The sequence below is a fragment of the Sorangium sp. So ce362 genome, assembly GCF_051519845.1.
GTDB lineage: Bacteria > Myxococcota_A > Polyangia > Polyangiales > Polyangiaceae > Sorangium.
Window position 1 is genome coordinate 5,016,387 of sequence record NZ_CP150332.1, and the last position, 57,094, is coordinate 5,073,480.

Here is a 57,094-nt window from a genome sequence, read left to right on the forward strand (position 1 = left end):
TCGGCTGCGGGCCGCGCTCGGCTCGCCGTGGCACGGCCTCGACGTCGAGAAGGTCGGGCTGCCCGTGGCGTTCGTGCATCGCCACGACGTCAACACGTGGTCGATAGGCCACGGCAAGGCCACTCTCAACGAGGAGGAGCTCGAGCGGCACACGGGCGTGCCGCTCACGGGCAAGTTCAGGACGGTGGCCGGCGTCCGCTTCGAGGAGGCACGCGACGGCTTCTGGCTGCGCTCTCAGGATCTCGTCGTCATCGTGCGGCGCGCCAAGCTCCCCGAGTTCGCCAAGGGCTCGCAGCGCTGGCTCGACGTCAGCCTGGCCAACCAGACCCTGACGGCCTACGAGGGGCAGAAGCCGATCTACGCCACGCTGATCTCGTCCGGACGCGATCAGCTCCGCGATCCCGCATCGAGCGCGTCCACGGCGCGCGGCACCTTCCGCGTGCGGAGCAAGCACGTGACGCGCAACATCGACCCGCGCGAGGTGGCCGACAGCTTCGACGTCGCCGACGCCCCGTGGGTGATGGACTTCGCGCCAGGCCACGCGATCACCGGCATGTACTGGGGCGCCGGGGTCGGCGAAGCGCAAGGCTTTCACGACATCGCGCTGACGCCCGTCGATGCGCGGCGCATCTTCCTGTGGGCCGAACCGGCGCTCCCCGATGGCTGGCACGCCGTGCACAGCAGCGGCGAGGAAGGATCCCTCGTCCACGTCCGGCCTTGAGGAGCTCGCCGCAAACGCTGGCCCTGAGTTCAGGGAGGCCAGCGGCCGACTGTCACCATTGCTGGTGCCGAAGGAGGGACTCGAACCCCCGACCCGGCGCGTATGAAACGCCTGCTCTGGCCAGCTGAGCTACTTCGGCAAAAGTGAGGGCGGACTAGTACCGCCCCGTTCCCAGCCTGTCAAGCGATGTCTTGCCCTTGCGACCCCGCCGTCGACACGCGTCGATCGGGGCGTCGGGCTCATCGACCTCGTCGATTCATCGATTCATCGGTCGCCGGCGGGGTGCTTCGGCAGGACGGCGGGGTTCCTCGCCTCGAACGGCATCGACCACCGAAAGCTCTCACCGAGCTCGGGGGGCACCGGCGGGTACGGCGCGCCGCGCAGCACCGCGCGCCGGCAGTTCTCGTCGAACTCGGGGATGCCGCTCGGCCGCGTCACCGACGCGCTCTCGACCGTCCCGTCCGCGCGGATCACGAACGTCACGATCACGGTCCCCTGGAGCCCCTCGCCCGCAGCCCACTTGGGGAACGCGTCAGCCCAGAGCGGGTGCAGCTTGGCCATGACCTGCCGCATGTAGAGGTTGCGCCGGCGATCGAGGGGATCGTTGTCGAGCAGCCGGCCGCGCCCCGAGCCGAGCGCGCTGGAGCGCGCGCCGCGGCCCGCCACGCCGCCCGATCCGATCGCGCCCGGCCCCGCCTCTCCGCCCGGACCGAGCCCGCGCGCGCCACCGGCCGAGCTGGCATGAACGAGCGACTGGATCGCCGTCGCCACCTCCTGTTCGCTGTCGACCGTGTCGCTCGGGCGCCCCGCGACGTCGGCGGGGACCGAGGGCGTACCCACGGCGACCCTCGGCCGCGCCAGCGGGACCGCCGCGCTGTCGCGATGATCCGCGCCGGGCCGCCCGTCGCGCACGCCCAGCCCCGCGGACGAGCGCTCGCCGCCCTCCACGGCTCCGCCGACCGCGCGCGGGCTCGCGCCGAGGGACAGCGTCGCGCCGGGTGCGCCGGACACGTCGACCTCGCGCTCGACGCCCGCGGGCCGGGCAGCTGCGCCGAGCGCGCTGCCCCGACGCTCGGGCGCCCCGCTGTCGCGCGCCCCGACCGACGGATCGCGCTCGGACGCGGCACGTCGCTCGGCCCGGCTGCCGACGCGGCCGCCCGCGAGGAACGTGAGCTCCATGGGCTCCCGGCTGGCTCGCCAGTCCTCGCGCGACGCGCGATGGGACGACGAGCGGATGCGCTGGATCTGGCTCCTGTCGAGGCGTGAGCGGACCTCGGGAGACAGAAACGTCGCGTCGTCCCTGTCGGCGAGGTTCAGCGCCGGCAGCTCGGCCGCCTCGGTGCCGCCGCGGCCGCTCGTGCCCGTGTCCGGCCGCGCCGCGGCTTCCCCTCCGCCACGCGCCAGGCTCGCGGGCAGCTCGGGCGCGATCGCGGCGGCGCTGTCGAGCGTGCCGTCCGAGACCACGGGGAGGTCGATCTCGATCGGCGCGCTCATCGCCGCCGGCGCTCCGACCGTGCGCGCGAGCGTCACCTCCCGCGCCGAGAGCGAGCTCGCGACGACCACCGCGCCTGCCCCGAGAAGCCCGGCGTGGGCAGCGACGGAGAGCGCCCACGCGGATGCGATCCGGCGGCCGTCGCGTGACCTCTGCGCCATCGTCCTGTCACTATGCCTTGAAACTCGCACGAGGCGAGCCCGGCGGCGCCGCTGGCGCGGGCTCGTCTCAGACGGTGGGCGAGGCGAGCGCGTCGGCCTTCGGGAGCCGCAGCCGCCGGCGGGTGTTCTCCGCGGTGCGCGCGGCCAGCGCCTCGAAGGGCTCGCCCCGGAGCTCCGCGACGAAGCGGGCCGTGTGCAGCACGTGCCCTGGCTCGCACCGCTTTCCGCGGAACGGCACGGGCGCGAGGTAGGGGCTGTCGGTCTCGACCAGGATCCGGTCCCCGGGAGCCCACGCGGCGACCTCCTGGATCGCACGCGCGCTCTTGAAGGTGACGATGCCGGAGAACGAGATGTCGAAGTCGAGCGCGAGCGCCCGCTCGGCGAACGCGCGATCCTCGGAGAAGCAGTGGATGATGCCGCCCACGTCGCTCGCCCCTGCCCGCTCCAGGATCGCGAGCGTGTCCTCCGGCGCCTCGCGCGTGTGGATGACGATCGGCTTCTCGACCCTCCGCGCGAGGGCGACGAGGTCGGCGAAGACGCGCTGCTGCGTGTCCCTGGGCGAGTGCATGTAGTGGTAGTCGAGGCCGATCTCGCCGACGGCCACGACCTCGGGGCGGCGCGCGAGCACCTCGATCTCCGCGAGCATCCTGTCGTCCATGGCGGAGGCGTCGTGCGGATGGACGCCGACCGCGGCGTGCACGTCGGCGCGCCGCGCCGCGAGATCCGCGGCGAAGCGCGCCGCCGAGAGATCGGCGTCGACGCCGACGACCACGAACGCGTCGACGCCGGCGGCCCGCGCGCGGTCGAGGACGGCGTCCGCGCCCTCGCGGAAATGCTGCGGATCGACGTGGCAGTGCGAGTCGATGAGCATGCTTCGGCTCAGGTGACGAGCTCCGCGAAGCGCGCGCGGAGCAGCGCGCTCGCGGCGTCGAGCGCGCAGCGGTCGCAGTAGCCCATCCCGCGCAGCCGCTCCAGCGCGCGCGTCGCGTTCCTGCGCTCCTCCTCGCGCAGCTCGCCCCAGCCCTTGTCGGACTTGCCGTCGCTCTGCGCGTCGCGGAGGAGCGCGACCAGGTCGCGGACGAGCAGCGCTACGCCCTTGCGCCGCTCCGTGAACACCGCCTCCCGCACCTTGCGGATCTGCTGCGGGAACACGACCGCGTTCACGATCCTCTGGCCCGGGTGATCGATGGCCCACGCGGCGATCGCCGAGATCAAGCCGCGCCGGTGATCGTCGTGCTTCGTGCGGACGCCGAGCAGCGCCTCCACCTCGCGCATCATGCGCTCGTCCGGGTTCTCGAAGTCGCCGGTGTGCGGGTTCCGGATCTTCTCCCCCTTCACCCAGACGCCGACGTGGGAGATGTACCGATCGAACAGCTCGGCGTAGCGGGTCTCGTCGACGAGGCCGCTGGCCGTCCGCATCTCCTCCTCGAGCGTGTCGAGCAGGCGCGTGCGCACGACCTCGCGGAAGAGCCGGTGGTCGTGGTAGCCGCCCGCGAGCTGCTTCTCCTTGAGCCAGTCGTACTCCGCCTGCCGCTTGCAGAGCGCGTCGAGCTCCGACAGCACGGCGAACGGCGAGAGGCACGTGTGGTCCGCGCTCTGCGCCGCGTCGAGCAGGAGCGACCGCACCTCGCGCGGCGAGACGCCGAGCCGCCCCTCGAAGTCCACGGACGCATCGCTCTCGTGGTAGATGGCCTCGATGCCCGCGCGCAGGACCTTCTGCGCCTCGACGTCAAACCGCTCCGGCGCCGTTCCCGTCGCGAACAGCTCCATCTTCTCGACGGCGGTGAGGCTCGAGACGAGCGGCGCGAGCGCGTCGGGGTACCGCTTCGCCTCCGGCTGACGCATGCGGGTGAGCACGGCGAACTGCGCGGCGACGCGCGTCGCGTGCGGGGCGACGTGGCGGGTCACGAACGGGACGATCTGCGCGTCGTAGATCGTCTGCTCGTCGAGGTAGCTCCGGAGATAGGGCGCGCGCAGGAACTCGAAGCGCCCGCGGAAGCTCGGGAACTCCGGGTGCTCCCGGAAGGCGTTGAGGTGCACGTCGTTGGCGCTGCCGATCATGACGACGTTCGTCTGCACCGTCTGCTGCGGAAGGCTGACCTCGCCCGTCTCCAGCGTGAGCTGGAGGTAGCGGAAGGCGTCGAGCGGGCGCTTCAGGAGATCGCTGAACTCGAGCATGCCCCCGGCGGCCTCGATGAGCTCGCCGTGCGCCTCGAAGAGCGTCGTGGCCTGAAGCGAGGTCGGGAGCGAGGCGAGCGAGCGATCCGCCGTGATCTGCCGCTCGCCGGCGTCGACCGAGAGCTCCGGGCCGATCGTGACGGCGCCGATGCGGTAGTGGCGCGAGATGAAGTACCGCTCGACCTGGACGTGCCGCAGCGTCTCGACGAGCGAGCCGCCGCTCGCCACGAGGAGCGCCTCGAAGACCTGCTGGTTCTTGTGGGACAGCTTGCCGCTCATCAGCCACTCGGGCGGCGGCTCGGCCGCGCCGGCGTCCTCGTAGAGCTTCAGGATGAGCGCCCGCCGCTCGCGCACCGGGAGCAGGAAGAGCGGGTGGTCCCTGAGCTCGATCACGAGCCGGGCGTCGATCTGATCGTCCTCGAGGTGGGCGTAGCTCGTGCCGTCCGCGGCGCTCGCCTTCACGTCGCCGCCGAAGCCGATCGAGCCGCGCATCGTCTTGCGGCTCGGGAACACCCAGTGGAAGCGGTACACGGCGCCCTCGTCGAGCGTCGAGTAGTGCTCCAGGGCGCGCAGCATGCAGGCGGCGAGCGTGCTCTTCGCCGATCCGTTCGGCCCGTGCATCAGGACGAGCCGGTTGGCCCTGCCCTCGCGCACGAAGTTGCAGAGCACCCGGTAGACCTCGGCCTGGAGCTCCTCGTGGCCGATCAGCGCGAAATCCCGCCCGTGGTAGGCGGCCGACGCCATCGCGCCCTGCTGCTCCGGCCCGGTCGGAGGGAGCTCCCACGGGAGATCGAACAGCTGGAAGCGCGTCAGCTCACCCCAGGGCTTCTTGATCGTCCGCGTGCCGAAGTGATCGAACATGTCGCGGACGTAGCGAGCCGCGTCGCGCCCGAAGCGGACCGGGTTGGATGCGAACAGCTCGAGGTACTGCTGGAAAGAGAGGACCCGCTGCTCCTCGCTGAAGCGCCGGGCCATCGACGAGGCGATGGTGTCGAGCTCGGAGAGGGCCTTTCGGGCCCGCTCAGCTGCGCTGCCTTGAACTGTCTGGCTGGGGCCGACCTCGCTGGGCTGGCCCCCCCGGCTACCTGAGGTGTCGTTATTCACGTGGGGCCGAGTTTACCGTTGTGCCTACTGCACGTCGATGACCGCCTCGAGCTCCTGCTTCTGCATCAGACAGTTCGCGGCGCTGCAGATGCTGAAGGAGAGCACGCCCGCCACCTTGGTCTTACCCTTCTTGGCCGCGACGAACGGGACCTTGAGCGTGCCCTTGTTCTCCTCGAACGCGCCGTCTTCTCGCTTGAGCAGGGGCTTCGGGTACGTGACGCCCTCGGCGGCCGCCTCAGCGACCTTGAACTTGATGGGGTACTTGTCGTTGATGTGGTAGTCGCCCTTCGACAGGAGCGAGACCTCGACGACCCCCTCCTGGCCGGCCTTGTACGTCCCCGCCGGCTTCATCTCGAGGGTGTAGACCGCATCCTCGACCTTCGACTTTCCGCCCTGGGGTGATGCCGCAGGCACATCGGCGGCGCCGCGGGAGGTCGCCGCTTCGCTCTGGCTACAGCCCGAGCCGAGGACGGCGAGCCCGGAGAGTGCGATCACGCACATCGCGGCGGAACGGGGCTTGCGGGTCCGAGTTGAAGGATGGGTGCTCATGGTCAACACAAATAACACAGCGGCGGCGTCCGCGCGAACCGGGGGCTCCCGGCGCCCGTGAGGACGGGCGCACCGCGCCGCGGCGCTGGCGGGGCTCACGCGCTGCGGCGATGGACGTCTTCACGCGCTGCGGCGCCGGGCGGGCGCGTCCCCAGCGCGACAGTTCAGCGCGCGATCAGCAGGGCAACGAGCGCGCAGAGCAGCACGGCCGCGCTGGCCACCGCGGGGACGACCCACCGCGGCAAGCGCTGGGGCACCCCCATCACGATATCCTCGGCGAACGCGTCGGCCGCTCCCGGCGACGGTGCGGCGACCGCGGCGACGGGCGGTCGCCCTGCGCGGGCGACGGCCGCGCCCGCGGAGCCTGGGTCGTGGCGGGCCAGGATGGCGGGCATCGCGGCGCGGATCTGCGCCGCGAGCTCCTTCTGCGGCATGCACGCCCAGTCACGGTGAGACCCCGCGAGGCCGTACGCCTGACCGACGCGATCGGCCAGCAGACCGACGGACGGGAGGCGCGCCTCCGGGCTCTTCATGAACGCCGCCTCCATCACCGGATCGAGCGAGGCCGGCACCCCGTACGCCTTGCCCGCCTCGCTCGGGGGCATCGGGTTGCTGCCCATGATGCTGACGAGGATCATCGGGCCGGTCGACGCCTGGAACGGGACACGCCCCGTGACGCACTCGAACACGATCGCCGCGACCGACCAGACGTCGGCGCGATGATCGAGCGCGAGCAGCCCCTGCGCCTGCTCCGGCGACATGTAGAAGGGCGAGCCGATCGTCGTGCCGACGACGGTCAGCTTCTTCGCGCCCTCGCTGTTGTCGCGCACGCTGCCGAAGTCGAGGATCTTCACCCGGTCGCCGTCGTGCGTGCCGACGAGGAAGATGTTGTCCGGCTTGAGATCGCGGTGCACGACCTTGCGCTCGTGGGCCTCGACGAGGCCGAGCGCGACCTGCGACAGCATCCGCACCAGGCGCTCGGGGGGGAGCACCTTGTCGCGCTTCAGGACCGTCCGCAGCTCCTCCCCCTCGAGGTACTCCATGACCAGCGCGAAGCTGTGGTCCTCGGTCCGCTCGAAGGCGAGCACCTCGACGATGTGCTCGTGGGGCAGCGACGCGCTGACCTGGAACTCGCGGTGGAAGCGCTCGACGCTCACCTCGTCGAGCGCGACCTCGGGGTGGAGGATCTTCAGGGCGACGCTGCGGCCGACCTGGAGATCGAGCGCCTGGTAGACGCGCCCCATGCCCCCGTCCGCGACGATGCGCCAGACCTGGTAGCGCCCGCCGCAGAGGGTCGCGCCGACGCGCCGGTCCTCCCGGTGCCTCGGCGGCGAGGCCTGGGCGACGGGGATGAGGCGCTGCCCATCGACCGGGCAGAAGCCGCTGTCATGCGAAAAGAGCCGGAAGCAGGCGGAGCAGGTCTTCAATCCGCACCCGGGATCAGGCGCGGGAAGGGTCCGCGGGCGGCGAGCTGCCCGGCGCGGATTCTGGCGGCATGTAGTAGAGGATCCGGTTGCAGTTAGGGCACCGCTCGAACTCGTCCTGGCGACGCATCTTCTGGAATATCATCGGCGGCACGGACAGGTGGCAGCCGAGGCACGTGCCGTCGTAGGTGCGGGCGATCGCGACGGGCCTGCGTGTGCGGATCGACTCGTAGCGACGGTACAGGACGACCGGCAGCTGGCTGACCACCTGCTGGCGCGCCTCGGCGCGCTGCGCGCGCTCGGCCTCGAGCGCGGCCAGAGACGCCTGCGTCCCCGGCGCGCTGCCGTCGATCGCCCCCGAGAGCTCGACGCGCTTCGCCTCCGCCTGCTCGATCGCCACGCGCGCGCCCTCGGAGGCCGAGTTCAGGCGCTCGATCTCCTCCTCGCGATCGCGGTGCAGCTTGCGCAGCTCCTCGATCTCGCGCTGCGCGGCGTTCGACTCGCGCTCGTTGCGGGAGCGTTGCAGCTTCTCCCGCGAGCGCTCGATCTGGTTCGACATCTGGCGGAACTCGATGACGAGCTCGGAGCGCGTCTTCTCCATGGTCGCCAGGGCTTCCTGATCGGCCTTCAACCGCTCCTCTAGCCGCTTCAGCTCGGACCGCATCCCTTCCAGGCTGCCGCGCTGTTTGTCGAGCTGCTCATCGATGCGGCGGATCTCGCTGTCGATGGCCGACAGCTCTTCGAGGAATGCGATCTGCTCGCGGATGCTCACGTGCTTCCTTGTCTCCTTGTGTTTCGTGGCTTTCGTGGGCCCACCTGGACTCGAACCAGGAACAGCCCGGTTATGAGCCGGGGGCTCTGACCGATTGAGCTATAGGCCCTGGTGCACGAGCGAAGCCCCGATCGGGTCCGCGCACTTTCGCACCGGCCGACAACGTAGTCCAACCCGCGCGCAGTTGGAAGGGGAGCGGTTCGGGCGCCACCGGTTCTCAGCTTCTCAGCGGCTCCATGGCGCTCCGGGGTGGATCGCCCTCCCGACAGCGCCGGCCGCGGGCGGCGCGCGCAGCCGCCCGCGCCAGGCCCGCCCGGGCGGCGATCCCCTCACGGCCCCTGCCGCCCGCCCGGATCGACCATCGGGCTGCGGTGCGGGATGCGGGCCGTCTTGGCGGCGGGGGCCACGGCCTTGCCCCCGTCGAGCGCGTCGGCGCAGCACCGGAACCCGACCTGATAGAAGCGGAACCACCGGTTGTGCGTCGAGGTGACCGGGCGGCACCGCGAGCGGATCGGCCCCCAGTAGCCACCTTTCAGCGTCGATCGAAATGGCTTCTCGTCCAGCTTGCCCAGCTCGTTGTTGATCCACTCGTCGACGTTACCGGTCATGTCGCGCACGCCGAACGGGCTCACGCACCGGTGCATCTCGCCGGACGCGACCCGGCGGTCGAGCCGCTCGACCTCCGCCGAGATCTTCCAGGGGTCGGAGAACGTCTCGAGCACGGGCATCGCGATCTTCCTGTCGATGTTGCAGGCCTCGGGATCGCGAGCGATTCCATAGGGATAGGGCCACATTTGCGGGCCCTCGCACGCGAACTCCCACTCCTCGCCCGAGCAGAGCCGCTTGCCCTCGGTCTCGCAGGCGCGCTTCGCGTCGAGCCAGTTGACCATCACCGCCGGGTGGACGCCCTCGATGTTCGGGTACTCGAACACGTCGATGCAGAAGCGCCGGTGCTGGAGGCGCCCCTCGCAGAGGACCTCGGGCTCGAACCGCGCGCAGATATCCTTCGCCTCGTCCATGTACGCCGCGCAGCGGTGCCCGACGTAGGGGCAGTAGATGCCGTCGACGAGCACCATCCCCTCGAGGCACGCCGCGGCGCTCGCGGGGTTGACGCGCACGTACGCAGGGAGCGGCGGGGGCGGAGGAGGCGCGAGCGCGGGCGGCGCCGGCGCCGGCTCCGGCGCGGGGACGCTCGCCGGCGGCGCCGCGCTCGCGAGGTCGAGCGGCTCCGGCCGCCGCTGCAAGCGCGGGGCGAAGAGGAGCGCGCTCACCAGGGCGGCGACGACGAGAGCGGCGACGAAGGCGAGGCGCTCGCGCATGTCAGTCGTACACGCCGTCCTTCTCGCGGTCGCGCTCGATGAACGGCCGCGGCGGCGGCGTGACGACGCCGTCCACCGTGTCCGCGCAGCAACGGAAGCCGGCCTGGTAGAAGCTGAAGGTCGGCCCGTGCCCCCCCGTCGTGAGGCGGCACGTGTTCCGCACCGGGCCCCAGTAGCCGCCGTTGAGCGTGGCCGGGCGCGGCGTGCCCGGATCATCGGCGAGGTTGTCGGTCCACTCGTCGACGTTGCCGGACAGGTCGTACGCCCCGTAGGCGCTGATGCAGCTCGGGTGCGACCCGATCGGATCGGCCTGCCACAGCCGGGTGATCTCGCCCTCGCGGGTCGCCTCGTCCAGCATCGCGTCGATGTCGAACGCGATCGCCGCGCGATCGATGTTGCAGGGGCTGGGCGTGCGCACGAATCCCCAAGGATAAGGCAGCCGCTTCGGTCCTTCGCAAGCGAGGATCCACTCGGAGCGCCGGCAGAGCCGCTTGCCGATCGAGGCGCAGAGCGACTTCGCCTCGTACCAGTCGACATAGACGCGCGGGAGCTCGCCGACCCGGTTCGGCCACTCGTGGCGGTCGATGCAGAAGCGCCGGTGGTCCACGGCAGCCCGGCAGCGCGCGCCGCGCGCGTACTCGGCGCAGCCGTGGCCGATCCCGTCGCCAGCGCGAGCGCAGACATACGGGAGAGACGGGCAAAAATCGCCGTCCACGAGCGTCATGTCGGCCGGACACGCGGCGCGCGCCACCGGATCGTCCGCGAAGGGATCGACGAGCGGGGCCGCGGAGGCCGGCGGGCTCGCGCCCCGCGGGAGCGGGGCCGGCCCGGGGGGCGAGCCCGGAGCGGACGAGGCCGGCTCCTCCGGGCGAGCGGGCGCGCCGGGCGAGGGGAAAGCCAGCGCCGCAGGCCCCGTGGAACGCGGCGCGGCAGGAAGGGCTGCGGAGCGCCCGGGCGGAGCGGGCGGCATGAGCAGCAGCGCGTCCAGCTCGGGGGCGTACCGCGCCAGGAGCGCGACCGCGCCGAGCGCAGCACCGGCGCCGACCGCCATCAAGAGACTCCTTGGTTGCGCTTCCACGTCACCCCGCGCGCCCCCTCATAATCCAGCTCGCGGCACAGCGACGTGAGAAGAATTGCAAGACATCCGGAAGACCATGTCCGGCGCGGTGCGTCTCGACGCGCTGCACGCCGGAAGAGCGGGAAGATGGGCCGCGCGCGTCGGGCGAGCGGGAAACGTGACGCGCCCTCCGGGAAAGCGGGGAGACGCGCCAGGGGAGCGGGGCGCGACGAGCAGGAGCGCGCCACGCCCGCTTCCGTGTGTGATAGCTCTCCGGTTCCCCCTATGGATCGACTGGTCGTTCGAGGCGCTCGGCAGCACAACCTCAAGAACGTCAGCGTGTCGCTTCCGCGCGACCGCCTGGTGGTGATCACCGGTCCGAGCGGCTCGGGCAAGTCGTCCCTGGCGTTCGACACCATCTACGCGGAGGGGCAGCGACGCTACGTCGAGTCGCTCTCCGCCTACGCGCGGCAGTTCCTCGAGCAGCTGTCCAAGCCCGACGTGGAGTCGATCGAGGGCCTCTCGCCCGCGATCGCGATCGAGCAGCGCGCGCTGGCCAAGAGCCCGCGCTCGACCGTCGGCACGGTGACCGAGATCTCGGACTACCTCCGCCTGCTCTTCGCGCGGGTCGGCACCCCGCACTGTCCCGCGTGCGGCAAGCGCATCGAGGCCCAGACCGTGCAGCAGATCGTCGACCGCATCCTCGATTTCGGGGACAAGACGCGGGTCACGATCATGGCGCCGATCGCGCGGGGCCGGCGCGGCGAGCTGAAGCTCGACATCGAGCGGCTGCGCCGCGAGGGGTTCGTGCGCGCGCGCATCGACGGCGAGATCGTCGACCTCGGCGACGAGATCGTCCTCGACCGAACGCGCGCCCACGACCTCGACGTGGTCGTGGACCGGATCGTGGTCAAGGAGGGCATCAAGGGTCGGCTCACCGACTCGGTCGAGCTCGCCCTCAAGCTGGGCGAAGGCAGGCTGCTCGTCGACATCTCCAGCGACGGCATGAAGATCGAGCCGCTCTGGATGAGCGAGCGCTTCGCGTGCATCGACTGCGGCATCTCCCTGCCGCCGATCGAGCCGCGGATGTTCTCGTTCAACGGCCCGCACGGCGCCTGCCCCGCCTGCGACGGCATCGGGGCGCGGACCCGCATCGATCCCGAGCGCGTGGTCCCCGATCCGCGGCGAACGCTCCGCGAGGGCGCCGTTGTGGCGTGGGGGCGCCGCGGCTCGCTCTCGCTCGCCACGGAGACCGAGCGCGCCGTCAGCACGCTCGGCTGCGATCCGGACGTCCCCTGGGCGAAGCTGCCGGCGGGCGTGCGGCAAGCGATCCTCGACGGGAGCGACGCCCAGGGCGCCGGCGGCCGGGGGAAGAAGAAGGCGGCCTACGAGGGGATCATCCCGCGGCTCGAGCGCCTGCTCAGCAACGGCGAGCCCACCATCGCCGACGAGGAGGAGGCCGATCTCGACGAGGACAGTGCCGCGCTCTCCGACGAGATCGGCCGCTTCGTCATCACGCGGGTGTGCGATGCCTGCGACGGCAGGCGCCTGCGCCCGGAGGCGCTCGCCGTGCGCCTCGGCGAGCGCAACATCGCGGACGTCGGCACCCTGCCGCTGCGCACGCTGCGGGTCTTCCTCGAGGGGCTCATGCCGCCCAAGGAGGGGGCGCCGCGGCCCTCCGGCGACCGAGCCGCCGCGGGCGAGGCCCCGGCCGACAGCGGGCTCGCTCCGCGCGAGCGCGCGATCGCCGAGCCGCTGCTGCGGGCGGTGATCGCGCGCCTCGGGTTCCTCATCGACGTCGGGCTCGACTACCTCACGCTGGACCGCTCCGCGCAGACGCTCTCCGGCGGTGAGGGGCAGCGCATCCGCCTGGCGACGCAGATCGGGGCCGCGCTCGTCGGCGTGCTCTACGTGCTCGACGAGCCCTCGGTGGGCCTGCACGCGCGCGACAACACGCGCCTGCTCGAGGCGCTCCGGCGGCTCGTGGACCTCGGCAACACCGTGATCGTCGTCGAGCACGATCGCGACGCCATCCTCGCGGCCGACCACGTCGTGGACATGGGCCCGGGCGCGGGGGTGCACGGCGGCAACGTGGTAGCGCAGGGCACGCCGGAGGAGCTGAGCGCCGATCCCGCGTCGATCACGGGCCCGTACCTCAGCGGCAAGAAGCAGCTGGCGATCCCCACGAAGCGCCTGCGCCCCGACGGGCGCTTCATCCGCGTGGCCGGCGCGCGGGCGCACAACCTCCGCAACGTGACGGCCGAGATCCCGGTCGGCCTCTTCTGCACGGTCACCGGCGTGTCGGGCTCGGGCAAGTCGAGCCTCATCGTCGACACGCTCCTGCCGGCCGCGAAGAACGAGCTGTACCGGAGCTCCGCCCCGATCGGCGCCTGCGACGGCATCGAGGGCCTCTCGCACATCGACAAGGTGATCTCGATCGACCAGGCCCCCATCGGCCGCACGCCGCGGTCCAACCCGGCGACGTACACGGGCGTCTTCGGGCTTCTCCGCGAGCTCTACGCGGGCCTCCCGGAGGCGAGGACGCGCGGGTACAAGGCGGGCCGCTTCTCGTTCAACGTGAAGGGCGGCCGCTGCGAGGCGTGCCAGGGCGACGGCGTGCTCCGGATCGAGATGCACTTCCTGCCCGACATCTTCGTCACGTGCGAGACGTGCGGGGGGCGCAGGTACAACCGCGAGACGCTCGAGGTGCTCTATCGCGGGATGTCGATCGCGGACGCGCTCGACCTCACGGTCGAGCAGGCGATCGAGCAGTTCGAGGCGCTCCCCCGCGTCCGGGAGCGGCTCGCGGCGCTCGCGCGGGTCGGCCTCGGCTACATCACGCTGGGTCAGCCCGCGACGACGCTCTCGGGCGGCGAGGCGCAGCGCGTGAAGCTCGCGCGCGAGCTCGCGCGCAAGGCCACCGGCCGTACGCTCTACGTGCTCGACGAGCCGACGACGGGCCTGCACTTCTCGGACATCGAGGTGCTCACCGCGAGCCTCACGAGCCTGCGCGACGCCGGGAACACCGTCCTCGTGATCGAGCACAACCTCGACGTGATCGCCTGCAGCGACTGGGTGATCGACCTCGGCCCCGAGGGCGGCGAGCGCGGCGGGACGGTCGTCGCGGCGGGCACCCCGGAGGAGATCGCCCAGGAGGAGGCGTCGTACACCGGCGCATACCTGCGCGAGGTGCTCACGGCGGCCAAGCGCCGCGGCCCGCAGCCCCCGCGCAGCCGCGCCGCGGCCCGCAAATAACAGAACGGGCGTGGCCCCGCCCGGTCCGCACGACGTGGACCGGGGGCGGAGCGCACGCCCGACGGCGCGGAGGCACAACCGCGCGTGAAGACCGCCGACCCGGGGGCCTTCACGCGCAGCGCGGCGTCAGCCGTAGTCCTTCTCGACCCTCTCCTGGTCCTCTTTGCAGCGGATGCAGAGGGTCGTCTCGGGGCGCGCCTCGAGGCGCTTCGCCGAGATCTCCTCCTCGCACTCCTCGCACTTGCCGAACGAGCCGTCCTCGATCTTCAAGAGCGCCTTCTGGATCTTGTCGAGGAACGACTTCTCGCGACCGCGGAGCCGGAAGGTGAACGACTGCAGGTACTCGCTCGACGCGAGATCCATCTCGTCAGGGAGATCGTTCGCGTCGAGCATCATGTCCTCGGTCAGCGTTTGCTTGGCCTTCTTGACGATCTCGTCGCGCTTCGTCTCAAGCAGGGTCTTGAACTTTTTCAGCTGGGCCTTGTTCATAGGTCCTCTCGCGTCGAATGCGCCGTGCGGCGCTGCCGTCTGAGCTCCCTGGCGCATGCAAGCCGCGGGGCGTTCGACCCCCAGCTGCCGGAACGGGGCTTACGGCTCCGCGACATGTCCGGAGAGGCCAGATAGCCCCCCGAAATAGCAAGGCGCGGGATTCTAGGCTTGAGCGCCGTGCCCGTCAACGACGCCTCCGTCGGTGGCAGAGCTCGCCTGATCCACGCGGCAAATAACGCAGTTTCTCCGACCATGGCCGCGACCGATCGCTCGCTGCGGCATCGATGTCGGGAGAGCGTGGAAAGCACTTGCGGGAAGTCCCCGAGTCGCCGGAAAAGGCGGCTGTTTTGGCCCCAAACGCGCATGCTCACCGCAGAGTACGCCGGAAATGAGACGCAGCGGACGGTTTGACGAAAGACAGCTCACGTGGAACAAATTTATCCCATATTGCTGGATTTCGATCAGAACCGAACCGCGGTCCGACCTCGCGATGCCGCCACGGTGATCGTCCTGCGCGACGATCGCGCGGGGATCGAGGTGTTCTGCGTCCGCCGCCACGCGAGCTCGAGCTTCATGGGCGGCGCCGTTGTGTTCCCCGGTGGGAAGGTGGACGCGCAGGACGGCGCGGAAGTCTGGAGGGATCGGGCGACCGCGCCGCCGGCGCGCGCCGCCGCGTTCGCGACAGACACGGCGCCGGCGCAATCCCTGTGCGTGGCGGCGTGCCGCGAGACGCTGGAGGAAGGGGCGATCCTGCCGACGGATCCGCCGCTGTCCGGCGACGAGATCGACGCGGTCGGGCGGGAGCTTGCCGCCGGGACGCCGCTCGACGCGATCCTCGCCCGGCGTGGCCTGAAGCTCGCCCTCGCGGCGCTCGTGCCGTGGGCCCGGTGGATCACGCCCATCGCCGAGACGCGCCGCTTCGACGCGCGCTTCTTCCTGCTGCCGCTGCCGCGCGGCCAGATCGGGCGCCACGACGGGCACGAGACGACGATGAGCTTCTGGGCCGCGCCTTCGGAGGTGCTGGAGCGCGCCGAGCGTGGCGAGATCTTTCTCGCTCCGCCGACTTCGCGCGCGCTCGAGCTGCTCTCCGCGGTCGCGGACGTGCGCAGCGCCGTGGCGCTCGCGGAACGCCAGCCGCTCCTGCCGATCTGTCCGCGCTTCGTCCCGGGCGATGGGGCCGAGCCGCCGTACCTGGCGCTGCCGGGCGACCCTTCGCACGAGATCCGCGAGCGACACACCGAGGGGTCGACCCGTTATGTCCTGCGCAACGGGCGCTTCGTCACCGAAGAATGCTGCGCACATGGATCCCCGATCCACATCAAACAGGAACGAGAGCCCAGATCCACGACCCGCTTCGACACCCCCCTGACGAATGCCCCCTCCGTGCCGGCGACGCCTGATCTCGAGGAGTGAGCCATGGAAACGAACCCGAAAGAGAACACGACGCAGCCCGAGCTGTTCACCGCGAGCGACGTCGCGCGCTTCTGTCAGGTGGACCTCAAGACCATCCACAACTGGGCGGACAAGGGGGAAATCCGCCACTTCCGCACGCCGGGACGGCACCTCCGCTTCCGACGGCTGGACGTGCTCGATTTCCTCCGGAAGTACGGCTACCCGATCCCCGAGATCCTGCGGATGGGCAAGCCGAAGGTCGTCGTGGTCGACGACGACCCCGCCGTCCTCGCCGCGCTCCGCAAGACCCTCTCGCGGAGGTTCGATCTGACCACGTTCCAGGATCCGTTCGACGCCCTCGTCGCGGTGGGCAACCTCCAGCCCGACGCGCTCATCCTGGACGTCATGATGCCGGGCCTCGACGGGGTGCGCTGCCTGGAGCGCCTCCGGTCCATCGACGCGACCTCGCACATCCGCTGTATCGTGTACTCGAACCACGACGAGATGAAGAAGAACGCGACCGAGGCCGGCGCCTACGACTTCATCAAGAAGGGCGAGGCCAGCGAGCTGCGCGACTCGCTCGAGCGGCTCATGGGCCTCGAGCGGGGGTGATCCCGGCGCGGGCGACGCCTGCGCGGGCCGGCCTCGCCCTTCACTTGCCCTCGCGGTAGGCGCGGATCGCGTTCACGATGGCGTCCGCCATCTTCTGCCGGAAATCGGCGGTGGCGAGGCGGGCCTCGTCCTCGGGGTTCGAGATGAACGCGGTCTCGAACAGCGCGGCCGGCATGTCGGCGCCCGCGAGGACGAAGAACCCCGCGCCCTTGACGCCCTGATCCTTCGTGTCGGGGTAGCGGGGCGACAGCGAGGCGAGCGACGACCGCTGGAGGAGCTCGGCGAAGTGGCGCGAGCGGGCCGCCATGTCGCCGACGTTGAGGTTCGACAGGATCGCCGCCACCTCGCGGCGGGCGTCGGGATCGCCAGGGTCCACGCCCTGCCCTCCCCTGGCGGCGCGGGCGGCGTTCTCGCGCGCCGCGAGCGCGGCCGACGTCCCCTCGGCGTCGTTGGGCGCCGCGAGCGAGAAGGTCTGGACCCCGCGAGCGCGGCCGTTGTCGCTCGCGTTGCAGTGGATCGAGACGAACAGGTCGGCGTGGAACGCGTTCGCGCGCGCGGTGCGGAGATCGAGCGGGACGTAGACGTCGCTGTCCCGGGTGAGGAGCGTCTCGATCTTGAGCTCGCGCGCGAGGAGCGGGGCGACGCGGTGGGCGACGTCGAGCGTCACGTCCTTCTCCTTCAACCCAGTGGGGCCGACCGCGCCGGTGTCGTTGCCGCCGTGCCCCGGGTCGATCGCGACGCGCCGGACATCCCGCGCGCCGCCGGGCTTGCCCTCGTCGTCGCGCACCGGAGGGCGAGTGCTCACGTCGACGACGATCCGGAACGGCTCGGGCAGGTAGAAGACCCGGCGATGCAGGTTGGCGGCGAGATCGAGGACGACACGCGTGCCCTTCGGCTGCACGCCGACGCGCACGCGCCGCAGGACGCCGCCGACCTCGATCTCGCGCGCGACGCCGCGCGACGTCGCCCCCGCGATGTCGACGAAGACGCGCGCGTCCCTGCCGGCGGTCTCGTCCGCCGGGAGCGTGCCGACGTCGAACGTCGTCGGCGCGGACAGCTCGATGACCACGCGCGCCCCCTTGTCCGAGCCGTGCCGCTCGATCGCAGTGACCTTCACCGGGCCCGTGGGCGCGGCGGACGCCGGGGGGGCGACGACGAGATCGCCGGAGGCGTCGGCGGTCGTCACCTGCACCGCGCCCGCGGCGCTCGCCGGCGCGGCGGAGGTGCCCGGCGCAGACCCCGGCGCGAGCGCGAGCGCGACGCCCTCGACGCGGTGACCTTCCTGCTCCAGCGCGCGCAGCGCTTCCCCGCTGGGCCGGTAGGCGGCGGCCTGCGCCAGCGCGACCGCGATGGCGCCGAGGCACGGCGAGAGCGCGGGCGGCGCGCCGCCGGACGGCGCGGGCGGGGCGAGGGCCGCGTAGCGCCGCGAGACCAGGTAGAGCTCGCGGTACGCGACGGCGGCGTCGTGGGCGAGCTCACCGGCGAGCAGCGCTCGGCGGCGCTCGGCCTGGCACGCGCGCTCGACGAGGGCCGGATCGGCCAGGGCGCGAAAGGCGGTCGCCGCGGCGCCGTACAGCTCCATCGCCTCGCGCGCGTCGGTGGCCGCCTGATCGAGGCGGAAGAGCCGCACGCGAAGGTCGCCGGCGAGCTCCGCGAGCGAGGCAGCCTGGGCCCCGGCCCCGGCCCGCGACGACGCGATGGCGACGGCGTCCGCGAGAGCGACCGTCTCGGCGCGGGGCGGGAGCAGCGCGCCCGGATCGAGCAGCGCGACGGCGCGCTGCTCGTCGGAGGGGGCGGCGGGCGCAGCGGGCGCGCCGCCCTCGGCGCTGCACCCGAGGGTGTGCGCGGCCGCGGCGAAAAGCGTGATCGCCGCGAAGGCCGGGGCGCTACGATGCAGCTGCACTGGGGTGGTGCGCCGTCGGCTCGCCAGAGCAGCCCCGCGCGCCGAGTGAATGGCGATACGTCCCGGAGGTTTCACGTGCCCGACCTCACGCCCACTTCATCCACAGAACCCCTCTACGCGGATCGTGCGTCGGGGGAGAGGTTTGCTGACGCGACGAGCATGGTCAACGCGTATCTCGCCCGGTACGCCGCGAGCTCTCGGGGCGGGGCCGGATCTCGAGCGGGCGCGAACACGCTCGACGAGACCGGATACGCGCAGCTCCAGCACGGGAGCGCGACGATCGGGGTCAACGTGCTCGAGGCCCAGGGGGTCCTGATGGTCTTCGCTCCCATCATGGCCGTCCCCCTGAGCGGGCGGGAGGCCGTCTACCGGCGCCTCCTGGAGCTCAGCTTCATCGCCACCTCGGACGCGGCGTTCGCGATCGACAGGTCGCGCGACGAGGTGGTGGTGCGCTGCCTGCGGCGACTCAGCGCGCTCGAGTACGAAGAGTTCGAGGATATCGTCACGACGGTGAGCCAGGTCGCCGATACCTGGGACGACGCGCTCCTGCGCGAGTTGCGCGGCGGATGAGCGGGTCGCGATGCCTTCCGGGGGGCGGTCTCGGGAGGCGCACGCCCCGGGCCCTCGCGCGGCAGGTCGGTAACGCGCGGATCCGTCGCGAGATTGCGGTTCGGCGGATGCGGGTGGTAAGTTCCTCACCGCGATGACTGCGGGGGAGCGACCGACGACCGCGGAACCTGGCGAACGCTCCCTCTCTGCGGAGGAAGCGGATCGGATCGCGGCGTCGATCCGGCCTTCCTGGGAGGCGTTCGACGAGCAGTCGACAGCGCGGGGTGGCGAGCGCGGCGGCGCCCCCGAGCCGGAGACCGGCGCCCCCGCCGCGAGACCGCCGGAAGCCCCGGCGGCGCCCCTGGGCGAAGCGCCGGCTGCGTGGCGAGAGCCCGCGACGGCGTCGTTCCCCGCTGCGTCGACCGCGCCCGCGGCCCGCGTGCTCGAAGCGCCGCCGGCCGGCGCGTCCGACGTGTCCGACACCGTGATCGAGGGGGTCCCGACCATCGCCATCGGCGACGACGTGCAGGGGGCGCCCGCAGCGGAGGCCACGCCCCACGGCGCGGGGAGCACACCGGGTGCCGGTGTGCACGCCAGCCCCTCGCCTCAGCCGCTCGCGGACACGCAGACGACCGGCAGCGCTTCCAGCGCAGGCGCCACGGGCACGACGGACAGCGGCGCGGCGAGGCCGGGCGAGCCCCCCGCGCCCGCGGGAAAAACGCGCGTGGGAATGGGCGAGCCGGATGCGGTGGCCGGCGCGTCGACGGCCGAGCGCGGCGCCGGGGCCGACGCACGGCCCGCGGAGCCGCAGGCGCGTCCGGAGGCGGCGCCCTCCCCGCCCCGCGAGGGTGAGCCGCCGTCTGCGCGGCCTGCGCGCACGCGATCTCGTGCGGCGCATCCGGCGGTGGGGAGCGCCGACGCGGTGGCTGCATCCGCCGCCCGCACGGAGGACCACGATCCGATCGAGATCCCCGTGTCCAGGCCGAACAAGATGGCGCTGCGGCTCGTCATCGCCCTCGTGGGCGCGGTCTTCGTGTTCTTCGTCGTCCGGGCCATGCGTCACGACGACGATGGCGTGGATCCCGGGCCCCCGACGGCCTCGCCGACGACGGAGGCGCCGCCCGCAGCGGCCGCGGCAACCCCCGCCGCCACCGCGCAAGCGACGGCCGGCGACCCGCCTGCCGCCGCAGCCACGGAAGGCAGCGCTGGACCGACGCCGAGCGCCTCAGCGCCGGTGAGCCCTCCGGCTCCCACGGCGACGATGTCTGCCACCACGGCGATGCCCACGGCGCCGGCGGCCGGGCCCAAGACAGCCCCCGCACCGAAGAGGCCTGCGCCGACGCAGCGTGGGACGAGCTCCACCGGAGGCAACAAGAGCGGCGGCATCATCCGCGATGCGCCTTTCTGAAGCGCACCCGTTTCCCGCCTCGTCAGCGAGGCTTGCTGCAGTCGTTATCTTCCGCTGACGCCGACGAGGCGAAGCCCGACCTGAGGAGCCATGAAAACACGCGCCTGCGCCCCCGTCCTCCTGCTCTCGCTCATCGCGCCAGCTGTGCTCACCGAGGCCGGGCTCACCTCCTCTTTTCTCAGCGAGCCGCTGAGCTTCGCGCAGTCGTCCGATCCCGTCACGGAGGTCGCGCGCCAGCGTTACGAGGAAGGGGTCAAGGCGTATGACGCCGGTCGGTTCGAGGATGCGCGGACGGCGTTTCTCCAGGTCTACGCGCTCAAGCGACACCCGGCCGTGCTGCTCAACCTCGGACAGAGCGAGCTTCGCTCCAATCACCTGGAGGATGCCGGCAAGCACCTCCAGCAGTTCCTGCACGAGCACACAACCGCGACCCCGGAGCAGCGCGCCGCCGCGGAGAAGGCGATCGCCGACGTCAAGCGACGGACCGGCTTCCTCATCGTGACCGCCGACGCGAACGGCGCGGACATCAGCGTGGACGGCGTCCTCGTCGGCAAGGCGCCGCTGCCCGATCCTGTGTTCGTGACCCCCGGCAAGCACACCCTGTTCGCGACCTATCAGGACCGATCCGCGACCCTCCAGGTGGACGCGAAGATCGGCACAGCCACGCCCGCGACGCTGACCCTGGGAACGACCGGTGCGCCCATTGCCGGCGCGCCGACGCCCGCGCCGGGTGTACCGCCGACCGCGCCCACCTCGGCCTCGCCGGCAGCGGTCCCGCCAACGCCGGCGCAGCCTCCCGCGGTGGACACCGCGCAGCCGGCCCCCGGCGTGCCGACACCGGGCGCGGCGGCACCGGGCGTGCCGGCCCCCGGCGCGGCGGCACCGGGCGCGACGACACCCGGAGCGACAGCGCCGAGCACCTCGCCCGCAGCGCCGACGAGCCCCGGTGGGCTGAGCTTCTCGACGAGCAACACGATGGGCTCGATGAGCCCGGACCAGAGCTCCGGCGGTCGCGAGCCGTTCTTCCACTGGTACGCACGCAAGCCGCTCGCCTGGGCGGGGACCGGCATCGCGGGGGTCGGTCTGGTCATGGGGATCGTCGGGTCGACCCTCGCCGTCAACGCGAGCAGCAACGCCGACGACGTCGGAACGCAGATCAAAGCGTACGTCGCGAGCCACGAGAGCATGATCCCCGCAAACCGCAGGTCCCAACCCTGCGGCGCGCGCGTGGATCCGTCGGGCGACCTCCCCGGCTTCGAGACCGCGTGCGGGCGCCTCCGGGGGGAGCTCGACAGCTACGACGGCGCGCTCCCCTGGGCGATCACAGGCTGGGTCCTCCTCGGCGTCGGGGTCGTCGGCACCGCGACGTACGCCATGGTCGACTGGTATCCCCGGAAACAGCAGGCCGCGTCCGACGGCCCGCGCGTCACCGTGATCGCGCCGTTCGTGGCGCCCGGTCAGGCCGCCCTCGGCGTCGCGGGCACCTTCTAGCTCCTCCCACGGACGCCAGCTCACCGCTCCCTCGCGACGCGCAGCAGATCCCGCATCGTCGAGCGCGGGATGTCCGCGAGGCGCGCGGCGGCGCTGATGTTGCCGCCCACCTCCTCGAAGGCGCGGAGCGCGTCCGCCGGCGTGACCTTCCGGCGGACCGGGGGCTCGCGATCGGCGAGTACGGCCGTGACGTGCTCCGGCAGCACGCGGCCGTGGGCGCGCAACGCGGCTTGAATGAGCACGTTCCGTAGCTCCCGCACATTGCCTTGCCAGCGGTGCGCCCTCAGCGCGACGAGCGCCCCGGGGGAGAGCTGCCGCGGGCCGATCTCGGAGGTCGCCAGCAGGTGCTCGGCCAGGAGCGGGATGTCGTCCGGCCGATCGCGCAGCGCTGGAAGATGGATGCGGCACACCGCGAGGCGCTCGTAGAGGTCCGCGCGGAAGCGACGCTCGGCGACGAGCGTCTCCAGGGGCTCGCAGGTCGCGACGATGAGCCGCACGTTGACCTGCGTCGTCCCCTCCGCGCCCAGCGGGCGGACCACCCCCTCCTCCACCGCGCGCAGCAGCTTCGCCTGGACCTCCAGCGAGAGCGCCGCGATCTCATCGAGAAAGAGCGTACCCAGGTGGGCCTCGGCGAACGCGCCCCGCCGATCCCGATGCGCGCCGGTGAACGCGCCGCGCCGGTGACCGAACAGCTCGGACTCGGCGATGTCGCGCAGGATCGTGGCGGCGTTCAGGACCACGAACGGCCGGTCGGCTCGGTTGCTCTCCGCATGGATCGCCCGGGCGACCAGATCCTTGCCCGTGCCCGATTCGCCGCGCAGGAGCACGGGGAGCTGGAGCGGCGCGACCCGCCGCACCGCTGCGGCGAGCTGCCGCATGGGCCGCGAGCGGCCGACGAGCGACGGCAGCGGCGGCCCCTCCTCGATCGGGGGGACCCTCCGGGCCGCCTCGACGCACACGGTCGTGCGGCCGACCTCGAAGCAGCCGCCGGGGACGAGCATCGCCTGCCGTACCCGCACGCCGCCGACGCGAACGCCGTTGCGCGAGTCGAGATCCGTCACCTCGATCGATGCGCCGCGGTGCGCGACACGGCAGTGGCGAGCGCTCACCGCGGCGTCGTCGATGCCCACGTCCGCGGCCGGGGCGCTGCCCAGGATGAGCTCAGCGCCCGGCGGGACGGCGATGCGCACGGGGGTGCTCCAGCCGCTCTGATCGCAGCGGAGCCACACCGTGGTGAGCGCTTCGCGATCCTCCGCGAGCTCCACCGTGGTGTCCCGTGTCGCTCGGGCTCCACCGCCGTGAGCTCCAGAGCCCGGCCGCTCGCGGGGCGCTCCCGCCGGCTCCCCTCGCAGCGCCGCGGCCGGCGAGAAGGGCTCGGCGGCGGCGTGAAAAGACGTGACGGGCCTGAAGTAGTTGCCTTGATCGCTGCGGGTCGGTGCGTTGTCCATGGTCCAGGAGGTCTGTCGTCGGCACGCGGCGCGCAGTTGCGTCGTTCCTCCGCCCGGTCGACATTCCTCGCGCCGGCCCGTCACCCCCTTTGCGCTCGGGACCGCGCTGTTCTAGAGGCCGTTCGTGAGATCGCGCTCAACAAGGTGGACGGCGCTCGGCGTGGCGGCGGCGGGCTGGGTGCTCTCGGCCAACCAGGCCCTCGCCCAGCCAGCAGCTCGAGAGACCGCGGCCGAGGAAGCAGAAGACGAGGCCGGGCCGGAAGCCGGCGCCAAGCGCCCCGCCGGGCCGGACGAACGGAGCGGGCACATCCTGCTCCAGGGACGGGCCGGCTACAGCCAACCCTTCGGCAGCATGGCCGCCGGCCAGCCGGCCAGCGAGAAGGTCTCGGGCGGCTTCGCGTTCGGCGGCAACGTTGGACTCGGCCTGAGCCGCGTGACCGTCCTGGAAGCAAGCGGCTCCTACGCCCTGCTCTCCGCCGCCGACGGCTGCAACGGCTGCTCCGGTCGAAGCCTCGATCTCGGCCTCGGGTTCGTCTACCACCTCGCCCAGGGCATCGCCTTCGACCCCTGGATCAGCTACGGCGTTGGATATCGGCGAGCAGTCCTCACAGGGTCGGAGGACTCGTCCGCGGGGCCGACAGTCTCCGACCACGTGTTCCATGGGCTCGATGTCGCCCGCATTGCGCTGGGCGGCGATTTCTACCCGGTGTCGAGCTTTGGCATCGGGGTGTTCGCCGAGCTCGACGCCGGCACGTACCTCTCGCGCCCGGGCGAGGGCTCCGATGCCGCCGTCTACGGATTCTTCCAGTTCGGCGTGCGCCTCGCGCTGGATCCCGTACCCCGGGGTACGCGTACGCCCGCCGTCTCGTCCGGTACGTCTCGGCGGGTCGCCGTCCAGGCGGCGGGCTCCCGGGGAGCCGCCCACCGGTAAAGCAGCCGGAATGTGGGCGGTCCGGAGGGCTGCGCAGGTATAATCAGCCGCGAATGGGCGAGTTCAGGACGAGCAGCCGCACCCGACCCGTCGCGGCTGCCGTGACCGACGTTGGACGCCAGCGAAAGCACAACGAGGACAACATCCTCGTGAAGTCCGAGCTCGGCCTCTTCGTCGTGGCGGACGGCATGGGTGGGCACAATGCGGGCAACGTCGCCAGCGCGCTCGCGACCAAGTCGCTCGACAACTTCTTCGAGGCGACCCGCGCCGGCAGCCTGCCCGGCCCCATCCCGGTCGACGAACAGGAGCTCGATCCGGAAGCACGGCGCGTCGTCGCCGCGATCCGCAAGGCGAACCACGATGTGTTCGTCATCTCGAACACGTACACCCAGCACCAGGGCATGGGCTCGACGGTGGTCGCCGCCTACGTGTCGCGCGAGACGGAGCAGATCCACGTCGGGCACGTCGGCGACAGCCGCTGCTACCGGATCCGGCTGGGCGAGATCGAGCAGCTCACGAAGGACCACTCGCTCATCAACGACGCCCTCGCGCTGAAGCCCGACCTGAGCCCGGACGAGCTGGCGAGGCTCCCGAAGAACATCATCACGCGCGCTCTCGGCATGAAGGACGCGGTGAAGGTCGACATCCGCTCGGAGCGCATCCAGCTCGGCGATGCTTTCCTGCTCTGCTCGGACGGGCTGAGCGGGATGGTCTCGGAGCAGCAGATGCTCGATGTGCTCGACATCACCCAGGACCCGCAGGAGGCCTGCGAGCTCCTCATCGAGATGGCGAACGACGCGGGCGGGACCGACAACATCTCGGCGCTGCTCATCCGCATCCTGCCGGAGGCGCAGGACGAGCGGCAGCCCGACAGCGCGGAGCTCGAAGACACCCGGCCCCACCGCATCGACGAGTTCGGCGCGATGCTCCCGCCGCCGCAGGTCCAGGCGGCGCAGGCGGCGGTCGAGGAGGTCGAGCTCGACGCGGCCGCCTCGAGCGACGAGCGCATCGCGGGGCAACAGGTCCACTCGATCGGGAGCAACGGTCTGCGGAGCCAGGCTCAGGGCGCGATGTCGCGCGTGGCCGCCGTGCCGTTCACCGACCGGCGCTCCCGGGCGGCCGCTGGCTCCGGCCGCTACGCCGCGGTCGCGACGGGGCCGAGGCCTCCGGTGAAGGAGGCTCCGCCGTCGAAGCCCGCGAAGCGCCCGACCGAGGTGCGCGTCGCGCGGTGCGCGCACTGCAAGCACGAGCTCTTCATCGGCAACCGCTTCTGCGTCGAGTGCGGCGCTCCCATCAAGCCGTGAGCGGCGCCGCGGGCGCGCGAGGCACGGCGCCTCGCCGCGAGCGCGCGCGCCGCCCCGCGCGCCGACCGCGAGCCGCGGCCAGCGCTGCGGGGGCGACGCCGCGCATCACTTGAGCGAGAGCAGCTCGACCTCGAAGATGAGGGTCGAGTTGGGCGGGATCACGGGCGGGAAGCCGCGAGCGCCGTAGCCGAGCTCCGGCGGGATCGTCAGCTTGCGGAGGCCGCCGATCTTCATGCCGGCGACCCCCTGGTCCCATCCCTTGATCACCTGCCCGGCCCCCAGCTTGAACGAGAAGCCCTGGCCGCGATCGCGCGAGCTGTCGAACTTGTTGCCGTTGGTCAGCGTGCCGACATAGTGAACGGTCACGAGCTGGCCGTGCTTTGCCTCGGCGCCCGTCCCGTCCTTCAGGTCCTCGATCCCAAGCTCTGCTTGCATGACTGACTCCTTTCGACGCGATGGGAGGAGCGCTGCGCGGTCGCGTCAAGCTGAAGCAGCGCGCGGGCGCTCCGGACGAGCGCTCGCGAGCGCACAGGAGCCCGGGAAGTCGCGGGTCAGCCGCCGAAGCCGGGGAACGAGAACACAGGCGCGCCTCCGGTCAGACGCCAGGTGTTCGCGGTCTGCTGCACGATGGGCTGGCGCAGCGTCGGGTGCGGGTGCGTCTGCTCGAAGGCGAACAGGATCGCGGCCGGCGTGAGCTGATCGAGCGACGCGAAGAAGCCGAGCGTGAGCATCGCCCCCCCCTCGGTCCACCGGTACCCCTGCCGCCGGGCGCCGGCGGTGAGCAGGTTGTTCACGCCCGCCACGTCCGCCGCGATCTCGTTCGGCTGGTTGAAGACGGGGAGCGTGCGCGACAGCATCCGCCCGAGATCCGCGGGCGTTACGCCGCGGCTCCCGCCCTGCCCGTTCGCGCAGCCCGTGTGCCCGAGGTGATGGTGGCCGAGCTCGTGGCCGAGCACGAACGCGAGCTGCTCGTGGTAGAGCTGGCGCTGCCGCTCGACCTTGCGCGCGTCCGTGTGCTGCGCCGGATCGATGAAGCCCATCGGCGGCCGGATGATCGGCTGCCCGGGCCGCTGCCGCTGCGCGAGCAGCCGCAGGAACTCGTCGAGCTTCCTCGTCCCGAAGATCTCGTCGGTCGCCTTGAACTGCGCGATCTGCGCCTGCACCTCGAGCAGCCCGTCGGTGATCGCCATGAACGGCATCCGCTGGTCGTCGCAGCCGGCGAACGCGTTCACCTCGCCGACCGTCGGATCGGCGATGAACGGGATGCCGTTCACCTTCTGCTGTGCGGCCGAGGACAGCGCGCCGATCAGCGCGCCCATGACGACGCCGGCCTCGGACTGGAGCCAGCCGACGTGGATGTCGTTGATGGGATCGCCGACCACCGGCAGCCCGGGCACCGTGGGCACGGTGAAGGTGGGCGCCGGCGCGGGCCCGGTCTGCGCCGGCGGGTAGCCAGGCTGCTGCTGCGGGTAGCCGGGCTGCTGCGGGTAGCCGGGCTGCTGCTGCGGGTAGCCCTGCGGGGGCGCGCCGTACGGCGGGTAACCCTGGCCGTACGACGGCTGGGACGGCGGTTGGCGCGAGCTGCTCCGCTGACAGCCTGCGACGAGTCCGAGAGCCAGAGCGAGCGCGCCGATCGATCGAAGCAGATTCATCGCCGCGAGCATAGCGCACGGAGCGGGCGTCAACCCGCGCCCTGGCGCGAGCAGGATCCCATCACGCAGGATGCGTGGGCCGCGCGGCGCCGCGATGAGCCGAAAGCCGCGCGCCGGGCGTCAGGCGCAGGAGGACCGATGAACAGATACCGAGCCTGGTCTGCCGCAGCCGCCCCCCTCTGGATCAGCGCCGTCGCGCTCTCGGGCTGCGGCGGCGCCTCCGTCGCGCAGGCGCCCGCGATGCCGGAGCCCGCCGGTGCTGCCGTCATGTCGCCGCGCGACGAGGGCTCCATCGAGACGGCCGAGGATGCGCTCGCAGAGCTGGAGCGCGCGGAGGGCGAGCTCGATCAGGTCCTGGGCGCACCGGGAGGCCGCGAGGAGGACCGTGCCGTGACGCAGGCAGCTCCGCCGGAGGCGCCACCGCCGCCGGCAGCGGCGCCATCGCCGCCGCGCGCGGCGTCACCGTCGCGTCCGGAGGCATCCGACAGCACCCCCACACCGGCCCCGCGGGCGACGACCGCCGGCGCTGAGTCCCCGGCGAAGAAGGCCGAGGCTGAGCGGATGACCGCGACGCCATGCGAGACCGCGTGCCGCGCGCTCGCGTCGATGAGCCGCGCAGCGCAGCACCTATGCGGGCTCGCCAGCGACGCGGACCCGCGGTGCGACGCCGCGCGCAACCGGGTCAAGAGCGCGACAGACCGCGTCGCGTCGCGGTGCCCGCGCTGCGTCGAGCTCTAGCTCGCACGGGGCTCCGCCCCGCCGGCGCGCAGGCCTTCGCCTTCGAGGCCGCCGGACGCGCCCCCTCCGCCGAGCGATGTCAGGGGCCCGGCGCGAGGAGCTGGAGCAACCGTATATTCTTGTACATCTCCCCGAGCGAGCCAGCCGCCGCCTGGCCGGCCTTCGCCAGCCGCTCGATCTCTCCGGGGCGCACGTCCACCTGCACCGTGAGCCGACCTGCGCCCTGATCCACGGTGAGCGTCGCGCGCTTCGCGATCTCGGCGAGCGCCGCGCCGGGCTCCGGACCGGCGAGCGCCTGCAGCGCATCCACGTTCGCGCGCTTCGCCTCCAGGAGCTTCCGGAGCTCCTCGGCCGCGTCGGCCGACGCGGCATCGATCACGACGGTCGCCGCGAGGCCCTCCTTCGTCGAGACGCCGACGGTGACGGCGCGCGGGCCGGTGGAGCCGGTGAGGATCGCGCGGAGGCTCGGCTTGCTCTCGGCGAGCAGGGCGACGCCCAGGAGGGGACGATCCCACCCGATGTGCGCGAGGCGCGAGGTGACCTCGTCCCGGCTCGCCAGCGACGTCTCGGACTCCTCGGCGTCGATGCCCGCGCGGATCTCGGGCTCGGTGCCGTACAGCAGGATCGATCCATCGCGCACGGCGATCGCGTCCTCGCCGGCGCGGAGCAGGTACCTCACGCCCTTGTACTCCGCCTGGACGTAGCTGTGCTCCGCGAGGCGCGCCGCGAGCTTCTGCTCGTCGAAACGCCCGCGCGCGACAACGAGCGCCGGGGAGAGGATCAGCTTGTCGACATCGAACCCGAGATCGATGCCCGTCGCCTTCTTGATGTCGTCGCGGGTGCGCTCGATGTGCTGCCGCACCGAGCCGCCGTCGGCGCCGAGCGCGTTCAGGTCGAGCTGGTGAGGGTCGACGATCACGACACCGGCAACGCTGCCATGGACATATTCGAGCAGGGACTCGTCCTTCGGGAACGTGGCCGCGCGGAGGTGCGACAGGCCGAAGCCGAGGAGCCCGGTCTGCTGGGCGAGGACGATGGCGAACACGAGGCCGAGGAGGACGATGTACCTGGCCTTGCCTCGCTTCCTGGGTGCTCCGGCGGCCCGTGCCGGCTTTGACGCGCTCTCGGTGCTCATCTGTGCTCGCTGCGCCCTCGCTGGATACCACGTGCCGCCGGGCCCTGCGGGAACCGCCGCCGCAGCGCCTCGAGCGCCGCCCCTCGACCCGGCGCGCGCTGCGGCAGAGCATAACCGGAAGCGGGACGCCGGCCAGGCCTTCCGCCGGGGCCGCTGGACGGATAGAAACGACGCGACGTGCCTGGATCATCGTCCCCCGATGGCGGCCGCGGCGCGCTCGCAAAGCCGAGCGACCGCGCTGTGCTGCCCGCCTCCCTCGGCCGCTACCACGTGCAGCGCCTCCTCGGCGAGGGGGCGATGGGGCGCGTGCTGCTCGCGCACGATCCGCTGCTCGATCGCGACGTCGCGCTGAAGCACCTGCGGGACGATCTCCGCATCCCGCGCGACGTCCGCGAGCAGCTCGTCGTGAGGATGCGCCACGAGGCGCGCGCCGCCGCCCGCGTGACGCACCCGAACCTCGTCACGCTCCACGACGTCGGCGAGGACCCGGACTTCGGGCTCTACCTCGTCTTCGAGTACGTCGAGGGGCCGACGCTGAAGCAGCAACTCCTCGAGCGCCCGCTCTCGGCGGCGCAGGCAGCGCGCCTGGCGCGCGAGCTCGGTGAGGCGCTCACGATCGCGCACCGGGCGGGCATCGTCCACCGCGACATCAAGCCAGAGAACATCATCCTCTCCACGAAGGGCGGCAAGATCGCCGACTTCGGCATCGCCCGGATCCCGGACTCGACGCTGACGCACCAGGGAGGGCTCATGGGGACGCCGGCGTACAGCGCGCCGGAGACGTTCCGCGCCGGGAAGTTCTCGCCCGAGAGCGATCAGTTCTCGCTCGCGGCCGTGATGTTCGAGGCGATCTCCGGCAAGCGCGCGTTCCCGGGCGACGACGCGGTCTCGGTCGCGTCGAAGATCGCGAGCGACGAGCCGCCGTCCCTCGCGAGGGAGCTCGGCGTGCCGCCGTCGCTCGATCAGGTGCTCGCGCGCGGCCTGTCGAAGCGACCCGAGGACAGGTACCCGAGCTGCGACGCGTTCGGCGCCGCGTTCGCCGACAGCCTCGAGTGGGCCGCCTCCAGCCAGATGCCGAGGCGCATGCTGGAGGCCCCCGTCGCCGCGGCGGCGGCGCTGTCCACGGAGCCCGGCGCGACGCGCGCGGATCCGATCGACGACCACTTCCCTCCCCGCGAGCGGAAGATGGGGCAGATCGTCCTCGGCGCGGCCGTGGTCGTTGCGACGGCCATGCTGCTCGTGCGCACGGCGATGCGATCGACGGACGCGCCGGTCGAGGCGCCCCCCGCAGGCGCGGCGCCGAGCGCGTCGTCCGCGCCCACGCCGCCGCGGCCGCGCGTCGTCCCGGCGACGCGGCCCGCGCGCCCGAAGCACGAGCCCGCCGACACGGCGTCGCCGGCCTCGCCCGCGCCGCGCACGACGGGCAGCGCGGAGCCGAGCGCGAGCCCGTCGGGCAGCGCCAGCGCCCCGAACCCGCCCGCGACGGACGCCATCCCCGAGGACGATGACGATGAGGCCGCGGACGCCGGGACGCCTGAAACCGACGACTTCGGCGGTCCGCAGACCACCGAAGGTGACGCACCGGACGCTGGGGCGGTCGATGCCGCCGCGCGTTGAACGGCTGAGAGCGCGGATGCGTTGTCACGCGGAAAAAACTCCCGTAAAGGAGCCAGGGTAAGCGGCGTCGCTGTCCGGAACGGCCGACGTCAAGCGCCTCGTCGGGCCCCTCGCGGGCTCGGCATGTCGCCCACGATCACGCCGACCGCCGCGCTGGCGACTGTCTGGAACGCTGTCCTGCCCCCTGAGATCTCCGCGATGACTACCCTGACCAACGGCGACGATCTCCATCTGTCGCTCTACCGAAAGATGTTTCAGATACGCCGCTTCGAGGAAGAAGCGGCCCGCGCCTACGCGCAGAGCAAGATCGGTGGGTTCCTGCACCTCTACATCGGTCAGGAGCCCATCGCCGTCGGCGCGTGCGCGGCGCTCCGCCCTGATGATTACGTGATGACGACCTACCGCGATCACGGCCTCGCGCTCGCCCGCGGGATGACCCCGCGCGCCGCGATGGCGGAGCTCTACGGCAAGGTCACCGGGTGCTCGAAGGGGCTCGGCGGCTCGATGCACTTCTTCGACAAAGAGCACAACATGCTCGGCGGCTACGGCATCGTCGGCGGCCACATCCCCATCGCCGTCGGGACCGCGTTCGCGTCGAAGTACCGCGGCGAGGACCGGGTCTCGATGGTGTTCTTCGGCGAGGGGGCGGTGAGCATCGGCGACTTCCACGAAGGCATGTCGCTCGCGGCGCTCTGGAAGCTGCCGATCGTGTTCGTCTGCGAGAACAACGAGTACGCGATGGGGACGCCGCTCTCCCGGACGCTCTCGGTCGAGGACGTCTCGCTGAAGGCGCTCGCCTACGGGATGGAGCGCGATCGCTTCAACTCCGAGCACGTCCTCCAGGTGCGCGATCGCCTCGCCGAGGCCATCACGCGGGCGCGAACCCTCTCGGAGCCGACGCTGGTCGAGATCAGGACGTACCGCTTCCGGGGCCACTCGATGAGCGATCCGGGCAAGTACCGGACGAAGGAGGAGCTCGAGGAGCGCAAGAAGAAGGACGTGCTCCTGCGCTCGCGCATCGAGCTCGAGGAGAAGGGGCACAAGGCCGCCCTCGAGGCGATCGATAAAGAGGTGGAGGACGAGATCGCCGATGCGGTCCGCTTCGCCGAGGAGAGCCCCGAACCCGGGCCCGAGATTCTCGAGCCCACAACCTACGCAGGACCTTTTGCGCGATGACCGTCCTAAGATACCGGGAGGCGGTTCGCGCCGCCATGATCGAGGAAATGGAGCGCGACGAGCGGGTGTATCTCGTCGGCGAGGAGGTCGGGCACTACCAGGGCGCCTATAAGGTGACCGAGGGGATGCTCGAGAAGTTCGGCTCCAGGCGCGTGATCGACGCGCCGATCACCGAGAGCGGATTCACCGGCATCTCGATCGGCGCCGCGATGGTCGGGCTCCGGCCGATCGTCGAGTACATGACGTGGAACTTCTCCGCCGTCGCGTTCGATCAGATCCTGAACAACGCGGCGAAGCTCCGGCAGATGTCCGGCGGGCAGCTCAACATCCCGCTCGTGCTGCGGGCGCCGAACGGCTCGGCGCGGCAGGTCGGCTCGCAGCACTCGCACTCGATGGAGCACTTTTACGCGCATATCCCCGGCCTCAAGGTGCTCGCGCCCGCGATGCCCGCGGACGCCAAGGGGCTCCTGAAGTCGGCGATCCGGGACGACAACCCGGTGCTCTTCATGGAGAGCGAGACGCTCTACGGTGTGAAGGGCGAGGTGCCCGACGATCCCGACTTCACCGTGCCGCTCGGGGTCGCCTCGATCGTGCGCGAGGGGACGGACGTCTCGATCATCGCCTGGAGCCGGATGGTGCACGTGGCGCTCGAGGCGGCCGCGGAGCTCGAGAAGGAGGGCATCAGCGCGGAGATCGTGGATCTGCGATCGCTGCGCCCGCTCGACGAGGAGACGGTCGTGCGGAGCGTGACGAAGACCCACCGCGCGGTCGTGGCGCACGAGGGCTGGCCCTACGGCGGCGTCGGCGCCGAGGTCGCCGATCGCATCCAGCGGCTCGCGTTCGACGAGCTGGACGCGCCCGTCCTGCGCGCGACGACGCTCGACGTTCCGATGCCCTACAACGCACGGCTGGAGCAGCACGTGATCCCGCAGGCGGCGCGGATCATCGAAAATGTTCACCGCGTTCTCTACAAAAGCTGACTGAGCGGACGCACATCCCCGATCAAGGTTGATAGACCCATGGCGAAGGTTCTGGAACTGCCGAAGCTGTCCCCAACCATGGAGGAGGGGCAGATCAGTGCGTGGCACAAGAAGGAAGGCGACACGATCGACATCGACGATCTGCTCGCAGACGTCGAGACCGACAAGGCGACCATGGAGTACAAGTCCTTCGATCGAGGGACGTTGCTCAAGATCCTCGTGCCCGCGGGCAGCGTGGTTCAGCTCGGCCAGCCTGTCGCGATCATCGGCAACCCGGGCGAGGACATAAGCGCCCTCGCCGGGGGGAGCGGCGGCGGCGCTCCGGCGCCGAAGCCGAGCGCGGCGGAAGCTCAACCCAAGGGGGATCGCGCGGCGCAGCCGGCCGGCAGCGCCGCGCCGAGCGGCGAGGCGCCCGCGACGACCGCGCCGCCCGCGGCGCGCGGCGACGCGGTCTCGCCGCCCACGCAGCCGGCGGCGCCGCAGCCGTCGTCCGACGGGCGCGTGAGGGCGTCGCCCTACGTGCGCAAGCTCGGCCGCGAGCGCGGGCTCGACCTGACCAGCGTCGCCGGTACGGGTCCGCGCGGGCGCATCGTGGCGCGCGATCTCGAGGGGCTGAAGCCGGCGCCGACCGCCGCGGCGGCCGCGCCTGCCGCCCCCGGCGAGCTCGCTGCGCCGGAGGTGCGGCCGCTCAGCATGATGCGCAAGGCGATCGCCCGGCGCCTCACCGAGTCGAAGCAGACGGTCCCGCACTTCTATCTCTCCATCGACGTCGACGCCGATCCGCTGAACGCGCTGCGCGAGCAGATCAACGCGGATCTCGCGGCGACCGCCGCCGAGGGCGAGAAGCCGCCCAAGATCAGCTTCAACGATCTCCTCGTCAAGGCGTGCGCCATCGCGCTCGTGCGCGTGCCGGAGTGCAACGCGCAGTTCACCTCGGATGCGATCCTCATCCACCGGCGCGTCGACATCTCGGTGGCGGTCGCCGTCCCCGAGGGCCTCGTCACCCCGGTGGTGCGCGACGTCGACCGCAAGCAGGTGCTCGATATCGCCGCCGAGGTGCGCGAGCTCGCGGGGCGGGCCAAGGCGAAGAAGCTGCGGCCCGAGGAGATGGCGAACGGGACGTTCTCGATCTCGAACCTGGGCATGTACGGGATCGACAACTTCGGGGCCGTCATCAACCCCCCCGAGGGCGCGATCCTCGCCGTGGGTCAGGTCCGCCGCGAGCCCGTCGTGCGCGGCGAGCAGGTCGTGCCGGGCCGCCGCTTGAGCATGACGCTCTCCTGCGATCACCGCGTCGTCGACGGCGCGGTCGGGGCGACCTTCCTCAAGGTCCTGCGCCAGCTGCTGGAGCACCCGACGCAGATCCTGCTCGGCTAGCCCTCCACACCTCCACGGCCAGAGAACAGCCAGGATGCAGAGGACGCCGGGGGTCTCCCGGCGTCCCCATGCGCGGCGCGCGCTGGCCTCACCGGCGCGGGCGCGCGCCGAGCGCACCGCCGCGTCGCACGAGCGCCGCGCTTCTGCTCAGGTAGCCTCGGCGCTGCTCCCGAGCGCGTCGCCGAGGCGCGCCAGGTTCCGCGAGAAGATCTGCACCGACGGGTGCGACGGCCCGAGCGCCTTCGTGGCGATCGCCACCGCGCGCTCGATCTGCTGCCACGCGCCCGATAGATCGCCGAGCGCCTGCAGCACGCGCCCGAGGTTGTTCACGATGCTCGCCACGACCGGGTGATCCGGGCCGTAGGTGGCCTGCGCGATGCCGAGCGCCCGCTCCAGCTGCTCGCGCGCCCCGGGCAGCTCGCCGAGCGCTTGCAGCACGCTGCCGAGGTTGTTGCAGCCGATCGCCACCGCCGGATGATCCGGCCCGTACGTCGCCTCGGCGATCCTCAGCACGCGCGCGAAGTTCGCCCGCGCCCCCTCGAGATCACCGAGATCGCGCAGCACGCTGCCGAGATTGTTGATGTCCCGCGCGACGTCCGGGTGATCCGGCCCGTAGGTGTCCTCGACGATCGCGAGCGCGCGCTCGAAGTCGGCGCGCGCCCCGGCGAGGTCGCCGAGGTCGCGCAGCACGCGCCCGCGGTTGTTCAGCGCCAGCGCGAAGCGCGGGTGGTAGCAGCCGTAGCTGTGCTCGTCGATCTTGAGCGCCTCCTCGAACTGCTCGCGCGCGCCCTTCAGGTCGCCGAGATCGTGGAGCAGCCGGCCGAGGTTCGTGCGCCCGATCGCGACCGTCGGGTGCTCCTGCCCGTAGGCCCGGATGTCGATCACGAGCGCCCGCTCGAGGTGCACGCGCGCGCCGGCGAAGTCGCCGAGGTCGCGGAAGAGCGCGCCCAGGTTGTTGAGCCGTATCGCGACGCTCGGGTCGTCGGGGCCGTACGTCGCCTCGTCGATGGCGAGGGCGCGCTCCAGGTGCTTGCGCGCGCCCGGCAGATCGCCCTGATCCATGAGCACGCTGCCGAGGTCGTTCACGTCGCGCGCGACGTCCGGGTGGTCGGGGCCGAAGCTCGCGATGTCGATCGCCAGCGCGCGCTCCAGGTGGGCCCGCGCGCCGCCGAGGTCGCCGAGGTCGTGCAGGACGCTGCCGAGGCTGCGCAGCACGGCCGCGACCTTCGGGTCATCGTGGCCGAACGCCGCCTCGTGGAGCGCGAGCGCCCGCTCGAGGTATCCCTTCGCCTCCGCGAACGCCGCGCGCCCCTGCAGGTAGACGGCGAACCGGGCGAGGAGGCGCCCGCGCACCTCCTTCGCGACGTCGTAGGCCTCGGACTGGCTCGCCGCGGCGAGCGCGTGCGGCAGCCAGCGAGCGCAAAAGGGCCACGTCTCCACGTCGTCGCTGCTCTCGGGGAACGCGTGATCGACGAGGCGGACCGCCGCCTCGGCCCACACCCGCCGGTCCTGAGGCGAGAGGCGATCACGGACCACCGCCTGGACGAGCCGGTGCACCGAGAGCGCGCCCTCGTGCACGTCGATGAACGAGTAGCGGCGGAGCGCGGCGACCGCCTCGTCGAGCATCAGCGGATCGCTCAGCGCCTCCGCGAGCGCCGGCGGCAGGTGCGGCGCGGCGTCGGCGAGGCCCTCGCGCGGGATGTCGTCGGGCGCGAGGAACGCGCACAGGCTCAGCAGATCGACGGCGACGGGCGAGAAGCGCTGCGCCTCCTGGAACGCGAGGCCCCAGGTCGTGGCGACCGGCGTCGGGTAATCCATCGGCACCCCGCGGAGCAACAGCTCGCGCTGATGGTCGCCGAAGACCGCGTGGTAGGTCGCGATCGAGGACCTCGTCTCCTTGATGGTCGCCGCCGCCTGCACCAGCGCGAGCGGCAGACCGCCGAGCGTCTCGGCGAGCCTCTCCGCGGCGCGCTCGTCGCTCTGCCCGGTCCGCTCGAGCAGGAACTTCACCGAGTCGGCGCGAGCGAGCGCCGGCACGGTGAGCGGCGTGGCGATGCCGCGAAAGCTCGGGTTGCGCGAGGTGATCAGGATGTGCCCGGTGCGCGGGTGCGGGAGGTACGGGGCGACGTCCCGCGGGTCGTTGACGTTGTCGAAGACGAGGAGCCATTTGTCGTTGCGCGACAGCCACGACCGGACCGCCTCGATCGCGATCCGCTGGTCGGCCTCGTTCTGCTCCGGCAGGTCGAGCGCCGCGGCGAGGCGCGCGAAGTCCTCGGCCATCGTCGCCGGCTCCTCGGCGCGGACCCACCAGACGACGTTGTACTGGCTCGCGTACCGGTGCGCGTACTCCGCGGCGAGCTGCGTCTTGCCGATCCCGCCGAGGCCGCTGATCGCCTGCGTGAGCGCCGCGGGCCCGCCCGTCGTGAGCGCGCTCCGCAGCTCGTCGAGGAGCTGGTCGCGCCCGGTGAAGCTCGGGTTGCGCGGCGGGAGCTTCTTGATGTGCGGCTCGGCGTCGGGCGAGCTCGACTGTCGCCGGGGGGCCGGCCGCTGCGTCGGCGGCTCCGTCTCGCGGACGGCGCTCCGTATCCCCTTCGCGATCTCGGTGAAGGCCTCGCTCTGGTTGGGGTAGCTCGTCACGGGCCGCGCGCGGTTGGGCAGCGGCTGCAGCGTGCCGAGCACCGTCTTCTCCCAGGCGCAGGGCCGCAGGATGACGGGGATGACACGACATTCCCCCGCCTCGTGCCGGGCGATCGCCTCCCGGATCTCCGGCGAGAGCCACGCGTCGGCGTTGAGGAAGTCCGCGCTCACGAGCAGCAGCACGACCCGGGCCTCGCGCAGCCTCGCCGCGAACGCCTCTCGCCGCTCCCTCCCCCCGCCGAGCGCGAAGCCCTGGTACGTCCGGATGACCCCCTGCCGCTTGAGCGCGTCGAGGTGCGTCTCGAGCTTGGGCCGCAGATCCTCGTCCCTCGGGGCGTAGGAGAAGAACACATCGGCGGGGCTCGTCGCCAAGGCAACCATAGTTCCTCTCGCGGGCCTTAAGGTCTCACGACGGACCTGAAGCGCAACGAGAATACGCGGTCGGGAAAGACCCAGGAAGAGACGGTATATGACGCTCTCGGCGGATACATGCGGGTCGAACCTCCATGGCTGCTTCGGGGGGGTTGCCTTACCCCGAATCCGGCTCCGTCCTACCTTCGCGTTCCTCTTCCGTGCTGGGGAAGAACCTGCCGGAAGCCTGGACGATGCGGCGCGCCGCTTCCATCCATTGCCGCCGATCGTCCCGTCGCAGCTGGTTGCGGACGACGATTTTCACGAGACGATGAACGCTGAGCGCGTGCGGCCGCACCTCGATCAGCGAGTGCAGCCGCAGCATCGCGATCGCGTCGTCGAGCGCGAGCGGGTCGTACTCGTTCAGCGCCCGCCGCGGGATCGCGTCCATCGGCAGGAATGAGCAGAGGCTGAGGAGCTCCGCCGCGGCCTGGTGGCTGAACACCGCGGCGAGCGCGCTCTCCCACGTGGTCGCGACCGTCACCGGGAAGCTGACCGGGCGCTCCAGGAGCGCGGCCGGTCGCTGGCGGAACAGCGCGAGGTACTCCGCGAGCGGGCGCCCGGTCTCCTCGATGTACGCGCCGGCCTGCGCCAGGGCGAGCGGCAGGTCACCGAGCTCCTCGGCGAGCGCGTCGGCCGACTCCGCGTCGGTCTCGCCCGTGCGCCGCAGCAGGAAGCTCACCGACTCGGCGCGCTCGATGCCGCGGACGGTCACCGTCGTGAGCCCGCGCCAGATCGGATTCTGCGACGTCGTGATGATGTGGCCGCCGTGCGAGACGCTCGGTACGTAGGGCTCGACCTCGCTCGGGTCGCGCACGCTGTCGAAGAAGAGGAGCCAGCGCCCGCGGCGCCCGAGCCTGTTGCGCACCGCCGCGACCCCGCGCGCCGGATCCAGCTGCTCGTGATCGGGCAGCCGCATCTCGGCGGCGAGCGCCATGAAGGCGGCGTCCATCGTCGCCGGGCTCTGGCCGTCGATCAGGAAGACCGTGTCGTAGGCGCTGGCGTTGCGGTACGCGTACTCGATGGCGAGCTTTGTCTTGCCGGTGCCGCCGAGCCCGCAGAGCGGCGCCATGCCGCGCCTCGCGAGCGCGGCGCCGATCTCGGCGAGCAGATCCTCGCGCGCGGCCAGGTTCCGGCTGCTCCACGCGGGGACGCTCCAGATCCCGGGCGGCGGTGGCACCTCTGATTGGCTCACCGGCTGGGCGCCGGTGCTCGGTGAGCCTACGGGGGGTTTTGGGTGAGCTGCTCGACCTGCTTTCGGATGCCCTTGGCGATGTCTGTGAAGGCCTCGCTCTGGTTGACCCAGCTCGTCACCGGGCGCCCGCCCCGCGGCAGGCTGGCCAGCTTGCCGAAGGGCGCGCCCTCCCAGTCACAGGCGTCGAGGATGACCGGGATGACGCGCGCCTCACCCCGCTCGTGACGATCGATCGCCTTCTGCATCTCGACGTCGTAACAGAAGTCCGACGCGAGAAAATCGGCGCTGATGAGCAGGAGGACGACCCTCGCGGTCTCGAGGTGCTCGGCGAGCGCCCTGTCGCGCTCCTCGCCGGCGCCGATCTCGCCGTCGTGCCAGCCGCGGATGACGCCCTTGCGCTTGAGGATGGCGAGGTGCGTCTCGAGCTTGTCGCGCAGCTCGCGGTTGCTCTCCGAGTACGAGAAGAACACCTCGATGGGGCTCGCCGGAGGCTCGGACACCCGGTCGCGCCGCGGAGGGTCGAGCGCCCCCGGCACCGTGACCGCGTCGTCGTACGCGGCCGGGCCGGGCGGGAGATCGTACGCCGGGAAGCCGAGCGGCGACGACGACGGCGGGAGCTCCAGGTCGGGGATCGGCGGCGGGACGATCGAGCGGGAGCGGAGCGGCGTCGCGCGCGGGCGGGGCGCGCACATGCGCTCGAGGATCGCGAGCGCCTTGTCGTGGCTGCCGTCGGCGGTGTCGTAGGGCAGGAGCAGGAACCCCATGTCCACGAGCGTCGCGCGGCGGTACGGCGTCAGGCTCGCGCTCGGGACGATGACGAAGCGGGGCGGCGGCGAGCTGCCCGAGAGCGCGTGGATGTCCGACAGCATCTCGTCGAAGCTGTCGTCGGCGCGCCCGAATCCGATGAAGAGCACGGGGCACTTCGAGAGCACGGCCGTGAGCGACCTGCGCACGGCGGGGGCCGCGATCGACGCGAGGAAACGCTCGCGCGCGAGCACCCAGCTGCCCGGCTCCTTCAGCGTACCGTGCAGCTTGAGGATGAACCGCCGCCGCCACGCGGCCTCGTCGGTGACGCGCGACATGGTGTCCCACTCGATGCCAAAGGCGCGCTCGAGCAGGTGGTTGAGGTTCGTGGTGAGCACCGCGCGCAGCTTGTCCCGCAGCGCGGCGATCGCGAGCGCGATGCGCGGCGGCTCGAGCCCCTCGTCGTCGAGCGCGTCCTCGACGAACGCGTTGAACTCCGCCGCGCCGAGGGCGTGCTCCGCCGCGGCGAGCGCCTCGCTGTAGCGCTGCGATCGCGCGAGCGACGCGACCTCGGCGGTCACGACGTCGTCGCCGACCTGCTCTCGCACCCGCTCGACGAGCAGGTCGACGAGCTGGCGCCACGTCGGCAGCCCGGCCGCGGCCGAGATGCCTCCCCCCACGAAGAGCACGAGCTCTCCGCTCTCGAACGCCTCATGCAGCTCTTCGATCACCGCGGCGTCGAGCTCCGCGCTCATCGTGTTCGCGTTGTCCATAAGGGTTGACATCGAGCCCCTCGAGTCTATCGCTCCTCGGCGCCCGGCGCACTTTTGCGACGCGTCGCGCTCACCTTCGCTCATGACGCGCGACGCCGCGTCGAGCGCGCGACGCCGCGTCGAGCGCCGCGCCCACGACGTCCCAGACGACAGACCGCGTCGCCTCGGGCGCGGTGCCGCCTCGGGCGCAGTGAAGCGCGGTCAGAGCAGGCGGAAACAGTCCGCAAGCCTGGAGCATGCTACGCCTCCGACATGCGTCCGGCGGCTCTCTTCACGCTGGCCACGCTGGCCTCGATTTTCGCAGTCTCCATGATCGGTCTGGCTGCCCCTCCCTCCCGCACGCGCCGCGCCCCGCGCCTTCCGGCGAGCGCGGAGGCCGCGCTCCCGGCGGGCGCCGGCGGCCCGCGCTCGCCCGCGAGCGTCGTCGCGCTGCGCGCGCCCGGCCCACCTGCGGTCCTTGTGCGCGCAGGGAGCTTCACGATGGGCTCGAGCGAGATCGAGATCGCGCACGCGGTGACGCTCTGCAAGCTCGAGCCGCGCGGCGATCTGTGCGTCGACGAGACCGAGGCGAGCTTCGCGAACGAGCTCGTACCGCACGAGGTGTACCTGTCGGACTTCTGGATCGACCGCACCGAAGTGACCGTCGCGAGCTACCGCCGATGCGTCTCGGCCGGACTCTGCACCGAGCCTCCCTATGCGTCCGGCGGGCAGCGGTTCGATCGGCTGGATTATCCGGTCGTGCTCGTCTCGTGGAGCGATGCGCAGCGCTACTGCGCCTGGGCCGGCGGTCGCTTGCCGACCGAGGCCGAGTGGGAGCGCGCCGCGCGCGGCGCGGCCGGGCGCCGCTACCCCTGGGGCCATGTCTACAACCCCTTCCACGCGAACCACGGGAGGCTTTCGTTCGACGAGCTCGATGACGGCGACGGCTTCCTCGAGCTCGCTCCCGTGGGCTCGCTCGTCTCCGGGCGGACCCCCGACGGCATCGACGATCTCGCCGGCAACGTCGAGGAGTGGGTCGCCGATTACTACCATCCCGAGTATCCAAGCAGCAGCGCGAAGGACCCGCGGGGGCCCGACATGGGCGAGGAGCGCGTGCTGCGGGGCGGCAGCTATATCCTGGGTCGGCCCTGGCTGCGCGGCGCCGCGCGAGGGCACGACCTTCCGACGAGCCGCCGGGCATGGCGCGGCTTCCGCTGCGCGCGCGACGCATGAGCCGGAACGCAGGCGACGAGCCCGCGCTGCGGTTGGCCGCCGCGCGGGAAGGGCCCATACTGCGCCCGTGAGGATCGCGCACCTCTCTGATCTGCACCTCCTGTCCCTCGAGGGGGCCATCCCGTTCCGGCTGCTGAACAAGCGGCTGACGGGCTACATCAACCTTCGCTTCCGGCGCCGCGCCATCCACAAGCCGCACCCGGTGCACGCGGCGGCGAAGGAGATCCGGCGGCTCGACGTGGACCACGTCGTCATCACCGGCGACGTGTCGAACCTCGCGCTCGAGCGAGAGTTCGGCCTCGTCCGCGACTTCCTGCAGCGCGATCTCGGGTTCCCTCCCGACCGGGTGAGCATCGTCCCGGGGAACCACGACGCGTACACGAAGGGCGCGCACCGCTCGCAGCGGTTCTCGCAGTACTTCGCGCCGTACCTGCGCTCCGACCTCCCGCTCGACGCGCCGGGGGGACGCGATGACATCGAGCCCGGCAGCGACGGTGGGGGCTCGGCGTTCCCCTTCGTGCACCTGCGCGGGCCGGTGGCGATCATCGGCCTGTCGACCGCCTGGCCCCGTCCCCCGCTGGTGGCCTCGGGGCGGATCGGCCCGGTCCAGCTGCGCGCGCTGGAGCGTGTGCTGTCGCACCCGGAGGTGCGACGGCGAACGCCGATCGTGCTCCAGCATCACCCCTTCCACAACCCTGCGAGCCGGGCGAAGACCTTGCTCGAGGGCCTGGGAGACGCCGCGGCCGAGGGGCGGCTGCTCCGGCAGGTCAGCCGCGGCCTGCTGCTGCACGGGCACCTGCACCGGCGCATTCACCGGAAGCTGCACACCGAGCGGGGTCACATTGACGCCGTGGGCGCCGCCAGCGCCTCGCTGCTTCACGAGAGCGATGAGCGGATGGCCGGGTTCAACGTCTACGAGGTCGACGACGCGGGGGCGATCACGGGCATCACCTCGCACCGCTTCGTGCCGGGTCAAGAGGCGTTCCGCGAGGTCCCGGTACCCGAGCGCTGAGCGCGATCGGCGACGCGCCCCACCGGAGGCGGCGCTCGCCGAGCGCCCCACCGGAGCCGCGCGCAGATCCTCCGCTGCGCGCGGGACCCGCCTTGCGGGCGCGCGATGATCAGGCTCGGAGGTGGGATGGATCGTGCGCAGCGGAGGCGCTGCGCGGGCAGTCCGGTGGGGCGCTGGTCAGGAGGAGAGTCAGGCGGTGGCGCGGATCACGTTGACCGCCTGGAGACCTTTGGGACCTTCTTTGATCTCAAATTCAACGGTCTCGTCCTCGAACAGACGGCGGCGCCCCTCCCCGTTGATCTGCGAATAATGAACGAAGACGTCGGGGCCAGTCTCTTGCTTAATGAAGCCCCAGCCCTTCTCATCGTTGAACCACTTTACCTTGCCAACTGCCATATTTCCTCCACTTCAGAGCTCGTCGATACCCGAGGCGCGCAGGCTGGCAGTCGGGAGGAGACCGCGGCTGCGGTCCCTGATTCCGATGCGGGCTTGGCTGATTGCAGCAACCCCCCCTCGTAGACAGATCCAGCTTGCGCAGGGCGATTGCCCAGCCGCTGGTTGATGTGCATGCGCGGCGACTTCGACGATTCTCCCCGGTCCGAGCGGGCGCCAACGTAAACGGCTCGAACCGCCAAGGTCAAGCAGCGATGATGGTTCGGCACGCGCTGACGCGGGGGCAGTGCCGCGTCACCGGCAGTCCCTCCTTGCAGCAGCTCCCGACGAGAATGTTCCGCCGTACAGCAGATCCTGACGGCGAGTGGAAAGCGCGTTCGAATCACGGGCGCGTCGCGCGGTGCGAAGCAGAATTCGCGCGGCCGTCAAGATTTGCGCTCCTATCGAAGAGCCTTGTGCGTCGGCCCGTGCATGGCGTCGCGCCCTCCACGCGCGTCTCGAGGTGTCGCGTGGCGGGTGACCTCCCGCGGGCGTCGTGCAGCTGGCGCTGGCCGACGATGGCTCCGCCTGTTCGCCGACGAGCCGCCGGCGTCTCCCCGGCGCGAGCGCGCGGCGGCTCGATTTCCTGGACCCGCGCCTCCGCGCTCCGCCTGCACCGCGCCGCCTGAGCGCGGCGGGCGCGCGCCTGGGCTCGCGCCCGCTCGCCGCCCGGGAGCAGGATCCGAAGGCATCTCGTTGACATGTCTGTTCGAGCTTGCTCGTATGGCGTGGCGAGGGCATCGGGTCTCACCTCCGCCCTGGCCCCGCGAGGCGACGACGAGATGTTCTCGGTGATCATCAGCGAGAAAGGGGGCGCGGAGCGCCGCGAAACCTTCGACCGGACAGAGATCAACGTCGGTCGCGTGCAGGGCAACGACCTGATGCTGCCGAAGGGCAACGTGTCGAAGCGGCACGCTCGGCTGCTCTTCCGCGACGGGCGCTTCATCGTCACCGACCTCAAGAGCACGAACGGCACGTATGTCAACGGCCGGAAGATCGCTCAGGCGACGATCGTTCGCGAGGGCGACAAGATCTACATCGGCGACTTCGTGCTGCGGATCGAGACGGCCGCGGCCGGAACGGCGCCCCCGGACAGCACGGCGCCGCCGGCGCGCGTGCCGGAGGAGACGGGCACGGGCGATCCGGCGCATCTGGCCGACCGCGCGCCGCCGTCCGCCGAGAAGGGGCTGCACCGGTCGGCGCCCCTGCCGCTGATCAACGAGAAGGGCGAGCCATCGCGCACCAGCCAGGGCGTGATCAGCCACTTCCCGCTCGAGAACGATCCGGACGAGTCGGCCGAGGCCGCCGCGCCCGTCCCCGGTCCGCCGCGCATCCCCTCACCTCGCCCGCCCATCGTGCCCGGCGCGCCGGGCGGCGCATACGCCCCGCCGCTGCCGGTCCCTCCCGCGGCGCCCAACGCCTCCCCGGCGCGCGACGGTCGCGCGGCGGTCCACACCGTCCACCCGACCATGCAGATGGCGCGCCCGTACCCGACCGTGACCCCGCTGCCGGGACAGGGCGGAGCGAGCGCCGCCGCGCCGCCGCAGGGCGCTGCGACCGTCGCCGTCCACCCCAGCGTGGTCCCCATCCCCAGCCGGCGCGCCATCCCGCCCGTATCGGACCGGGTCGATCGCGGGCAGGGCGATTCGGCGCAGGCCGTGGCGCACCGCAGGGCGCTCGGGCGCCTCGTGGAGCGGCTCGGCGACAGGGTCGACCTCGCGCCGCTCGACGGCGGCGCGCCGCCGGACGGCGCGCTCGCCCAGCGGATCGAGCAGGCCATCGCCGCCTGCGCGGAGGCGATGCGCGCGGCGGGCGAGCTGCCCTCCGAGATCGACGCCGAGGCGCTCATGGCCGACGCGCAGCGGGAGCTCCTCACGCTCGGCCCGCTCGATCGCCTGCTCGACGACGCCGAGGTCGGTGAGATCCAGGTGTTCCGTCACGACCACGTGATCGCGATGCACGGGCGCCGGCGCGCGATCACGGAGGTCGGGTTCAGCAGCGAGCGCGCGGTCGACCGGGCCATCCGCCGGCTCTGCGTGATGGCCGGGCAGCCGCTCGAGGGCGGCGCGCGCTTCGTCGAGCGGACCCTGCCGAGAGGGCAGCGGCTCTTCGCCGTGCTCCCGCCGGCGGCGACCTCCACGCTGGTGATCCGGAAGCCGCAGCGCCCCGATGTCACGCTCGAAGACCTGGTGCGCAACGGGACGATCTCGCGCGCGATGGCCGGGCTGCTCTCCCAGTGCGTGCTCGGGCGCGGCAACCTCCTCGTCACGGGGACGCGGGACGCAGGGACGGGCTGGTTGCTCGGCGCGCTCGCGGCCGCAGCGCAGCCCGACGATCGGTTCGTCGTGCTCCAGGACGAGGACGAGCTCGCCCTCGATCAGCCCAACACCCTGTCGATCGCGCTCGGCAGCACGACGGCGGAGCGGACGCGGGCGGTGCAGGCGGCCGTGCGCATCCGGCCCGAACGGGTCGTGGTGAGCTCGTTCTCGGGCCACGTCGCGGCCGAGATCGTGGATGCGATCGGCGGCGGCATGGACGGCGTGCTCGCGGCCGCCCGGGCGCCCACGCTGCGGCAGGCGGTGACGCGGCTCCCCGCGGACATCGCCGCGACCCGCCCGGGGATCACGCCGGAGACGGCGCGCGAGTGGCTGGCGTCGTCGTTCGATCTGGCGATCGAGATCGCGCTGCTCCGCGACGGTCGTCACCGCGTGCTCCGCATGGCCGAGCTCGCGGTCGAGAACGGGCAGATCGCCATTCGCGACGTCTTCACGTTCGTGGTCGAGCGGACGGCCGCCGGCGGCGCGCTCGAGGGGACGTTCCACCCTTCCGGGCTGGTGCCGGACATCGTGGAAGACCTCCAGTCCCGCGGGCTCACCGTCGATACGTCGACCTCGTTCCGCAGGAACCGCTAGCTCCGCCCGCCGAGATCCGGCCAGCAAACGGCCACCAGCAACGGCCAGCAACGGCCAGGAACGACAAAGACGGGAAGAACTCTGGCGCGCGCGACGGGAACGTCTTGACGAGCGCCGGCGAGAAACGGAGGTTATGCTGTTGAGCAGCCATGGCCATCCGCACCATCCTCCACTATCCCGATCCGCGGCTGCGACAGAAGGCGCAGCCGGTCGGGGACATCACCCCCGAAATCACGAGGCTTATCGACGACATGGCCGAGACCATGTACGCCGCGCCCGGCGTCGGTCTCGCGGCCACGCAGATCGGGGAGCCACACCGCATCTTCCTCGTTGACATCGCCTCCGACAACGAGCCGAGCAACCTCCTCGTGTTCATCAACCCGGAGATCGTCCGGCAGGAGGGGCAGCAGGTCGGCCCCGAAGGGTGCCTGTCGTTCCCCGGCATCAGCGAGGACATCAAGCGCGCCGAGAGCGTCCGCGTCCGCGCCCGCGGGCGCGATGGCGCGACGTTCGAGATCGCGGCCGACGGCCTGCTCGCCGTGGCCGTCCAGCACGAGCTCGATCACCTGGACGGCGTGCTGATGATCGACCGGATGGGCACGCTCAAGAAGCGCATCGTCCAGCGGAAGATGCAGAAGCGCGGCGCCGAGGCGGCGGGCTGAGCCGCGCGAGCGCCCTGATCAGCTGCGCGCCGGGAAGGCCAGAGGGCCGCTGACGTACGCGTCGCGGCCGCAGAGCTCCCAGCGCGGATCGACGATCCGGGGCGCGTCCCCCGGCGTGTCCGGGCCGGCCCAGTCGACCGCGCCCGGCCGTCCGCGGGGGCCGAGCAGGATGGGCGCGACGAAGGCGTGCAGCTCGTCCGGCAAGCGCGACGCGAGCAGGCTGCCGGCGAGCTCGGCGCCGCCCTCCACGAGGATGGAGACGATCCCCTGCGAGGCGCAGAGGCGCATCGCGGCGGTCACGTCGACGCGGCCCTCCGCCGAGGTCGGCGCGCGCAGGACGACGCAGCCCGCGTCCACGAGGACCTGCTCCGCCGCCTCGGGCGCGTCGGCGCCCGTGAGCACCCACGTCGGCACCTCCCGCGCCGTCTGCGCGAGGCGCGTGTGGAGCGGCAGCCGGAGCCGCGTGTCGAAGACGAGCCGGATGGGGCTCCGCCCGCCGGGCGCGAGCCCTGCCTCGCGCAGCGTGAGCCGCGGATCGTCGGCCAGCGCGGTGCCGATCCCGATCGCCACCGCGTCGTGGCGCGAGCGGAGCTCCTGCACCTTGGCGCGTGCCTCCGGGCCGGTGACCCACTTCGAGGCCCCCGTGCGGGTCGCGATGCGACCGTCCAGCGACAGGGCGAGCTTGAGCGCGATGTGGGGGATGCCGGTCGTGATGAACTTGGTCCACGGCGCGATCACCGCGCGGGCCTCGGCGCCGGCGACGCCGATCTCGACGGCGAGGCCGGCGTCGCTGAGCCGCTGCGCCCCGCCGCCGACCACCCCGGGGTTCGGATCGGGCGCGCCGATGACGACGCGCTTGATGCCGGCGCTCAGCACCGCGTCCACGCAGGGCGGCGTGCGCCCCTCATGGTTGCAGGGCTCCAGCGTCACGTAGAGCGTCCCGCCGCGCGCGACGTCCCCGGCCATCGCGAGCGCGAGCACCTCCGCGTGCTCCTCGCCGGCCCGCGCGTGGTGCGCGACGGCGACGACCTCCCCCGCGGCGTTCACCACCACCGCGCCGACCGGGGGGTTCGGCGACGGCATCGCCTTGTGCGCCTCCTCGATGGCGAGGCGCATCATCGCGGCGTCGAACTCGGGATCGGGGGTGGGGAGCTTCGCAGACATCGAAGTGCCGGATCTACTAGGGCCCCTTGGCCTTCACAAGCTTGCCAAGCTCGACCATGAACTGGTCGATGTCCCGAAAGGAACGATAGACGCTGGCGAACCGGACATAGGCGACCTCATCGAGTGTCCGCAGGTGGTTCATCACCCGTTCGCCGAGCTCGGTCGACAGGATCTCCCGCCGCTCGGACTCCTGCGCCTCGCGCTCGATCGCGTCGGCAATGGCCTCGATCTGGTCGGTGGACACGGGCCGCTTGTTGCACGCGATCCGCAGCCCCCGCACGAGCTTCTGCCGGTCGAACGGCTCGCGCCGGCCGTCCTTCTTGACGACCGTCGGCAAGATGTCCTCGACGCGCTCGTAGGTCGTGAACCTGCGCTCGCACGAGGCGCACTCACGTCGCCGGCGGATCACCTCACCCGCGCCGCCGGCGCGGGAGTCGATGACCCGGTCTTCGAGATGGCCGCAAAATGGGCACTTCATCGAGCCATCCAGCGCGGCGCGCGATCAGCCGTCGAACTGGGAGAACACGAGCGACACGTTCGTCCCGCCGAAGCCGAAGGAGTTCGACATCACGTGCGTCAGGCGGCGCTCGCGGGAGGTGAACGGCACGTAGTCCAGGATTGTGCACTCGGGATCGGGGTCGTCCAGGTTGAGCGTCGGCGGCACCGCGCCGTGGCGCAGCGCGAGGGCGCAGAGCGCCGCCTCGACCCCGCCTGCACCCCCGAGCAGGTGGCCCATCGCCGACTTCGTCGAGCTCACCCAGAGGCGCTTCGACGCCGCGTGGTCGCCGAAGACCTTCAGGATCGCCCGGGTCTCCTCGATGTCGCCCTGGGGCGTCGAGGTGCCATGGGCGTTGATGTAGTCGATCGCGTCGGGCGCGAGCCTGGCGTCTTCGAGCGCCATCCTCATCGCGCGCTGCGCCCCGGCGCCCTCGGGCGCCGGCTTCGTGATGTGGTACGCGTCGCACGAGGCGCCGTACCCCACGACCTCCGCGTAGATCTTCGCGCCGCGTCGCTTCGCGTGGGAGAGCGACTCGAGCAGCAGCGACCCGGCGCCCTCGGAGCAGACGAAGCCGTCGCGCCCCTTGTCCCAGGGGCGGCTCGCCCGCTGCGGCTCCTCGTTGCGCCGCGAGAGCGCGAACATCGCGCAGAAGCCGCCGATGCCGAGGCCGGTGATCGTCGCCTCCGCGCCGCCCGTGAGCATGATCTGCGAGCGCCCTCGGCGGATCCACTCGAACGCCTCGCCGAGGGAGTGCGCGCTCGACGAGCACGCGCTCGTGTTGCAGTAGCTCGCGCCCCGCAGGTCGAGCGCCAGCGCCACCTGTCCGGCGGCGAGGTTCGCGATGACCGTCGGGATGAAATAGGGGCTGACCTTGTGGGGGCCCTTCTCGTGCAGCGTGATCGAGTGCTGGAACAGGTACTCGAGGCCACCGAGGCCGACGCCGATGAAGGTGCCGCACTGATCGCGGTCCTCCTCGGTGAACTCGATCCCCGCGTCCTTCACGCACATCTGCGAGGCGGCGATGGAGAGCTGGGCGAAGCGGCCCATCTCCTTCACCTTCTTCTTGGGGATGTACTCCTCCGGGGCGAAGCCCTTCACCTCGCCGGCGAAGCGCGTCGGAAAGACGCCCGCGTCGAAGAGGGTGATGGGTCCGATACCGGACTGACCAGCCAGCAAAGATTGCCAGGTGGCCTGCGTCCCGATGCCGTTGGGCGTCATGAGCCCGATGCCGGTGATGACAACGCGTTCCATGGCTCTTATTGCCCTAGCGCCACCACAGAGGTGAGGACACGTGCTTCGGCGAAGAGCGGACCCTTCGCTGGCTCACGCGCCATCACACCTCCATGGTGACGCCGCGTCCGGTAGGGCGGTAGGGACGCTACTTCTTGGCATTCCTTTCGATGTAGTCGACCGCATCCTGGACAGTCCGGATCTTCTCCGTGTCCTCGTCCGGAATGTCGATCTCGAACGCCTCCTCGAACGCGAGGACAAGCTCCACCAGGCCCAGCGAATCGGCGCCCAGATCGTCGATGAAACTCGCTTCAGGCTTGATGTCCTTCTCGTCGACGTCGAGCTGTTCCTTGATGATTCGCTTTACTTCGGCCGTGATGTCGCGACCTTCAGCCATGGTATTCCTCCCGGGAAAACGGACCCCCTAGTAGCCCATCGCCATGGGCGTTGCACCATCGAATTACCTGCGACCGGCTTTTTCGTGTGCGCCTGGTTCGCCGCTGAGCGGACGCCTGGCTGCCCACGTCTCCATCCGGCGCGCTCAGACGTACATGCCGCCGTTGACGCGCAGCGTCTCGCCCGTCACGTAGCTCGCCTCGTCGGAGCACAGGAATGCGATCGCCGCGGCGACCTCCTCCGGTCGACCTGTACGCCCGAGTGGGACCATCTTGGTCAGGCCCTCTTTCATCTCAGCGCTGATCGTCGTCGTCATGTCGGTGTCGATGAACCCGGGCGCCACCGCGTTGACGGTGATGCCGCGCCCCGCGTACTCGCGCGCGAGCGACTTCGTCACGCCGAGCAGGGCCGCCTTCGTCGCGGCATACGCCGTCTGCCCCACGTTGCCCATCTCCGCCACGACGCTGGAGAGGAAGACGATACGCCCCGTGCGCGCGCGCATCATCACCTTCGTCGCGGCGCGGGCGCACGCGATCGAGCCCTTGACGTTGACGGCGAAGAGGCGATCGAGGTCCTCCTCCTTGATCCGCAGGAGCAGGCCGTCGATCGCGATCCCCGCGTTCGCGACGAGGATGTCGAGCCGGCCGAGGCGCTTCGCCGCCTCGGCGATGGTGGCCTCGGTCGCCTGCAGGTTCGCGACGTCGAAGCCGAGCGCCTCGGCCTTGCCGCCGCGCGCGGTGATCGCCTCGACGAGCGCGCGCGCCTCGGCCTCCCCGCGCACGTAGTTGACGATCACATGCGCCCCCTGCGCCGCAAGCGCCTCCGACGCAGCCCGCCCGATCCCTCGCGAGCCACCCGTGACGATCGCGACTTTGCCCGTAAGGTCGAACATCGATGCCTATGCCTCCGAAAGGAACGCGCTCACGCGCTCAATCCCCGCCATGTCGCTCACGCTGAGCACCTTGATCTGCTTCGTGATCCGCTTCACCAGCCCGGCAAGCACCTTGCCAGGGCCGATCTCCAGGGCGTGCGTGACGCCGTCCTCCGCCATGCGCTCGATCGTCCGCATCCACTGCACGGTGCCGTCGACCTGGCGCAGGAGGAGCGACCGCACCCGCTCCGGATCGGCGTTCGGCGTGGCGTCGATGTTCGCGATCACCGGGAAGGCGAGCGGCCTGAACCGGGCGCGCTCGAGCTCGGGGCGCAGGCGCTCGGCCGCAGGTCGCATCAGCGCGCAGTGGAAGGGAGCGCTCACCTTGAGCGGGATCGCCTTGCCGCCGCGGGCGACGGCGAGCTCGCCCGCCCGCGCCACCGCGCGGCTCTGGCCGGCGATCACGATCTGCCCCGGCCCGTTGTAGTTCGCCGGCGCGATCACCTCGCCCTGCGCGGCCTCCGCGCAGATCGCGAGCACCACGTCCTGATCGAGCCCGATGAGCGCGGCCATGGCCCCCTCACCCGCCGGTACGGCCTCCTGCATCGCCGCGCCGCGGATCCGGCAGAGCCGCACCGCCTCCTCGATCTCCAGAGCGCCGGCGGCGACCAGCGCGCTGTACTCGCCGAGCGAATGGCCGGCCGAGTACAGCGGCGGCTCGAGGTCGGGCAGGTGCTCGATGAGCGCGGCGGCCACGGCGCAGCTCGTGGCGACGATGGCGGGCTGGGTGTTGCTCGTCTGCGTCAGCTCCTCCATCGGCCCCTCGAAGCAGAGCCGCGAGATCGGCTCGCCGAGCGCGGCGTCCGCCCGCGCGAACGCGCCGCGCGCCGCCGCCGAGGCCTCCGCGATGGCCTTGCCCATCCCGACCTCTTGCGCCCCTTGCCCTGGAAACAGCCAAGCGATTTTCACGTTTGCCCTCACTTCCAAGCGGGGGAAACGGACGTCGTCCGTCCCCGAACCACGTCACGAGGCCAGCGCGCGCCAGGCCCCGCTCACGCTGGGACGCCCGGTGAGCTCGGCCGCCTGGACGCGCAGATCTCGACCTCGACACCGGCGCGCGCGCATGGCTCGCTCACATCCGGACGACCGATGCGCCCCAGGAAATGCCGGCGCCGAGCGCGCAGAACAGGACGTTGTGGCCCGGCTTGATGCGCCCATCGCGGACCGCTTCATCGAGGGCGATGGGGATCGACGCGCTCGAGGTGTTGCCGTATTCCTCGATGTTCAGCACGAACCGCTCCAGCGGGAGGCTGAGCCGCGCGGCGACCTGGCTGATGATCCGCAGGTTCGCCTGATGCGCGACGACCCAGTCGAGGTCCGCGGCCGCCATGCCCGCCGTGTCGAGCGCGATCAGCGAGGCGCTGGAGAGGTTCTTCACGGCGACCTTGAAGATGTCCTGCCCCACCATGTGGACCTTGTTGCGGTTCTGCTCGATGCCCTCGGCGGTGAGCGGCTCGGCCGTGCCGCCGCCCGGGATGACCAGGGAGCTCGCGAGCGCGCCGTCGCTGAAGATCCGCGTCGAGACGATGCCCCTGCCGTCGCCGGACGCAGGCCCGAGCACGACCCCGCCGGCGCCGTCGCCGAACAGGACGCACGTCGTGCGATCCTTCCAGTTCAGGATGCGCGAGAGCAGCTCGACGCCGATCACGAGGACGTGCCGGGCCACGCCGTTGGAGATGAACTGATCGGCGATCGTGAGCCCGTAGACGAAGCCCGCGCAGGCCGCCGAGATGTCGAACGCGGGGATCTCCTCGGCGCCGAGCTTCTGCTGCACGTGCACGGCGCAGGCGGGCACCGGCGAGTCGCCGCTGATCGTCCCGACGATGATCATGTCGAGATCGGCCGCAGAGAGCCCGGCGGCCGCCAGCGCAGAGCGGCCGGCAGCGGCTGCCATGTCGCTCGTGAGCTCGCCCTCGGCCGCGACGTGACGCCGGCGGATCCCCGTTCTCTCGCTGATCCAGCTGTCGGAGGTGTCGACGATCTTTTCGAGATCGGTGTTGTGCAGGACCCGGGCGGGCGCGTAACTGCCCGTCCCGAGGATACGGCTCCTCGGCCGCGCGGCGCTCATGCGCCGACCTCTCGCGCGCCCGCGTGGGCCTTTGCCGCGCCCGGGTGCGCGGGCGCAGCGTTCACGCCCGCCAGCGTCCGCGCGCCCGCCCCTGTCATGTGGCCGCGGTCGCCTTGGTCGCCTTCGCCTTGCGCCCGTTGTAGTGCCCGCAGGCGCCACAAGCGCGGTGCGGGAGCCGGGCTTCCCCGCAGTTCTCGCAAGAAACGAGCTGGACGGGGGTCACCTTGTCGTGGTTGGCGCGCCGCATGTCGCGCTTGCTGGGGGTGGTTTTCCTCTTGGGGACGGCCACGGAGCTACTCCTTCTTGGTCTTCTTCTTCGGTGTCCCGGCCTTGGCCGGGGAAGTTGAGGCAGGTTGCGCGCGCCGGTCAGAGCCGCCGGGCTTCTGTCCAAGCTTCTCTCGGAGCGCGCTCAGCGGCGCGAGCCGCGGGTCGAGGCCTGGAGCGGCCTCGTCCTCCTCCACCGCCCCGCGGGCGAGGGTCGAGGAACCGCCCTCGCGGTCCTCTCGGGACGCGGCAGGACCGATACCCGGGCAAGCCTCCGAGCACAAGGGGAAGTTCGGCATCTCGAGGAGAATGGCCTCCCGGATGAACGGATCGAGCACCACCGTCTCGCCGTCGTACGTGTCGACGTCGGCCTCGTCGGCCGAGAACTCGTACTCGGGCTCCTTGACCTTGGCCACCGCCTTCGTCGCCCCGTTGCGCCCCGCGTCGTCCCGCCGGTGGCTGGGCCCCGCGTCGTCCCGCCGGTGGCTGGGCCCTCGGCCCTCGGCCTTCGGCGCCGGACGCAAGAGGAGCGAGAGCTCGGCGTCGATGTCCAGCGCGGCCGGAGAGAGACACCGCGCGCACGGCGTGGCGACAGACGCCTTGACACGACCGCGCACGATGATCTCGTTCCCCGTGCGGGAGAGGCGGGCAGAGAGTTGGCCTGGCGCGCGGCTGGTGACATTGACGTCAGCGAGCTCTGCGTTCAGCCAGTCGGTCGGCAGCGGCACGTCCAGCGAGGTGCCGGAGAGGTCGATGTCATTGGCGGAGACGGCGATCTTGGACATGGGGTTCGGGGCCAGTGAAGGCGGAGCGTTTAGCGCGGGGTGCGTTGGCTCGCAAGACCGAGTACGAGCGCCGTCAGAACGGGGCTGCATGGTAGCGTCGCCCCTGCATGGACCCTAGCGCAATGCCCGAGGTCCCCGCCGCGGGCGCCGCCGACAAGCGACCGGAATCGTCAGGAGAGGCGCGGCGGGCGGGCCGGCGCGGAACGGTCGCGCTTGCCCTCTACGCGCTCGTGACGCTCGTGTACGCGGTCACCTGTTCGCGCGAGCTCTTCACCGTCCACACGCCCTACAACCACTACGCCCTGCTCGCCGAGGCGTGGCTCCACGGACGCCTCGACCTCGGCGGGCCGCCGCCGGCGTACGCGGGCGGCAACGACTTCGCCGTGCTCGGCGATCGCTACTACGTCAGCTTTCCCCCCTTCCCCGCGGTCCTCATCGCGCCGCTCGTCCAGCTCGTCGGCAGCGCCGAGCGCGTACGCGATGGGCAGTTCTTCCTGGCGTTCGCCGGCGTCGGTCCGGCCGTCCTCTTCCTCGCGCTCGAGAAGCTCTCGGCCTCGCGGCGCAGCCGCCGCACGCAGGCCGAGAACGTCGCGCTCTCGCTGCTCTTCGCGCTCGGGAGCGTCTACTGGTTCAGCGCCGTGCAAGGGACCGTGTGGTTCGCGGCGCACGTCGTCGGCGCCGCGCTCGCGTGCGTCTATCTCTACTGCGCGCTCGACGCCGCCCACCCCCTCGCTGCAGGCCTCGCCCTGGGCCTCGGCTTCGCCACCCGCACGCCGCTCGGCTTCGCCCTGCCGCTGTTCCTCTGGGAGGCGCTCCGCGCGGGCCGCTCGGACCCGCGCGCCCTCGCGCGACGGCTCGCCCTGTTCGCCGCGCCCGCGGCGCTCGTGCTGGCCGCGCTGCTCTGGCACAACCACGCGCGGTTCGGCGACGCGACCGAGTTCGGGCACCGGTACCTCCACATCGCCTGGCGCGCGCGGATCGAGAAGTGGGGGCTCTTCTCGTACCACTACCTGCCGCGCAACCTCGCGGTGGTGCTCACGAGCTTGCCGTACGCCCACGTGCAGGGCACGCCCTTCCAGATCAACGTGCACGGGCTCGCGCTCTGGGTGACGACGCCGATCTACGCGTGGGCGCTCTGGCCCCGGCGCACGCCGCCCATGTTCTGGGCGCTCGCCGCCACGGCATCCGCGGTCGCGCTGCCGAGCCTCTTCTACCAGAACACCGGCTGGATCCAGTTCGGCTACCGCTTCTCCAACGACTTCGCCCCGTTCCTCTTCGCCATGATCGCCGTCTCCGGCCGCCGCTTCGGCGTCCCGTTCTACGCCCTCGGCGCGGCCGCGATCGCCGTGAACGGGTTCGGCGCGGTCACGTTCCAGCGGGCGGGCTTCGAGCGGTTCTATTTCCTCGAGCGCACCCAGCGCGTCCTGCACCAGCCCGACTGAGCGCGCCGGCGCCGCCGCTCAGCCGCCGCGACGCTCATTCCCTCCTCCGCACGCGGGCCCGGGAGCGGGCCGCTTCCTCCGGCCAGCGGGGAATCCCGCGGACGACGCACGCGGCCCTTGGGTGCAGGGCGCTCGCTGTGCTAGCCCTCGCCGCGCCATGGAAGCTCTGCTCGACCCGGCCGCCATCGGGCGCGGCCTGCGGCGTATCGCGCTCCAGATCGCCGAGCGAGGCCGCGGCGTGGACGATCTGGCGCTCATCGGGATCCGACGGGGCGGCGAGCCGCTGGCCAGGCGGCTCGCCGCGCTGCTCCTCGAGATCGAGGGGCAATCGCCGCCGGTCGGCGCCGTCGACATCACGCTCTACCGCGACGACGCCGCGACCGCCCTGCCGAACCCGCGCATCGGCCCCAGCCACATCACCTTCCCCGTCGACGGCCGGCGCATCGTGCTGGTCGACGACGTGATCTACACCGGCCGCACCATCCGCGCGGCGCTCGACGCGGTGCTCGACTACGGGCGACCGCAGCGGATCGAGCTCGTCGCGCTCGTCGATCGCGGCGGCAGAGAGCTGCCGATTCACCCTGACTACATCGTCCGCGCGGTCGAGCTCGCCCCCGGGCAGCGCGTCGACGTCGTGGAGCGCGCTGGCGAGCTCTGGGCTCTCGTCACCGCCGTTGGAGCCAAGATCTCGGAGCCCCCAGCTCCCCCGGAAGGGACGTAAGCCAGCGCATGAGGAGGATCTACCCGCACCGACACCTGCTCGGCATCGAGGGGCTCACGCGGCCCGAGATCGTGGCCCTCCTGGACGCCGCCGAGTCGCTCTTCGACGTCTCCCGGCGGAGCGTGCGCAAGGTGCCCACGCTCCGCGGCAAGACGGTCGTGAACCTGTTCTACGAGCCGTCGACGCGCACGCGGACGTCGTTCGAGCTCGCGGGCAAGCGCCTCAGCGCCGACGTCATCAACATCAGCGTCTCCACATCGAGCGCCGTCAAGGGGGAGTCGCTGCTCGATACGGTGCAGAACCTCCAGGCGATGCAGCCCGACGTCCTCGTCATCCGGCACAGCGCGTCCGGCGCGCCGCACCACATCGTCGCGCGCACGCGCGCGGCGGTCATCAACGCGGGGGACGGCACGCACGAGCACCCGACGCAGGCGCTGCTCGACGCGTTCACCATCCGGCGCGCCAAGGGGCGGCTGGAGGGGCTGGAGGTCGCCATCTGCGGCGACATCGTCCATAGCCGCGTGGCCCGCTCGAACGCGCACCTGCTCACGACGATGGGCGCGCGGGTCCGCTTCGCCGGGCCGCGCACGCTCCTGCCGGTCGCAGGCGAGTCGCTCGGCGCGACCCTCTACGACCGGATCGAGCCCGCCCTCGAGGGCGCCGACGTGGTGATGATGCTGCGGGTGCAGCGCGAGCGGCTGAGCGGCAGCTTCCTGCCCAGCACGCGCGAGTACAGCCGCACCTTCGGGCTGAGCCCGGCCCGGCTCGCGCTCGCGAAGCCGGACGCGATCGTGATGCACCCGGGGCCGATGAACCGCGGCGTGGAGATCGATCCGCGCATCGCGGACGGCCAGCAGAGCGTGATCCTCGACCAGGTCGAGGCCGGCGTCGCGGTCAGGATGGCGGTGCTCTGGATCCTGGCCGCGGAGACCAACGAGTTCTCCGCGACCGGCGAGCCGCGGCCCGCGCCCTGACGGGGCCGCGCCGCCCCGCCGCGGTCCGCGCAGGGGGGGCGGATGGCTGCTCTCGCCCCGCGCGACGCGAGGCGCCGGCGCCGGCTCCTCGCTTGGCCGCCCGGGCTTGCGGCGGCGCGGCAGCGAACGGGGTTCCCTGCCGCGCCGCGTTTTAATAGGCTGGTCCATCTTTTTGAAAGGGTGGATGCCAACCATGTTTTCGCGAGACGTCCTCAGGATCGATGCCCCGGCAGTAGCGCAGGAGATCGAGCAGGCCATCCGGGCTCAGGTATTCGGCACGCTGCGGCGGCGCGGGGCCGTGGTCGGGATCTCGGGCGGGATCGACAGCTCCGTCGTCTCGACGCTGTGCGTCCGCGCGCTCGGCAAGGACAAGGTGCTCGGCCTCTTCATGCCCGA

The 57,094-nt window shown here is 71.8% G+C and carries 49 protein-coding genes and 2 tRNA genes (2 of these 51 only partly in view); 22 read left to right on the plus strand and 29 right to left on the minus strand.

The annotated features are described in order from the left end of the window. Positions 1-721 carry the end of a L,D-transpeptidase gene (locus tag WMF17_RS19445; RefSeq protein WP_437650696.1) on the plus strand. 974 nt of this gene lie to the left of the window's left edge, so 721 of the gene's 1,695 nt are visible here — the last part of the coding sequence; the start codon falls outside the window, past its left edge; its stop codon occupies positions 719-721. Between the two features lie 62 nt (positions 722-783). Here WMF17_RS19445 and WMF17_RS19450 read toward each other — a convergent pair. The 10 genes from WMF17_RS19450 to WMF17_RS19495 form a co-directional block, all read right to left on the minus strand. Further along, a tRNA-Met gene (locus tag WMF17_RS19450) sits at positions 784-860 on the minus strand. A gap of 125 nt (positions 861-985) precedes the next feature. Further along, the gene (locus tag WMF17_RS19455; protein ID WP_437650697.1) at positions 986-2,374 is read right to left on the minus strand and encodes an energy transducer TonB family protein; all 1,389 of its coding nucleotides are present in this window, start codon (positions 2,372-2,374) and stop codon (positions 986-988) included. A 67-nt stretch (positions 2,375-2,441) separates the two neighbouring features. Then, entirely contained in the window at positions 2,442-3,245 is an 804-nt protein-coding gene (locus WMF17_RS19460) for a TatD family hydrolase (protein WP_437650698.1), read from the minus strand. 8 nt (positions 3,246-3,253) lie between these two features. Further along, positions 3,254-5,656, minus strand: coding sequence for a PrkA family serine protein kinase (locus tag WMF17_RS19465; RefSeq protein WP_437650699.1), 2,403 nt, complete (start codon positions 5,654-5,656; stop codon positions 3,254-3,256). A gap of 24 nt (positions 5,657-5,680) precedes the next feature. Continuing rightward, positions 5,681-6,157, minus strand: a complete 477-nt coding sequence (locus tag WMF17_RS19470) for a hypothetical protein (protein ID WP_437603574.1) — start codon at positions 6,155-6,157, stop codon at positions 5,681-5,683. A gap of 212 nt (positions 6,158-6,369) precedes the next feature. Then, positions 6,370-7,632, minus strand: coding sequence for a serine/threonine-protein kinase (locus WMF17_RS19475; protein WP_437603575.1), 1,263 nt, complete (start codon positions 7,630-7,632; stop codon positions 6,370-6,372). A gap of 13 nt (positions 7,633-7,645) precedes the next feature. After that, positions 7,646-8,401, minus strand: a complete 756-nt coding sequence (locus tag WMF17_RS19480) for a zinc ribbon domain-containing protein (RefSeq protein WP_437650700.1) — start codon at positions 8,399-8,401, stop codon at positions 7,646-7,648. A 35-nt stretch (positions 8,402-8,436) separates the two neighbouring features. Further along, positions 8,437-8,510, minus strand: a tRNA-Ile gene (locus WMF17_RS19485). 220 nt (positions 8,511-8,730) lie between these two features. Next, entirely contained in the window at positions 8,731-9,720 is a 990-nt protein-coding gene (locus tag WMF17_RS19490) for a formylglycine-generating enzyme family protein (protein WP_437650701.1), read from the minus strand. 1 nt (position 9,721) lies between these two features. Beyond that, positions 9,722-10,771 carry an SUMF1/EgtB/PvdO family nonheme iron enzyme gene (locus tag WMF17_RS19495; protein WP_437603578.1) on the minus strand — a complete coding sequence of 350 codons (1,050 nt, stop codon included), beginning with the start codon at positions 10,769-10,771 and terminating at the stop codon, positions 9,722-9,724. Between the two features lie 291 nt (positions 10,772-11,062). Here WMF17_RS19495 and uvrA point away from each other — a divergent pair, with 291 nt between their 5' ends. Further along, positions 11,063-14,032: an excinuclease ABC subunit UvrA gene (gene uvrA / locus WMF17_RS19500; RefSeq protein WP_437650702.1), complete on the plus strand. Its 2,970-nt coding sequence runs from the start codon at positions 11,063-11,065 to the stop codon at positions 14,030-14,032. Positions 14,033-14,158: 126 nt separating this feature from the next. On the opposite strand, the gene WMF17_RS19505 is transcribed toward uvrA, so the two are convergent. After that, complete coding sequence (locus tag WMF17_RS19505) at positions 14,159-14,521, minus strand: TraR/DksA family transcriptional regulator (protein ID WP_437603580.1); 363 nt, start codon at positions 14,519-14,521, stop codon at positions 14,159-14,161. Positions 14,522-15,022: 501 nt separating this feature from the next. On the opposite strand from WMF17_RS19505, the gene WMF17_RS19510 reads away from it, so the two are divergent. Together WMF17_RS19510 and WMF17_RS19515 are read left to right on the plus strand one after the other, a co-directional pair. Beyond that, positions 15,023-15,934 carry an NUDIX hydrolase gene (locus WMF17_RS19510; protein WP_437650703.1) on the plus strand — a complete coding sequence of 304 codons (912 nt, stop codon included), beginning with the start codon at positions 15,023-15,025 and terminating at the stop codon, positions 15,932-15,934. A 3-nt stretch (positions 15,935-15,937) separates the two neighbouring features. Then, positions 15,938-16,525 (plus strand): response regulator, encoded by a 588-nt coding sequence (locus tag WMF17_RS19515; RefSeq protein ID WP_437603582.1) that lies wholly within the window; start codon positions 15,938-15,940, stop codon positions 16,523-16,525. A gap of 40 nt (positions 16,526-16,565) precedes the next feature. On the opposite strand, the gene WMF17_RS19520 is transcribed toward WMF17_RS19515, so the two are convergent. Continuing rightward, the gene (locus WMF17_RS19520; RefSeq protein ID WP_437650704.1) at positions 16,566-18,428 is read right to left on the minus strand and encodes an N-acetylmuramoyl-L-alanine amidase; all 1,863 of its coding nucleotides are present in this window, start codon (positions 18,426-18,428) and stop codon (positions 16,566-16,568) included. Positions 18,429-18,587: 159 nt separating this feature from the next. On the opposite strand from WMF17_RS19520, the gene WMF17_RS19525 reads away from it, so the two are divergent. The 3 genes from WMF17_RS19525 (at position 18,588) to WMF17_RS19535 (ending at position 21,876) form a co-directional block, all read left to right on the plus strand. After that, a complete protein-coding gene (locus WMF17_RS19525; protein ID WP_437650705.1) occupies positions 18,588-18,998 on the plus strand; it encodes a YbjN domain-containing protein in 411 nt (136 codons plus the stop codon). Positions 18,999-19,131: 133 nt separating this feature from the next. Further along, complete coding sequence (locus WMF17_RS19530) at positions 19,132-20,385, plus strand: hypothetical protein (RefSeq protein WP_437650706.1); 1,254 nt, start codon at positions 19,132-19,134, stop codon at positions 20,383-20,385. A gap of 90 nt (positions 20,386-20,475) precedes the next feature. Beyond that, positions 20,476-21,876 carry a hypothetical protein gene (locus WMF17_RS19535; protein ID WP_437650707.1) on the plus strand — a complete coding sequence of 467 codons (1,401 nt, stop codon included), beginning with the start codon at positions 20,476-20,478 and terminating at the stop codon, positions 21,874-21,876. A 20-nt stretch (positions 21,877-21,896) separates the two neighbouring features. On the opposite strand, the gene WMF17_RS19540 is transcribed toward WMF17_RS19535, so the two are convergent. Then, positions 21,897-23,324 carry a sigma 54-interacting transcriptional regulator gene (locus WMF17_RS19540; RefSeq protein ID WP_437603587.1) on the minus strand — a complete coding sequence of 476 codons (1,428 nt, stop codon included), beginning with the start codon at positions 23,322-23,324 and terminating at the stop codon, positions 21,897-21,899. Between the two features lie 124 nt (positions 23,325-23,448). On the opposite strand from WMF17_RS19540, the gene WMF17_RS19545 reads away from it, so the two are divergent. Both WMF17_RS19545 and WMF17_RS19550 read left to right on the plus strand, forming a co-directional pair. Continuing rightward, entirely contained in the window at positions 23,449-24,255 is an 807-nt protein-coding gene (locus WMF17_RS19545; RefSeq protein ID WP_437603588.1) for a hypothetical protein, read from the plus strand. A 53-nt stretch (positions 24,256-24,308) separates the two neighbouring features. After that, complete coding sequence (locus WMF17_RS19550) at positions 24,309-25,559, plus strand: protein phosphatase 2C domain-containing protein (protein ID WP_437603589.1); 1,251 nt, start codon at positions 24,309-24,311, stop codon at positions 25,557-25,559. 105 nt (positions 25,560-25,664) lie between these two features. On the opposite strand, the gene WMF17_RS19555 is transcribed toward WMF17_RS19550, so the two are convergent. Both WMF17_RS19555 and WMF17_RS19560 read right to left on the minus strand, forming a co-directional pair. After that, positions 25,665-25,994, minus strand: a complete 330-nt coding sequence (locus tag WMF17_RS19555; RefSeq protein WP_437603590.1) for an FKBP-type peptidyl-prolyl cis-trans isomerase — start codon at positions 25,992-25,994, stop codon at positions 25,665-25,667. A 116-nt stretch (positions 25,995-26,110) separates the two neighbouring features. Then, complete coding sequence (locus WMF17_RS19560; protein ID WP_437603591.1) at positions 26,111-27,211, minus strand: M48 family metalloprotease; 1,101 nt, start codon at positions 27,209-27,211, stop codon at positions 26,111-26,113. A gap of 138 nt (positions 27,212-27,349) precedes the next feature. Between WMF17_RS19560 and WMF17_RS19565 the strand changes: the two genes are divergently transcribed. Next, positions 27,350-27,949, plus strand: coding sequence for a hypothetical protein (locus tag WMF17_RS19565; RefSeq protein WP_437603592.1), 600 nt, complete (start codon positions 27,350-27,352; stop codon positions 27,947-27,949). A gap of 79 nt (positions 27,950-28,028) precedes the next feature. Here the strand turns inward: WMF17_RS19565 and WMF17_RS19570 are convergent, their stop codons facing one another. Continuing rightward, entirely contained in the window at positions 28,029-29,084 is a 1,056-nt protein-coding gene (locus tag WMF17_RS19570) for a hypothetical protein (RefSeq protein ID WP_437603593.1), read from the minus strand. A gap of 177 nt (positions 29,085-29,261) precedes the next feature. Here WMF17_RS19570 and WMF17_RS19575 point away from each other — a divergent pair, with 177 nt between their 5' ends. The 4 genes from WMF17_RS19575 to WMF17_RS19590 all read left to right on the plus strand — a co-directional run bounded on the left by WMF17_RS19575 (position 29,262) and on the right by WMF17_RS19590 (position 34,234). Next, complete coding sequence (locus WMF17_RS19575; protein ID WP_437603594.1) at positions 29,262-30,701, plus strand: serine/threonine-protein kinase; 1,440 nt, start codon at positions 29,262-29,264, stop codon at positions 30,699-30,701. Between the two features lie 198 nt (positions 30,702-30,899). After that, entirely contained in the window at positions 30,900-31,877 is a 978-nt protein-coding gene (gene pdhA / locus WMF17_RS19580) for a pyruvate dehydrogenase (acetyl-transferring) E1 component subunit alpha (RefSeq protein WP_437603595.1), read from the plus strand. After that, a complete protein-coding gene (locus tag WMF17_RS19585; RefSeq protein ID WP_437650708.1) occupies positions 31,874-32,857 on the plus strand; it encodes a pyruvate dehydrogenase complex E1 component subunit beta in 984 nt (327 codons plus the stop codon). Before pdhA ends, WMF17_RS19585 begins: the two co-directional genes overlap by 4 nt. 39 nt (positions 32,858-32,896) lie before the next feature. Beyond that, the gene (locus WMF17_RS19590) at positions 32,897-34,234 is read left to right on the plus strand and encodes a dihydrolipoamide acetyltransferase family protein (RefSeq protein ID WP_437603597.1); all 1,338 of its coding nucleotides are present in this window, start codon (positions 32,897-32,899) and stop codon (positions 34,232-34,234) included. A gap of 147 nt (positions 34,235-34,381) precedes the next feature. Here WMF17_RS19590 and fxsT read toward each other — a convergent pair whose 3' ends face one another. The 3 genes from fxsT to WMF17_RS19605 form a co-directional block, all read right to left on the minus strand. Then, a complete protein-coding gene (gene fxsT / locus WMF17_RS19595; protein WP_437603598.1) occupies positions 34,382-37,252 on the minus strand; it encodes an FxSxx-COOH system tetratricopeptide repeat protein in 2,871 nt (956 codons plus the stop codon). Positions 37,253-37,400: 148 nt separating this feature from the next. Further along, positions 37,401-38,477: an ATP/GTP-binding protein gene (locus tag WMF17_RS19600; RefSeq protein ID WP_437603599.1), complete on the minus strand. Its 1,077-nt coding sequence runs from the start codon at positions 38,475-38,477 to the stop codon at positions 37,401-37,403. A gap of 26 nt (positions 38,478-38,503) precedes the next feature. After that, positions 38,504-40,006 (minus strand): SIR2 family protein, encoded by a 1,503-nt coding sequence (locus tag WMF17_RS19605; RefSeq protein WP_437603600.1) that lies wholly within the window; start codon positions 40,004-40,006, stop codon positions 38,504-38,506. Between the two features lie 240 nt (positions 40,007-40,246). Here WMF17_RS19605 and WMF17_RS19610 point away from each other — a divergent pair, with 240 nt between their 5' ends. Together WMF17_RS19610 and WMF17_RS19615 are read left to right on the plus strand one after the other, a co-directional pair. Continuing rightward, positions 40,247-41,206, plus strand: coding sequence for a formylglycine-generating enzyme family protein (locus WMF17_RS19610; protein ID WP_437650709.1), 960 nt, complete (start codon positions 40,247-40,249; stop codon positions 41,204-41,206). Positions 41,207-41,273: 67 nt separating this feature from the next. Next, a complete protein-coding gene (locus tag WMF17_RS19615) occupies positions 41,274-42,218 on the plus strand; it encodes a metallophosphoesterase family protein (protein ID WP_437603602.1) in 945 nt (314 codons plus the stop codon). A gap of 189 nt (positions 42,219-42,407) precedes the next feature. Here the strand turns inward: WMF17_RS19615 and WMF17_RS19620 are convergent, their stop codons facing one another. Next, positions 42,408-42,614 carry a cold-shock protein gene (locus tag WMF17_RS19620; protein ID WP_012236438.1) on the minus strand — a complete coding sequence of 69 codons (207 nt, stop codon included), beginning with the start codon at positions 42,612-42,614 and terminating at the stop codon, positions 42,408-42,410. Between the two features lie 737 nt (positions 42,615-43,351). Here WMF17_RS19620 and WMF17_RS19625 point away from each other — a divergent pair. Continuing rightward, positions 43,352-45,562 (plus strand): ATPase, T2SS/T4P/T4SS family, encoded by a 2,211-nt coding sequence (locus tag WMF17_RS19625; protein ID WP_437650710.1) that lies wholly within the window; start codon positions 43,352-43,354, stop codon positions 45,560-45,562. Between the two features lie 149 nt (positions 45,563-45,711). After that, a complete protein-coding gene (gene def / locus WMF17_RS19630; protein WP_437603604.1) occupies positions 45,712-46,224 on the plus strand; it encodes a peptide deformylase in 513 nt (170 codons plus the stop codon). Between the two features lie 18 nt (positions 46,225-46,242). Here the strand turns inward: def and ribD are convergent, their stop codons facing one another. From ribD to WMF17_RS19675, 9 genes are all read right to left on the minus strand, one after another. After that, positions 46,243-47,388, minus strand: coding sequence for a bifunctional diaminohydroxyphosphoribosylaminopyrimidine deaminase/5-amino-6-(5-phosphoribosylamino)uracil reductase RibD (gene ribD, locus WMF17_RS19635; RefSeq protein WP_437603605.1), 1,146 nt, complete (start codon positions 47,386-47,388; stop codon positions 46,243-46,245). A 16-nt stretch (positions 47,389-47,404) separates the two neighbouring features. Next, positions 47,405-47,866 (minus strand): transcriptional regulator NrdR, encoded by a 462-nt coding sequence (gene nrdR / locus WMF17_RS19640; protein ID WP_437650711.1) that lies wholly within the window; start codon positions 47,864-47,866, stop codon positions 47,405-47,407. Between the two features lie 24 nt (positions 47,867-47,890). Then, the gene (gene fabF / locus WMF17_RS19645; protein ID WP_437603606.1) at positions 47,891-49,138 is read right to left on the minus strand and encodes a beta-ketoacyl-ACP synthase II; all 1,248 of its coding nucleotides are present in this window, start codon (positions 49,136-49,138) and stop codon (positions 47,891-47,893) included. Between the two features lie 127 nt (positions 49,139-49,265). Beyond that, the gene (gene acpP / locus WMF17_RS19650; RefSeq protein ID WP_020736512.1) at positions 49,266-49,514 is read right to left on the minus strand and encodes an acyl carrier protein; all 249 of its coding nucleotides are present in this window, start codon (positions 49,512-49,514) and stop codon (positions 49,266-49,268) included. 144 nt (positions 49,515-49,658) lie between these two features. Next, positions 49,659-50,405 (minus strand): 3-oxoacyl-ACP reductase FabG, encoded by a 747-nt coding sequence (gene fabG, locus WMF17_RS19655; RefSeq protein ID WP_437603607.1) that lies wholly within the window; start codon positions 50,403-50,405, stop codon positions 49,659-49,661. A 6-nt stretch (positions 50,406-50,411) separates the two neighbouring features. Next, positions 50,412-51,353, minus strand: coding sequence for an ACP S-malonyltransferase (gene fabD / locus WMF17_RS19660; RefSeq protein ID WP_437650712.1), 942 nt, complete (start codon positions 51,351-51,353; stop codon positions 50,412-50,414). Positions 51,354-51,516: 163 nt separating this feature from the next. Beyond that, positions 51,517-52,512, minus strand: a complete 996-nt coding sequence (locus WMF17_RS19665; RefSeq protein WP_437650713.1) for a beta-ketoacyl-ACP synthase III — start codon at positions 52,510-52,512, stop codon at positions 51,517-51,519. 94 nt (positions 52,513-52,606) lie between these two features. Then, positions 52,607-52,801 carry a 50S ribosomal protein L32 gene (rpmF, locus tag WMF17_RS19670; protein WP_020736516.1) on the minus strand — a complete coding sequence of 65 codons (195 nt, stop codon included), beginning with the start codon at positions 52,799-52,801 and terminating at the stop codon, positions 52,607-52,609. 4 nt (positions 52,802-52,805) lie between these two features. Continuing rightward, positions 52,806-53,561 carry a YceD family protein gene (locus WMF17_RS19675; RefSeq protein WP_437650714.1) on the minus strand — a complete coding sequence of 252 codons (756 nt, stop codon included), beginning with the start codon at positions 53,559-53,561 and terminating at the stop codon, positions 52,806-52,808. A 122-nt stretch (positions 53,562-53,683) separates the two neighbouring features. On the opposite strand from WMF17_RS19675, the gene WMF17_RS19680 reads away from it, so the two are divergent. The 4 genes from WMF17_RS19680 to nadE all read left to right on the plus strand — a co-directional run. Continuing rightward, positions 53,684-55,003 carry a hypothetical protein gene (locus WMF17_RS19680; protein WP_437650715.1) on the plus strand — a complete coding sequence of 440 codons (1,320 nt, stop codon included), beginning with the start codon at positions 53,684-53,686 and terminating at the stop codon, positions 55,001-55,003. A gap of 157 nt (positions 55,004-55,160) precedes the next feature. Then, complete coding sequence (gene pyrR / locus WMF17_RS19685; protein WP_437603612.1) at positions 55,161-55,724, plus strand: bifunctional pyr operon transcriptional regulator/uracil phosphoribosyltransferase PyrR; 564 nt, start codon at positions 55,161-55,163, stop codon at positions 55,722-55,724. A gap of 8 nt (positions 55,725-55,732) precedes the next feature. After that, positions 55,733-56,698 carry an aspartate carbamoyltransferase catalytic subunit gene (locus tag WMF17_RS19690; RefSeq protein WP_437603613.1) on the plus strand — a complete coding sequence of 322 codons (966 nt, stop codon included), beginning with the start codon at positions 55,733-55,735 and terminating at the stop codon, positions 56,696-56,698. 193 nt (positions 56,699-56,891) lie between these two features. Continuing rightward, positions 56,892-57,094, plus strand: the start of a protein-coding gene (nadE, locus tag WMF17_RS19695) for an NAD(+) synthase (RefSeq protein ID WP_437650716.1). It continues 772 nt past the right edge of the window; only the first 203 of its 975 coding nucleotides appear in the window; the start codon lies at positions 56,892-56,894; the stop codon falls past the right edge of the window.

Coding starts and splice junctions, on each gene's coding strand:
- WMF17_RS19620 (WP_012236438.1), bottom strand. CDS start 42,614: ATGGCAGTTGGCAAGGTAAAGTGGTTCAACGATGAGAAGGGCTGGGGC.
- WMF17_RS19525 (WP_437650705.1), top strand. CDS start 18,588: ATGGTCAACGCGTATCTCGCCCGGTACGCCGCGAGCTCTCGGGGCGGG.
- nrdR (WP_437650711.1), bottom strand. CDS start 47,866: ATGAAGTGCCCATTTTGCGGCCATCTCGAAGACCGGGTCATCGACTCC.
- fabF (WP_437603606.1), bottom strand. CDS start 49,138: ATGGAACGCGTTGTCATCACCGGCATCGGGCTCATGACGCCCAACGGC.
- fxsT (WP_437603598.1), bottom strand. CDS start 37,252: ATGGTTGCCTTGGCGACGAGCCCCGCCGATGTGTTCTTCTCCTACGCC.
- WMF17_RS19470 (WP_437603574.1), bottom strand. CDS start 6,157: ATGTGCGTGATCGCACTCTCCGGGCTCGCCGTCCTCGGCTCGGGCTGT.
- WMF17_RS19460 (WP_437650698.1), bottom strand. CDS start 3,245: ATGCTCATCGACTCGCACTGCCACGTCGATCCGCAGCATTTCCGCGAG.
- WMF17_RS19665 (WP_437650713.1), bottom strand. CDS start 52,512: ATGAGCGCCGCGCGGCCGAGGAGCCGTATCCTCGGGACGGGCAGTTAC.
- WMF17_RS19680 (WP_437650715.1), top strand. CDS start 53,684: ATGCCCGAGGTCCCCGCCGCGGGCGCCGCCGACAAGCGACCGGAATCG.
- WMF17_RS19455 (WP_437650697.1), bottom strand. CDS start 2,374: ATGGCGCAGAGGTCACGCGACGGCCGCCGGATCGCATCCGCGTGGGCG.
- WMF17_RS19625 (WP_437650710.1), top strand. CDS start 43,352: ATGTCTGTTCGAGCTTGCTCGTATGGCGTGGCGAGGGCATCGGGTCTC.
- WMF17_RS19490 (WP_437650701.1), bottom strand. CDS start 9,720: ATGCGCGAGCGCCTCGCCTTCGTCGCCGCTCTCGTCGTCGCCGCCCTG.
- WMF17_RS19535 (WP_437650707.1), top strand. CDS start 20,476: ATGAAAACACGCGCCTGCGCCCCCGTCCTCCTGCTCTCGCTCATCGCG.
- WMF17_RS19605 (WP_437603600.1), bottom strand. CDS start 40,006: ATGTCAACCCTTATGGACAACGCGAACACGATGAGCGCGGAGCTCGAC.
- WMF17_RS19585 (WP_437650708.1), top strand. CDS start 31,874: ATGACCGTCCTAAGATACCGGGAGGCGGTTCGCGCCGCCATGATCGAG.
- WMF17_RS19515 (WP_437603582.1), top strand. CDS start 15,938: ATGGAAACGAACCCGAAAGAGAACACGACGCAGCCCGAGCTGTTCACC.
- WMF17_RS19505 (WP_437603580.1), bottom strand. CDS start 14,521: ATGAACAAGGCCCAGCTGAAAAAGTTCAAGACCCTGCTTGAGACGAAG.
- WMF17_RS19495 (WP_437603578.1), bottom strand. CDS start 10,771: ATGGCGGTCGGCGCCGGTGCTGCGCTCGGCGCGGTCGCGCTCCTGGCG.
- WMF17_RS19690 (WP_437603613.1), top strand. CDS start 55,733: ATGAGGAGGATCTACCCGCACCGACACCTGCTCGGCATCGAGGGGCTC.
- WMF17_RS19550 (WP_437603589.1), top strand. CDS start 24,309: ATGGGCGAGTTCAGGACGAGCAGCCGCACCCGACCCGTCGCGGCTGCC.
- ribD (WP_437603605.1), bottom strand. CDS start 47,388: ATGTCTGCGAAGCTCCCCACCCCCGATCCCGAGTTCGACGCCGCGATG.
- WMF17_RS19610 (WP_437650709.1), top strand. CDS start 40,247: ATGCGTCCGGCGGCTCTCTTCACGCTGGCCACGCTGGCCTCGATTTTC.
- def (WP_437603604.1), top strand. CDS start 45,712: ATGGCCATCCGCACCATCCTCCACTATCCCGATCCGCGGCTGCGACAG.
- acpP (WP_020736512.1), bottom strand. CDS start 49,514: ATGGCTGAAGGTCGCGACATCACGGCCGAAGTAAAGCGAATCATCAAG.
- uvrA (WP_437650702.1), top strand. CDS start 11,063: ATGGATCGACTGGTCGTTCGAGGCGCTCGGCAGCACAACCTCAAGAAC.
- WMF17_RS19675 (WP_437650714.1), bottom strand. CDS start 53,561: ATGTCCAAGATCGCCGTCTCCGCCAATGACATCGACCTCTCCGGCACC.
- fabG (WP_437603607.1), bottom strand. CDS start 50,405: ATGTTCGACCTTACGGGCAAAGTCGCGATCGTCACGGGTGGCTCGCGA.
- pyrR (WP_437603612.1), top strand. CDS start 55,161: ATGGAAGCTCTGCTCGACCCGGCCGCCATCGGGCGCGGCCTGCGGCGT.
- WMF17_RS19555 (WP_437603590.1), bottom strand. CDS start 25,994: ATGCAAGCAGAGCTTGGGATCGAGGACCTGAAGGACGGGACGGGCGCC.
- pdhA (WP_437603595.1), top strand. CDS start 30,900: ATGACTACCCTGACCAACGGCGACGATCTCCATCTGTCGCTCTACCGA.
- WMF17_RS19590 (WP_437603597.1), top strand. CDS start 32,897: ATGGCGAAGGTTCTGGAACTGCCGAAGCTGTCCCCAACCATGGAGGAG.
- WMF17_RS19570 (WP_437603593.1), bottom strand. CDS start 29,084: ATGAGCACCGAGAGCGCGTCAAAGCCGGCACGGGCCGCCGGAGCACCC.
- WMF17_RS19560 (WP_437603591.1), bottom strand. CDS start 27,211: ATGAATCTGCTTCGATCGATCGGCGCGCTCGCTCTGGCTCTCGGACTC.
- WMF17_RS19540 (WP_437603587.1), bottom strand. CDS start 23,324: ATGGACAACGCACCGACCCGCAGCGATCAAGGCAACTACTTCAGGCCC.
- WMF17_RS19565 (WP_437603592.1), top strand. CDS start 27,350: ATGAACAGATACCGAGCCTGGTCTGCCGCAGCCGCCCCCCTCTGGATC.
- WMF17_RS19530 (WP_437650706.1), top strand. CDS start 19,132: ATGACTGCGGGGGAGCGACCGACGACCGCGGAACCTGGCGAACGCTCC.